This is a genomic window from uncultured Alsobacter sp. (assembly GCF_945952055.1).
Classification (GTDB): Bacteria; Pseudomonadota; Alphaproteobacteria; order Rhizobiales; family Beijerinckiaceae; genus Alsobacter.
Genome location: NZ_CAMFHB010000020.1, coordinates 1 through 56379 on the forward strand (window position 1 = coordinate 1; position 56379 = coordinate 56379).

General features: G+C 68.2%; 52 protein-coding genes and 1 pseudogene (1 of these 53 only partly in view). 40 read left to right on the forward strand and 13 right to left on the reverse strand.

Translation table 11 applies throughout. From position 1 onward, the window contains the following. Window positions 1–572 (forward strand): annotated as a pseudogene (locus Q0Q47_RS15615) (leucyl aminopeptidase); the annotation flags it as partial. 11 nt (window positions 573–583) lie between these two features. Continuing rightward, complete coding sequence (locus tag Q0Q47_RS15620; RefSeq protein WP_293861649.1) at window positions 584–709, forward strand: hypothetical protein; 126 nt, start codon at window positions 584–586, stop codon at window positions 707–709. A gap of 34 nt (window positions 710–743) precedes the next feature. Here the strand turns inward: Q0Q47_RS15620 and Q0Q47_RS15625 are convergent, their stop codons facing one another. Continuing rightward, window positions 744–950 carry a hypothetical protein gene (locus Q0Q47_RS15625; RefSeq protein WP_293861652.1) on the reverse strand — a complete coding sequence of 69 codons (207 nt, stop codon included), beginning with the start codon at window positions 948–950 and terminating at the stop codon, window positions 744–746. Window positions 951–1332: 382 nt separating this feature from the next. Here Q0Q47_RS15625 and Q0Q47_RS15630 point away from each other — a divergent pair, with 382 nt between their 5' ends. From Q0Q47_RS15630 to Q0Q47_RS15640, 3 genes are read left to right on the forward strand one after another with little or no spacing between them, the layout of a single operon-like run. After that, complete coding sequence (locus tag Q0Q47_RS15630) at window positions 1333–2394, forward strand: cytochrome c peroxidase (protein ID WP_293861655.1); 1062 nt, start codon at window positions 1333–1335, stop codon at window positions 2392–2394. A gap of 41 nt (window positions 2395–2435) precedes the next feature. After that, window positions 2436–2762, forward strand: coding sequence for a plastocyanin/azurin family copper-binding protein (locus Q0Q47_RS15635; protein ID WP_293861658.1), 327 nt, complete (start codon window positions 2436–2438; stop codon window positions 2760–2762). 53 nt (window positions 2763–2815) lie between these two features. Further along, window positions 2816–5032, forward strand: a complete 2217-nt coding sequence (locus Q0Q47_RS15640) for a methyl-accepting chemotaxis protein (RefSeq protein WP_293861661.1) — start codon at window positions 2816–2818, stop codon at window positions 5030–5032. A gap of 36 nt (window positions 5033–5068) precedes the next feature. Here the strand turns inward: Q0Q47_RS15640 and Q0Q47_RS15645 are convergent, their stop codons facing one another. Together Q0Q47_RS15645 and Q0Q47_RS15650 are read right to left on the reverse strand one after the other, a co-directional pair. Next, a complete protein-coding gene (locus Q0Q47_RS15645) occupies window positions 5069–7837 on the reverse strand; it encodes a clostripain-related cysteine peptidase (protein ID WP_293861664.1) in 2769 nt (922 codons plus the stop codon). Between the two features lie 11 nt (window positions 7838–7848). Next, window positions 7849–8778: a rhodanese-like domain-containing protein gene (locus Q0Q47_RS15650; protein ID WP_293861667.1), complete on the reverse strand. Its 930-nt coding sequence runs from the start codon at window positions 8776–8778 to the stop codon at window positions 7849–7851. A 180-nt stretch (window positions 8779–8958) separates the two neighbouring features. Here Q0Q47_RS15650 and Q0Q47_RS15655 point away from each other — a divergent pair, with 180 nt between their 5' ends. From Q0Q47_RS15655 to Q0Q47_RS15670, 4 genes are all read left to right on the forward strand, one after another. Continuing rightward, entirely contained in the window at window positions 8959–10077 is a 1119-nt protein-coding gene (locus Q0Q47_RS15655; protein WP_293861670.1) for a hypothetical protein, read from the forward strand. A 31-nt stretch (window positions 10078–10108) separates the two neighbouring features. Beyond that, complete coding sequence (locus tag Q0Q47_RS15660; protein WP_293861673.1) at window positions 10109–10774, forward strand: hypothetical protein; 666 nt, start codon at window positions 10109–10111, stop codon at window positions 10772–10774. Window positions 10775–10848: 74 nt separating this feature from the next. Beyond that, window positions 10849–11316 (forward strand): DNA polymerase III subunit chi, encoded by a 468-nt coding sequence (locus Q0Q47_RS15665; protein WP_293861676.1) that lies wholly within the window; start codon window positions 10849–10851, stop codon window positions 11314–11316. Window positions 11317–11357: 41 nt separating this feature from the next. Beyond that, window positions 11358–11702, forward strand: coding sequence for a hypothetical protein (locus tag Q0Q47_RS15670; RefSeq protein WP_293861679.1), 345 nt, complete (start codon window positions 11358–11360; stop codon window positions 11700–11702). Window positions 11703–11765: 63 nt separating this feature from the next. On the opposite strand, the gene Q0Q47_RS15675 is transcribed toward Q0Q47_RS15670, so the two are convergent. From Q0Q47_RS15675 to Q0Q47_RS15690, 4 genes are read right to left on the reverse strand one after another with little or no spacing between them, the layout of a single operon-like run. Further along, window positions 11766–13649, reverse strand: a complete 1884-nt coding sequence (locus Q0Q47_RS15675; RefSeq protein ID WP_293861682.1) for an ABC-F family ATP-binding cassette domain-containing protein — start codon at window positions 13647–13649, stop codon at window positions 11766–11768. Window positions 13650–13703: 54 nt separating this feature from the next. Further along, complete coding sequence (locus Q0Q47_RS15680; protein ID WP_293861685.1) at window positions 13704–14069, reverse strand: nuclear transport factor 2 family protein; 366 nt, start codon at window positions 14067–14069, stop codon at window positions 13704–13706. Between the two features lie 11 nt (window positions 14070–14080). After that, window positions 14081–14995, reverse strand: coding sequence for a pirin family protein (locus tag Q0Q47_RS15685; protein WP_293861688.1), 915 nt, complete (start codon window positions 14993–14995; stop codon window positions 14081–14083). A gap of 36 nt (window positions 14996–15031) precedes the next feature. Continuing rightward, window positions 15032–16036 carry a P63C domain-containing protein gene (locus Q0Q47_RS15690; RefSeq protein WP_293861690.1) on the reverse strand — a complete coding sequence of 335 codons (1005 nt, stop codon included), beginning with the start codon at window positions 16034–16036 and terminating at the stop codon, window positions 15032–15034. A 155-nt stretch (window positions 16037–16191) separates the two neighbouring features. On the opposite strand from Q0Q47_RS15690, the gene Q0Q47_RS15695 reads away from it, so the two are divergent. The 7 genes from Q0Q47_RS15695 (at window position 16192) to Q0Q47_RS15725 (ending at window position 23238) form a co-directional block, all read left to right on the forward strand. Next, the gene (locus Q0Q47_RS15695; RefSeq protein ID WP_293861693.1) at window positions 16192–16467 is read left to right on the forward strand and encodes a hypothetical protein; all 276 of its coding nucleotides are present in this window, start codon (window positions 16192–16194) and stop codon (window positions 16465–16467) included. Window positions 16468–16553: 86 nt separating this feature from the next. Further along, window positions 16554–17006 carry a phasin family protein gene (gene phaP / locus Q0Q47_RS15700; RefSeq protein WP_293861696.1) on the forward strand — a complete coding sequence of 151 codons (453 nt, stop codon included), beginning with the start codon at window positions 16554–16556 and terminating at the stop codon, window positions 17004–17006. An 86-nt stretch (window positions 17007–17092) separates the two neighbouring features. After that, complete coding sequence (locus Q0Q47_RS15705) at window positions 17093–17989, forward strand: LysR family transcriptional regulator (RefSeq protein ID WP_293861699.1); 897 nt, start codon at window positions 17093–17095, stop codon at window positions 17987–17989. A 132-nt stretch (window positions 17990–18121) separates the two neighbouring features. Next, window positions 18122–18595, forward strand: a complete 474-nt coding sequence (locus Q0Q47_RS15710) for a formate dehydrogenase subunit gamma (protein ID WP_293861702.1) — start codon at window positions 18122–18124, stop codon at window positions 18593–18595. Further along, a complete protein-coding gene (locus Q0Q47_RS15715) occupies window positions 18592–20148 on the forward strand; it encodes an NADH-ubiquinone oxidoreductase-F iron-sulfur binding region domain-containing protein (protein WP_293861705.1) in 1557 nt (518 codons plus the stop codon). The genes Q0Q47_RS15710 and Q0Q47_RS15715 overlap by 4 nt, the downstream gene beginning before the upstream one ends. 14 nt (window positions 20149–20162) lie before the next feature. Continuing rightward, window positions 20163–23021 (forward strand): formate dehydrogenase subunit alpha, encoded by a 2859-nt coding sequence (fdhF, locus tag Q0Q47_RS15720; protein ID WP_293861708.1) that lies wholly within the window; start codon window positions 20163–20165, stop codon window positions 23019–23021. Between the two features lie 4 nt (window positions 23022–23025). Continuing rightward, on the forward strand, window positions 23026–23238 hold the full coding sequence (locus tag Q0Q47_RS15725; protein WP_293861711.1) for a formate dehydrogenase subunit delta: 213 nt from the start codon (window positions 23026–23028) through the stop codon (window positions 23236–23238). Between the two features lie 281 nt (window positions 23239–23519). On the opposite strand, the gene Q0Q47_RS15730 is transcribed toward Q0Q47_RS15725, so the two are convergent. The 5 genes from Q0Q47_RS15730 to Q0Q47_RS15750 all read right to left on the reverse strand — a co-directional run bounded on the left by Q0Q47_RS15730 (window position 23520) and on the right by Q0Q47_RS15750 (window position 30862). Further along, window positions 23520–24587 (reverse strand): ABC transporter ATP-binding protein, encoded by a 1068-nt coding sequence (locus Q0Q47_RS15730; RefSeq protein WP_293861714.1) that lies wholly within the window; start codon window positions 24585–24587, stop codon window positions 23520–23522. Next, on the reverse strand, window positions 24580–26250 hold the full coding sequence (locus Q0Q47_RS15735) for an iron ABC transporter permease (RefSeq protein ID WP_293861717.1): 1671 nt from the start codon (window positions 26248–26250) through the stop codon (window positions 24580–24582). The genes Q0Q47_RS15730 and Q0Q47_RS15735 overlap by 8 nt, the downstream gene beginning before the upstream one ends. Window positions 26251–26521: 271 nt before the next feature. Next, a complete protein-coding gene (locus tag Q0Q47_RS15740; RefSeq protein ID WP_293861720.1) occupies window positions 26522–27616 on the reverse strand; it encodes an ABC transporter substrate-binding protein in 1095 nt (364 codons plus the stop codon). Window positions 27617–27714: 98 nt separating this feature from the next. Beyond that, a complete protein-coding gene (locus tag Q0Q47_RS15745; RefSeq protein WP_293861723.1) occupies window positions 27715–30171 on the reverse strand; it encodes an extracellular solute-binding protein in 2457 nt (818 codons plus the stop codon). Continuing rightward, a complete protein-coding gene (locus tag Q0Q47_RS15750; RefSeq protein ID WP_293861726.1) occupies window positions 30161–30862 on the reverse strand; it encodes a response regulator transcription factor in 702 nt (233 codons plus the stop codon). Before Q0Q47_RS15750 ends, Q0Q47_RS15745 begins: the two co-directional genes overlap by 11 nt. Window positions 30863–31018: 156 nt before the next feature. Here Q0Q47_RS15750 and Q0Q47_RS15755 point away from each other — a divergent pair, with 156 nt between their 5' ends. Both Q0Q47_RS15755 and Q0Q47_RS15760 read left to right on the forward strand, forming a co-directional pair. Beyond that, the gene (locus Q0Q47_RS15755) at window positions 31019–32236 is read left to right on the forward strand and encodes an MFS transporter (RefSeq protein ID WP_293861729.1); all 1218 of its coding nucleotides are present in this window, start codon (window positions 31019–31021) and stop codon (window positions 32234–32236) included. A 124-nt stretch (window positions 32237–32360) separates the two neighbouring features. After that, complete coding sequence (locus Q0Q47_RS15760) at window positions 32361–32900, forward strand: response regulator (RefSeq protein WP_293861732.1); 540 nt, start codon at window positions 32361–32363, stop codon at window positions 32898–32900. On the opposite strand, the gene Q0Q47_RS15765 is transcribed toward Q0Q47_RS15760, so the two are convergent. After that, window positions 32894–33646 (reverse strand): SDR family NAD(P)-dependent oxidoreductase, encoded by a 753-nt coding sequence (locus Q0Q47_RS15765; RefSeq protein WP_293861735.1) that lies wholly within the window; start codon window positions 33644–33646, stop codon window positions 32894–32896. The two genes, Q0Q47_RS15760 and Q0Q47_RS15765, sit on opposite strands and share 7 nt — an antisense overlap. A gap of 306 nt (window positions 33647–33952) precedes the next feature. Here Q0Q47_RS15765 and Q0Q47_RS15770 point away from each other — a divergent pair, with 306 nt between their 5' ends. The 22 genes from Q0Q47_RS15770 to Q0Q47_RS15875 all read left to right on the forward strand — a co-directional run. Next, window positions 33953–34318 (forward strand): NADH-quinone oxidoreductase subunit A, encoded by a 366-nt coding sequence (locus Q0Q47_RS15770; RefSeq protein ID WP_293861738.1) that lies wholly within the window; start codon window positions 33953–33955, stop codon window positions 34316–34318. After that, on the forward strand, window positions 34309–34890 hold the full coding sequence (locus Q0Q47_RS15775) for an NADH-quinone oxidoreductase subunit B family protein (protein ID WP_293861741.1): 582 nt from the start codon (window positions 34309–34311) through the stop codon (window positions 34888–34890). The genes Q0Q47_RS15770 and Q0Q47_RS15775 overlap by 10 nt, the downstream gene beginning before the upstream one ends. A 109-nt stretch (window positions 34891–34999) precedes the next feature. Then, the gene (locus tag Q0Q47_RS15780) at window positions 35000–35602 is read left to right on the forward strand and encodes an NADH-quinone oxidoreductase subunit C (RefSeq protein ID WP_293861744.1); all 603 of its coding nucleotides are present in this window, start codon (window positions 35000–35002) and stop codon (window positions 35600–35602) included. A 52-nt stretch (window positions 35603–35654) separates the two neighbouring features. Further along, window positions 35655–36047 carry a four helix bundle protein gene (locus tag Q0Q47_RS15785; RefSeq protein ID WP_293861747.1) on the forward strand — a complete coding sequence of 131 codons (393 nt, stop codon included), beginning with the start codon at window positions 35655–35657 and terminating at the stop codon, window positions 36045–36047. 57 nt (window positions 36048–36104) lie between these two features. Continuing rightward, the gene (locus Q0Q47_RS15790; RefSeq protein WP_293861750.1) at window positions 36105–37295 is read left to right on the forward strand and encodes an NADH-quinone oxidoreductase subunit D; all 1191 of its coding nucleotides are present in this window, start codon (window positions 36105–36107) and stop codon (window positions 37293–37295) included. Between the two features lie 42 nt (window positions 37296–37337). Beyond that, the gene (gene nuoE / locus Q0Q47_RS15795) at window positions 37338–38543 is read left to right on the forward strand and encodes an NADH-quinone oxidoreductase subunit NuoE (RefSeq protein ID WP_293861753.1); all 1206 of its coding nucleotides are present in this window, start codon (window positions 37338–37340) and stop codon (window positions 38541–38543) included. A 6-nt stretch (window positions 38544–38549) separates the two neighbouring features. Next, the gene (nuoF, locus tag Q0Q47_RS15800; protein WP_293861757.1) at window positions 38550–39851 is read left to right on the forward strand and encodes an NADH-quinone oxidoreductase subunit NuoF; all 1302 of its coding nucleotides are present in this window, start codon (window positions 38550–38552) and stop codon (window positions 39849–39851) included. 13 nt (window positions 39852–39864) lie between these two features. Then, window positions 39865–41943: an NADH-quinone oxidoreductase subunit NuoG gene (gene nuoG / locus Q0Q47_RS15805; protein ID WP_293861760.1), complete on the forward strand. Its 2079-nt coding sequence runs from the start codon at window positions 39865–39867 to the stop codon at window positions 41941–41943. Between the two features lie 12 nt (window positions 41944–41955). Next, on the forward strand, window positions 41956–42978 hold the full coding sequence (nuoH, locus tag Q0Q47_RS15810; RefSeq protein WP_293861763.1) for an NADH-quinone oxidoreductase subunit NuoH: 1023 nt from the start codon (window positions 41956–41958) through the stop codon (window positions 42976–42978). Between the two features lies 1 nt (window position 42979). After that, window positions 42980–43228, forward strand: coding sequence for a hypothetical protein (locus Q0Q47_RS15815; RefSeq protein WP_293861766.1), 249 nt, complete (start codon window positions 42980–42982; stop codon window positions 43226–43228). Between the two features lie 105 nt (window positions 43229–43333). Then, window positions 43334–43822, forward strand: coding sequence for an NADH-quinone oxidoreductase subunit NuoI (gene nuoI, locus Q0Q47_RS15820; RefSeq protein ID WP_293861769.1), 489 nt, complete (start codon window positions 43334–43336; stop codon window positions 43820–43822). Between the two features lie 185 nt (window positions 43823–44007). Beyond that, window positions 44008–44625 (forward strand): NADH-quinone oxidoreductase subunit J, encoded by a 618-nt coding sequence (locus tag Q0Q47_RS15825; protein WP_293861772.1) that lies wholly within the window; start codon window positions 44008–44010, stop codon window positions 44623–44625. A gap of 8 nt (window positions 44626–44633) precedes the next feature. Continuing rightward, window positions 44634–44942 (forward strand): NADH-quinone oxidoreductase subunit NuoK, encoded by a 309-nt coding sequence (nuoK, locus tag Q0Q47_RS15830; protein ID WP_293861776.1) that lies wholly within the window; start codon window positions 44634–44636, stop codon window positions 44940–44942. Between the two features lie 35 nt (window positions 44943–44977). Continuing rightward, on the forward strand, window positions 44978–46978 hold the full coding sequence (gene nuoL / locus Q0Q47_RS15835; protein WP_293861779.1) for an NADH-quinone oxidoreductase subunit L: 2001 nt from the start codon (window positions 44978–44980) through the stop codon (window positions 46976–46978). Between the two features lies 1 nt (window position 46979). Then, a complete protein-coding gene (locus tag Q0Q47_RS15840; protein WP_293861782.1) occupies window positions 46980–48488 on the forward strand; it encodes an NADH-quinone oxidoreductase subunit M in 1509 nt (502 codons plus the stop codon). Between the two features lie 17 nt (window positions 48489–48505). Next, complete coding sequence (nuoN, locus tag Q0Q47_RS15845) at window positions 48506–49939, forward strand: NADH-quinone oxidoreductase subunit NuoN (RefSeq protein ID WP_293861785.1); 1434 nt, start codon at window positions 48506–48508, stop codon at window positions 49937–49939. 13 nt (window positions 49940–49952) lie between these two features. Next, on the forward strand, window positions 49953–50753 hold the full coding sequence (locus tag Q0Q47_RS15850) for a biotin--[acetyl-CoA-carboxylase] ligase (protein WP_293861788.1): 801 nt from the start codon (window positions 49953–49955) through the stop codon (window positions 50751–50753). Between the two features lie 10 nt (window positions 50754–50763). Continuing rightward, the gene (locus Q0Q47_RS15855; RefSeq protein WP_293861791.1) at window positions 50764–52434 is read left to right on the forward strand and encodes a ribonuclease J; all 1671 of its coding nucleotides are present in this window, start codon (window positions 50764–50766) and stop codon (window positions 52432–52434) included. A gap of 80 nt (window positions 52435–52514) precedes the next feature. Further along, window positions 52515–52919, forward strand: a complete 405-nt coding sequence (mce, locus tag Q0Q47_RS15860) for a methylmalonyl-CoA epimerase (protein ID WP_293861794.1) — start codon at window positions 52515–52517, stop codon at window positions 52917–52919. Between the two features lie 9 nt (window positions 52920–52928). Further along, on the forward strand, window positions 52929–53156 hold the full coding sequence (locus Q0Q47_RS15865) for a DUF1467 family protein (protein ID WP_293861797.1): 228 nt from the start codon (window positions 52929–52931) through the stop codon (window positions 53154–53156). A gap of 603 nt (window positions 53157–53759) precedes the next feature. After that, complete coding sequence (gene proS / locus Q0Q47_RS15870; protein WP_293861800.1) at window positions 53760–55082, forward strand: proline--tRNA ligase; 1323 nt, start codon at window positions 53760–53762, stop codon at window positions 55080–55082. A 7-nt stretch (window positions 55083–55089) separates the two neighbouring features. Beyond that, window positions 55090–56379: the 5' portion of a lipoprotein-releasing ABC transporter permease subunit gene (locus tag Q0Q47_RS15875; RefSeq protein ID WP_293861803.1), read on the forward strand. The gene runs 3 nt beyond the window's last position; only the first 1290 of its 1293 coding nucleotides appear in the window; it begins with the start codon at window positions 55090–55092; its stop codon lies off the right edge, out of view.

Sequence of the window (56379 nt, forward strand, 5' to 3'; positions counted from 1 at the left end):
ACGCCATCGGCGCGATCGGTCTCGTCGAGAACATGCCCGACGGCAACGCCCAGCGACCCGGCGACATCGTGACGTCGCTGTCGGGCCAGACCATCGAGATCATCAACACCGACGCGGAAGGCCGCCTCGTGCTGGCCGACGTGCTCTGGTACGTGCAGGACCGTTTCAAGCCGGCCTTCATGGTCAACCTGGCGACGCTGACCGGCGCCATCATCGTGGCGCTCGGTCAGGAGAACGCCGGCCTGTTCTCGAACGACGACGAACTCTCCGAGCGCCTGGCGGCGGCCGGCAAGGCGACGGGGGAGGGCGTGTGGCGCCTGCCTCTCAGCCCCGGCTACGACAAGATCATCGACAGCAAGTTCGCGGACGTGAAGAACTCCGGCGGGCGGCACGCGGGCTCCATCACGGCCGCGCAGTTCCTCAAGCGGTTCGTCAACGACACCCCGTGGGCGCACCTGGACATCGCCGGCACCGCCATGGGCTCGCCCGCGAGCGACGTCAACCGCAGCTGGTCGTCGGGCTGGGGCGTGCGGCTCCTGGAACGGCTCGTGGCCGATCACTACGAGGGCTGACTGCAAGACGCATGGGCTCCCGCCGGACGCAGATCCTGTTCCTGACCCTGGTGGCCGTGCTGATCATCAGCAGGGGCCTTGTCGGCGTGCCCTCGGGCATGACGCTGCAGGAGGTCTGGCACGCCCTCACGCGCTAGAGGCTGCGGGCCGGTCCGTCATCGCGGGTCGTCGTCAGGGTGTTCGCCGGCCCGATCGGGTGGCCGGCGTCGCCAGCACGCGGCGCACGGCCAGCGCGAACTCCTCGTCGTCGAGCGCCTTGCCCCAGGTCTTGTCCTGCGCTGCGTCCTGCCGCGTCGGGCCAGCCCCATCGTGGATCGCATCGGCGTCTTCGTTCCGGCCGGAGGATGCGGGTCCCGGTCGCGTCGTCACTGTGGTCATGGTCGTCTCTTGCCCGAGCCCGTCCATGGGACGGGCGTTCCGTTCCCCCGAAGTGGGGGAGAGGGGCCCCCGCCGCTAGTTGGTAGGACTGCGTTCGCACAACCCCCGACCCTGGACCTGAGGGTTTCCCACCAGTTTTACAAGTGGCCTTCGTAAAACTCGAAGATGGAATTTGCTTTGAGACTGCTTGCTTATTATCAATTTTAGCACGTCAAACGGTCGCGGACGCTCGAAATTAACCTGCCGTTACGGACAGAATCACGCAACCGGCGGTGTTTCCGAACGCGAAACACTTCAGAAAAGGGACAGCCCCCAGTCTTTGCACGCAGAGGTTTAGTACCTGGGGGCTCTCGTGCCGAATATCGTCTTTCGCGGTCCAGTGTTGCGCAGCGCAGCACTCGCGTGTCTTGCGTCGATTGCAGCCGCTGCTCTGGCCGGATCGCAGACATTCGCCGCCGCCACCATCGGTGCCCCCATCACGGTCCCGGTTCCCGCGCCCCAGAAGGGCTCGGCCGAGAGCCTCAAGGACGAGTACCGGCGCCCGGCGGAGATCCCGTTTCCCGCCAGCAACCCGTTCACGCCGGAGAAGCTGAAACTCGGCAAGACGCTCTACTACGACACCCGGCTGTCGGGGTCGGGAGCCCAGTCCTGCGCCTCCTGCCACAATCCCGGCTATGGCTGGGGCGACGGCCTCGCCAAGGGCGTCGGGGACGGCATGAAGGAGCTCAAGCGTCGTTCGCCGACCATCGTCAACGCCGCCTGGGGCCTGATCTTCATGTGGGACGGCCGCGCGCCGAGCCTGGAGGAACAGGCGCTCGGCCCCATCCAGGCGGCGGTCGAGATGAACATGCCGATCGAGAAGCTGCTCGAGCGGCTGAACTCCATCACCGAGTACAAGACCCTCTTCGAGGCCGCGTTCCCCGGCGAGGGCATCACGCCCGCGGGGATCGGCAAGGCGATCGCCACCTTCGAGCGCACCGCCATCTCGGGGTGGGCTCCGTTCGACAGCTGGATCGACGGGGACGCCAAGGCCATCTCGGCCAGCGCGCAGCGCGGCTTCGCGCTCTTCAACGGCAAGGCCCAGTGCAACACCTGCCACGTCGGCTGGAACTTCACCGACGACAGCTTCCACGACATCGGGCTGCCGGACGCCGACATCGGACGCGGCGCCTTCCTGGGCGTCGCGGTGAAGATGCGCCAGGCCTTCAAGACGCCTGGCCTGCGCGACATCAGCCGCCGCAGCCCCTTCATGCATGACGGCTCGATGGCCACGCTCGAGGCCGTCGTCGAGCACTACGACACGGGCGGGGTCGCCCGGCCGAGCCGCTCCGACCTCATCAAGCCGCTGGGCCTCACGGTCGAGGAGAAGGCCGACCTGGTCGCCTTCCTCAAGACCCTGTCCGGCTCGTCGGACGTCATCGCCCAGCCGATCCAGCCCCGCTGACCGTCTCCTTCCAAGACGACATTCCACTCCCGAGGCAACCCATGAAGCGCTTCTCCACCTTTTGCTATGCCTTCGCCGTGTTCGGCGGCGTCTCGGCCGTTGCCGCCGTCGCTGCCGACCAGTCCGTCCACCAGAAGGGCCGGGTCTTCTCGGTCGAGGCCCTGAAGGTGAAGACCGGCGAGGCCGTCGTGTTCGTCAACGACGACACGGTCCCCCACAACGTGATGTCGACGTCCGCCGGCAACGAATTCAACCTCGGCAGCGTCGCCCCGGGAACCGCGATGCCCGTCAAGTTCGACAAGGCCGGGTCCGTCCAGGTGATCTGCGCCATCCATCCCCGCATGAAGATGACGGTCACGGTCGACTGACGTCTCCGCCGAGATCCTTCGCGCTCCCTGCCGCGTCCTTCCGAGGTTCATCAATGCCCATCCGGATCAAGCTCATCCTGGGCTTCGGCATTCTCGTCGCCCTGACCGCCGCCCTTGCCGCCTTCGCGGTGCAGCGCGTGACGAGCCTCGGCACCATGGTGGTCCAGGTCTACGACCAGCCGCTCATGAGCATCAGCCACGCCCGCTCGGCGCAGGCGACGTTCAATGCCGCGGTCGCGGCCCTGTCCAGGGACCTGGCGCGCTCCGATGCCTCGGCCAAGACGGCGCTCGCCAACCTGGACCGTTCGGTCGACGATCTGCGCGGCGACCTTTCCGTCGTCACGGAGCGGGCGGGCGGCGACGACGTCCGGCAGGCCATCGGCGCGACCAAGGCCAGCCTCGACGACTGGCTGAAGAGCGTGCACCTCATGCTCGATCCGGGGAAGGGGGGCGCCACGGCCCTACCGGCTCCCTGGGTGCTCGACGCGAAGGCCAAGGCCGTCGGCGATCGCATCGACGATCTGGTCCAGGTCGTGGCGGCGCGCGGCTTCGAGTTCCGCACGGCGGCCGAAGGACAGATCCGGTCGTCGCAGTCCCTGCTCACCTGGAGCGCCGCGGCGGTGGCGGGCGTCGGCCTGCTCCTCGCTCTGCTGTTCGCCCGGGTCCTCGGTTCGCCGATCGTCCTGATGCGCCGCGGCGTCGAGAAGATGCTGCGCGGCGAATCGGTGGCGCTGTCCGCCGTCCGTCGACGCGACGAGATCGGCGATCTCGCGCGCTCCTTCATCGCCATCCACGAAACCGCCGTCACGGCCGCCCGCATCCGTTCGGCGCTCGACGGATCGAGCACCAACGTGCTCGCCGCCGACACGCAGGGCCGGGTGGTCTATGCCAACCAGGCCGCCGAGCGCCTGTTCCGGGAGCACGCGAGCGACTTCCGGTCCGCGGCCCCGAGCTTCAGTGCCGAGGCTGTGGTCGGATCGCGGCTCGACGACGTCCTGCCGCAGGGGCGCAGCGATGCTCGGTCCGCCCTCGATGCCGTGCAGGCCTCCGAGCGTGCCCGCTTCACCATCGGATCGCGCACGCTCGACGTGGTCGCCAGTCCCGTCGTCGATGCCACGGGCGAACGCCTGGGCGTCGTCGTCGAGATCACCGACTCGACGCAGCGCCTCGCCGCCGAGCGCGAGCTCAGCGAGGTGACGACGGCCATGGCCGCGGCCGCGATGAGCGGAGACTTCTCCAGCCGCGTCTCGCTTGACGGCAAGAGCGGGATGCTGCGCGACGTGGCGTCGGCGGTGAACGAGATCGGCTCGGTGGTCGAGACGCTCACCGACGATCTGACGGCCGCGCTCGGCGCCATCGCCGAAGGCAACCTGACGCGGGGAATCGACCGCGGCTATTCCGGGCGCTTCAAGGTGCTCGCCGACGCCGTGAACGGCACGCTGGCCCGGCTCGCCCAGACCATCGAGACGATCAAGTCGGCGGCCGACCACGCGACGGCCTCCGCCGCGGAGATCGGCGGCGGGGCGCAGGACCTCTCCATGCGCACCGAGCAGCAGTCGGCCTCCCTCGAGGAGACCGCCGCGACCATCGAGGAGCTGGCCGCCTCCATCAAGGCTACCGCCGCCAATTCGCGCAACGTGGTGTCGCTGTCGGAGGACGCCACGAAGAAGGCGGCCAAGGGCGGCGACATCGTCACCGCCGCGATCGAGGCCATGGCCCGGATCGAGGCCGCGTCCGGCAAGATCTCGCAGATCACCTCGGTCATCGACGAGATCGCCTTCCAGACCAACCTCCTGGCGCTGAACGCGGCCGTCGAGGCGGCGCGGGCGGGCGATGCCGGCAAGGGCTTCGCGGTCGTCGCCTCCGAGGTGCGCACGCTGGCCCAGCGCTCGTCCGAGGCGGCCAAGGACATCACCCAGGTCATCCAGTCGTCGGCGCAGCTCGTCCGCGAGGGCGTCGAGCTGGTGCAGTCGACCGGGGCGACGCTCGGGGAGATCGTGAAGGCCTCGCAGAACGTCGCCGCCACCGTCGCCGAGATCGCCACGGCCGCCGGCGAGCAGGCCAACGGCATCGACGAGATGAGCCAGTCGATGTCCGACATGGACGGGATGACGCAGCAGAACGCCGCCCTCGCCGAGGAGAGCGCGGCCTCGGCCACGGCGCTGTCCCAGCAGATCAACCAGCTGAACGAGCTCGTCGCGGCGTTCCGCACGGGAAGCGGCGAGAAGCGCGCCGCGTCGCGCCAGTCCCTGCGCCGGTCCGCCGCCTGAAGGCGGCGGGGCGGGGGTGACGCCGGGGCCCTGGCCTCAGCGCACCCGCTGCAGCAACGACGACGCGGTGGCCAGCACGCGGCCGTTGTCGCGCAGCTCGTAGGGGATCTGCTGGACGCTCGTATCGACGGACTGGCATTGGCCCTGCGCATTGCAGACGCTGGGCGGGTTGGCCTGCTGCACCTGGTACATCACCACGCGGCCGCGGGCGGCCCACTGGCCGGCCGTCGCCAGCGTGAAGCCGTTCGGCCAGCGCCGGTACTCCTCGAAGCGCCCGTTCGGGAACAGCGAGAGGGCGATCTGGGATCCGTCCTGGGCCGTTCCCTGCCACGCGCCGCTCAGCATCGCCGCCTCGCCGCCGGTCTGCGGGGCCGGCGCGGGCGGGGGCATCGGCTGGGGCGATGGCGTCGGCCCGACGACGGGCGGCGCCGGATTGACGCCCACCCGCACCATCTCCGCGAGCTGGCCGCGCGCGTCTCCCTTCTGGCCCAGGAAGGTGCGCATGATGAGCCGGTTCGGGTCGCCCGGCCGAGCCATGACGATGGCCCCCTCGATCGTCTCCTGGCGCCCCTTCTGGTCGCGCACGACGAGGGTCAGGATCGGCATGCGGCGCGTTTCGAGCTGGGCGTAGAGCTTGAGCCCGCGCCGGGCCAGTTCCTCCTCGGTCCCCGCCTGCAGCAGCCGGGCCGGCACCAGGCCGTCCGCGTCGGGCTGGCCCAGCCGGAGCCAGGGCTTGCCGGAGGCGTCCGCCCAGTCGCCGGTCAGGTTGGCCGGGCGCAGCGCGCGGCCGCCGCTGAGCAGCGTCAGGACGGTGTCGTTGGGGTAAGTCAGGGAGACCGGGTAGTGCTGCGGCTTGCCCGGCCCGGCGATGCCCTCCGGCCTGACCGAGATGTAGTAGTCGCCGGGGCGGGCGAGGTCGGCGATGAGCTTGGGCGGCGTCTTGCCCCAGGGCATCGGCGGGCCTGCCGGCAGCCATTCGCGGCTGCCGTCCGGGCGCTGGGCGAGCACCATGAACGTGAAGAGGTCGTTCGGCTCCGGATCGACCGTGCGCTGGATCTTGCGCCCGTTGTCCCCGTCGAGCAGCACGACGACGAGGTCGGCGGTCAGGTTTCCCGGATTGAACTGCACGATGGCGTCCGCGCGGCCCACGCCCTGCCGCTCGATCACGGCGCGCGCCGTCGACCGGGGAACCGCTTTCTCGCCCAGCGTCGTGGAATCGAGCGTCGCCTCGACCATCTGGTCGCCGCTGGCGACGAGGAACGTCAGCCCCGAGGCATCGAGGGTCAGCTTCGAGCCTTCGGGCGTGTACTGGGGCACGAGCAGGTCGGCATAGTCGCGGGCCTCCTTGAGCCGCTCCCGCGCCAATTCGGTGTCGAGCATGAAGCCGATCGACAGGATCAGGGTGCGGTCGAGCTTGGCGTCGCGGCGAGAGACCTGGCCGGTGGCGTACAGGACGTTTTCGCCCTTCATCTCCGCCTTGACGACCAGGGGGTCTCCGAAGGCGCCCTTGTTGACGGCCTGGTTCGTCAGCACGTTCACGACGCTCAGCGCCGTCACCTCCGGCGGTGGCGCGTCGGCCTGCTGCCGGTGGATCTGCTGGAGAAAGGCCAGCCAGCGCGTGTCCCGGGCGAGGCGCGTCTCGCCATAGGCCTTGGACAGGTTGTCCTCGCGCAGTGGCGCATAGATCGACAGGCCCTTGGCGCGCTGCGTCTGGTTGATCGCCTTGTTGGCGATGACGGCATCCTGCACGGCCGTACGGAACGCGGCGAGTTCCGCGCCGATGTCGCCGCGGTTCTTCAGGTTGGCTTCCATGCGCGAGAAGCTGTCGACGATGTCGACGCTGGCCAGCGCGCTCGTGCCGCTGGACAGGTCGTCGACGCGGCCCTGCACGGCGAAGGTCTCGGCCCAGAAGAGCGACTGGGCGGTCGGCCCCCAGGCCTGCGGGATCTGGGGCTCGAGAACCTTCAGCACGCCGTCGAACCGCCGCAGCAGCGCGTCCGCCTTGTCGAGGTCCACCGCCGACAGGGTGGAGACCTGCTCGCCCTTCTCCTGGTTGAAGGCGGAGAACCCGTCGACGATCGCGGTGGCGATGTCGCGCGTGGGGGCGTCGGGGCGCTGGAAGGCGCGCAGGAAGCGGTCGTAGGCCCAGCCGGTGCCGGGCTCGATGGCCTGGGAGGCCACGAGCACACGGGCGATGTCGTGGGTCTCCGCGACCGTCTCGAGCTGGCCCATCAGGCACATGTCGAGCCCCAGAAGATCCAGACGCCCCACATTGGCCGCGGGCAGGCCCTTGCGGATGGCGTCGGCGGCTTGGACGATCGACATGCCCTGGCGGTCGCCCTGCCGGCCGGGAATGTCGAAATCCAGCAGCATCGCGGACCAGCCGCCGCCGTGGTTCCAGAGCACGACGCCGTGCTTCTCCGCCGGGAAGCGCCTGAACGCGTCCGCCATGGTGCGCGACAGCATGGCCGGGTCGCCCGAATGCACCGGGCCGATCTCCGCCAGCACCTCGGCGCCGACGTTGGTCTTGTCGGCGCTCGGCCGAACGCGCAGAAGCCGCGCGCCGGTCCAGCCGAGCCTCGTCTTGCCGAGATCGGCGAAGACGATCACCTCCACGCCCTCCGCCGGAAGGCCGTTCTGCATCTCGATGAGGTCGTCGACCGCGAAGCGCGCCAGGTCGTTGTCGGCGGCCATGTAGACGAAAATCGTCCAGCGGGCCGGTCCGGCGGCGTTCGCCGCCGTGCCCGCCATCGCGAGGACGAGGAGGGCGACCCCGAAAAGGGCCTTGCAGACGACCCGGGCCATGGCGGTCGTCCTCACTGCTGAGGTTGCAGCGGCAATCCGGCCTGCTGCCAGGCCCACAGGCCCCCGCGGTACCAGAAGACGTTCCGGAAGCCGGCGTTCACCGCGCGCAGCGACACGTTGTAGGACATCCAGCAGTTCGGGTCGGAGCAGTAGACGATCACCGGGATGCTGGTGTTGCCCTGCGAGACCTGCTGGAGGATGCGGACCAGCTGCTGCTGTGCCTGGTCGTTGAAGCTTCCGGCCTGGGCGGCGAACGAGGCGGGAATGGCGCCCGGCAGCTTCTGCTGCCCGCCCAGGGCATCCAGGACGATCATCGGGCTCGGCGGCTGGACGCTGGCCAGGGCGATGAGGTTGAGGGTGTCGATGACGCGGGCGCCGGGAATGCTCGACGGCGTGGGGCCGTGCATGGCGCCCTGGTGAAGCTGGCTCGTCGGGCCGACGCCGTAGTCCTGCTTCTCCTGCATCGAGAGGTTCTGGAGGAGCTGAGCGTTGATCCCGGGCGGGAGACCCGCCACCTGCGTGCCGCCACCGGGCTGCTGGGGCGGGCCGCTAGGGAAGCCGCCCGGTTGCTGGAACCCGCCGCCGGGTTGCTGGAAGCCACCCGGCATGCCACCACCGCCGGAGGGATAGCCGCCGGCGCTCGGGTAGCCGCCGCCCGGCTGCTGCCCGTAGGGTGAAGGTTGCCCATAGGGCGATGGCTGGCCGTATTGCGGGGCTTGGCCATAGGGAGACGGTTGGCCGTAGCCGCCGCCGGGCTGCTGGAAGCCTCCGCCGGCCTGGTAGTTGGGCTGCGGCATTCCGGGTTGCTGCATCCCGGGTTGGCCATAGGTGCCGGGACCGGGCTGGCCGTAGCCGTTGCCCGCTCCAGGCGAAGGCTGCGGGAACGGCGGGACCTGCATCTGCGCCAGGCCCGGCGCGGCGCCCAGGACAGTCACAAGCATGCAGGCTGCAAAGGCATCACGCACGCGCAAACCCGGCATGTTCGTCCACTCCCGTCGGCGTTGAAACCTTGGATGCCGCAACTTTGCGGTGCAGGTTAAGACGAGATTAATGCTACTATTCGTTTACACAAGTCACTTCGTCGGCGATGAATGGGTCATCTGCCCTGGGGGATCTCGGCCTTGCTGGGACGCGCCTTGCTCTTGTCGCTCGGCCTGCTGGCCGGAGCGGACGCGACGGCGGTCGCACAAGCGCCCGCGCTGCATCTGAGGCGCGTGGAGATCGCCGATCCGGCTGGATTCCAGAGCTCCGTCGCCGCTTTCGCTCTCCTTGCACCCGCCGGGTGGTCGGTGCGCGGTGGCATTGCCTGGCAGACCGCGCCTTGCCCCCTTCACATGATCGTCACCCACGCCGCGGTTGAATCCCCCGACGGGAGCTACGCGCTCGAATTCTTCCCCACCCAGACATGGACGTGGAGCACCGATCAGCTCGCCAATGAGGTCGCGCAACGCATGGCCGCCGCGGGAACGGCCTGTCCGGCTCGGCCCGCGATGAATGCGATCGACGCCCTCCGGCAGATCTACCTGCCGGCCTTCAGGCCCGGAGCCGAGGTGCTCGAGGCGCGCGGCGATGCCGCGCTCGCCGCGGAGTTGTTTCGGGCGCGGCAAGGGGAGGTGGGGCTCTACGGGGCCCAGGCGCAGCTGTGGTCCGACGCGGCCCGCCTTCGGCTGCGAACGGGCGGGTCCGAGGAGTGGCTCGTCGGCGGCCTCACCGTCATGGCTCATCCCGTGCCCTCCGCCAGCCTGGCGATGCAAGGTGCGATCGGTTCGGCCACGGCGCTCGACAGCGTCATGTCGGTGTCCTTTGCCTTTCGTGCGCCCGCCGGGCAGCTCGATGCATCCGAGCCGGTGCTGTCGGCGATGCTGCGGTCCGTCCGCATCAATCCCGCCTGGCAGATGGCCGCGGGAAAGGTGCTGATCGCCGTTGCGCAGGCTCAGCTCAAAGGCGCCGTCGACCGAGCCAACATCTGGCGGGACGCGATGCAGGAGATCGGCGAGGCAAGGATGCAGTCCTGGTGGCGCACGCAGGAGAGCCAGGATCGTACGGCGCTCGCCTTCAGCCAGTCGCTGCGCGGGGTCCAGAGCTACGTCGAACCCACGGGTGGCTCCGTGGAACTCCCTGCCGGCTACGCGTCCGCCTGGAGCAATGGCCTCGGCGACTACGTGCTGTCGTCGTCGCCCGGCTACACGCCGGCCGCGATGATGCCGGGGCAATGGACGGAAATACAGCCACAACGGTAGCTTGGTTCGGGCAAGGGCAAGGAGGCGGCGCGTGACTTCGCAAGGACAATCTCTCCGGACGGCGGTCGCCCTGGCGGCCATGGCGCTCGCAGCCTGTCTTGGCGCGGGCCCCGCCGCGGCGCAGACCTACTACAACGGCTGGAACATCGGCCCCGACTATGGCGCCATGCTGAACCAGATGATGCAGAAGGAGCAGATGCTGCAGCAGCAGATGCAGCAAAATACCGCTGTCATCGTCCAGCAGACCATGGCCAACCCCGATTGCGCGGCCAAGTACAGGCGCTACCTGACCTATGGCGGTCGGATGAACTACGAGACCTTCGCCTACTACTACGCGGCCACACGCGGTTTTTCGCCGGAAGGCATCGCCTATTTCAACCAGACGGAAATCCGCAACAACGCGGCCGAGATGGCGGCGCTGATGCGCCTGCGCGAGGCGGAGCAGCAGAGTGGCCAGGCCATCGGCCAGTGGCAGAACGGCTTCAGCGCCAACCAGAACGAGTTCGGCCATCAGCTGATGGGCAACAGCACCTACTTCAATCCGCAGACCGGCACCAACCAGGTGTTGCAGCACATCCAGCCCAACGTGCCCACGACCGATCCGAACACCGGGCACGTCTACCAGATGGACAATCTGGGCAACTACTACGTGATGATGCCCAACGGATACTGGTATCCCATGGGTCCGCGCCGGTGAGAGGTGCGTCGCCGGGCGACATCGGCTAAGCAGGCGGAACCGGGCACCTCGGCCCGCGACCGACAGCCCGAGCGATGAGCGAAGCGACAGGGACAGAGATCCTCTTCTACCACCTGCAGCGCCAGCCCTTGGACGCCGTGCTGCCGCAGCTGCTGGAACGCAGCCTGCAGCGCGGCTGGCGGGTGGTCGTGCAGGCGGTGACCGCGGAGCGCGTGGCCGCGCTCGACGACCACCTGTGGACCTATGCGGACGAGAGCTTCCTGCCCCACGCCACCGACCGCGAGCAGGGAATCGGCGACGAACCGATCGTGCTGACGACCACCGACGCGAACCCCAACGCGGCCACGGTTCGCTTTCTCGTGGAAGGGGCGCCCGTTCCCGCCACAATCTCCGAGTATCGGCGCCTCGTGCTGCTGTTCGACGGACATGACGATGTGGCACTCGCCTCGGCGCGCGCCGCCTGGGCGGCGCTGCGGCAGGCCGGCGCGAAGCCGACCTACTGGCAGCAGGACGACACGGGGCGCTGGGAGAAGAAGGCGTGACGGTACGGAGTGGTGGGCGGCGTTTCGCCCTGGTGGCGGCGATGGCGCTTCCGTTTGTGGCCGGAGGCTGCGCGATGGAGATCGGCGGCTTCGTCAACGATCGCAGCGCCACGGCCCGCGTGGCGACAAGCGAGGCCCTGGTGGGTGAGGACGGGCGGTGCACCGCCGACCTCAGCATCGATCCCGCCACGTTCCGCGGCCGCGAGGGCGACGGGCTCCTCGGCCTCACGGAATGCGAGCTGGTGGCCGCCAAGGGGCCGCCCCTGAGCGTCCAGACGGGCGCCAGCTCGGCCGCCAAGCGCGAAACCACGATGCTCTACATGGAGCCGACCGGAAAGACCGTGTTCCTGTTCACCAACAACCGCCTGGTGCGCGTCATTCGCTGAGGTCCGGCGCGGGTCTCGCTCCCGGCAGGGCAGGGAGAGCGCCCTTCGAGGCGTCGTCGCGCGTCAGCCCGCCAGCGCCGTTTCGTATTCGGTCGAGAGTTCCAGCCACTCTTCCTCGGCGGCCATGAGGCTGCGCTCCAGGTCGGCGCGCTGGGCCGAGAGCTGGCTGGCCTTCACCGGGTCCTTCTCGAACGTCGCGGGATCGCCGAGCACGCCGTCGACGCGGGCGATCAGGTCCGAGAACTTCGCCATACGGGCTTCGAGCGCCTCGATCTTCTTGCGCAGCGGCGTGAGGGAGGCGCGCCGCTCGGCCGACTCGCGGCGCTGCTCGGCCTGGGACGACTTCTGGTCATCGCCCTTGGCGCTCGTGCGGCTCGCGTCCTCCGGGCCTTCGAGCACAAAGCGACGGTAGGCGTCGAGGTCGTCGTCGAACGGCTTCACCGTCCCGCCCGCCACCAGCCAGAGCCGGTCGGCGCAGGCTTCGAGCAGGAAGCGGTCGTGGGAGATCAGGATGACGGCCCCGCCATAGTCGTTGATCGCCTCCATCAGGGCGGAACGCGAGTCGATGTCGAGGTGGTTCGTCGGTTCGTCGAGGATGAGCAGGTGCGGGCCGCCGAAGGTGGCCAGGCCCATCAGAAGGCGGGCCTTCTCGCCGCCCGAAAGACTCGACACCGGCGTGTCGGCCTTGGCGCCGGGGAAGCCCATCTGGGCACAGCGAGCGCGGACCTTCGCCTCGGTCCCGTCCGGCATGAGGTCGGCCACGTGGCGGTAGGGCGTCCCGGCGGGGTTCAGCTCGTCGAGCTGGTGCTGGGCGAAATAGGCGACCTGCAGCTTCTGCGACCGGCGCACGACGCCGGACATGGCGCCGAGCCGACCCGCCACGAGCTTGGCGAAGGTCGACTTGCCGTTGCCGTTCGACCCCAGCAAACCGATCCGGTCATCGTCCGCGATGGAGAGCGACAGGCGGCTCAGGACGGGCGTGTCGCCATAGCCGACGGTGGCGCCCTCCATGGCCACGATCGGAGGCGACAACGGCCGCTCGGGCGAGGGGAAGTCGAAGGGCAGCACGTCCTGGTCGACGATGGCCGCGATGACCTGCATCTTCTCCAGCCGCTTGACGCGCGACTGGGCCTGCTTGGCCTTGGATGCCTTGGCCTTGAAGCGGTCGACGAAGGCCTGCAGGTGGCGCCGCTCGTCCTCCTGCTTCTTCTTGAGCTTGAGCTGCAGCGCCTGCTGCTCGGCGCGCTGGCGCTCGAACTGGTCGTAGCCGCCGCGGTACAGCGAGAGCTTGCCCTGGTCGAGGTGCAGGATGCTGTCGACGGACTGGTTCAGGAGATCGCGGTCGTGGCTGATCACGAGCACCGTGTGCGGGTAGCGCGCGAGATACTCCATCAGCCAGAGCGTGCCCTCGAGGTCGAGGTAGTTGGTCGGCTCGTCGAGCAGCAGGAGGTCGGGCTCGGCGAACAGCACCGCCGCGAGCGCCACGCGCATGCGCCATCCGCCCGAAAACGACGAGCAGGGCCGCTGCTGGGCCTCCTCGTCGAACCCGAGGCCGTAGAGGATGGAGGCGGCCCGCGATGGCGCCGCATGGGCGCCGATGTCCGTCAGGCGCACCTGGATCTCGGCGATGCGGTTCGGATCCGTCGCCGTCTCGGCCTCGGCCAGGAGCGCGGCGCGTTCCGTGTCGGCGGCCAGCACCACCTCCGCCAGCGTCTCCGGCCCACCCGGGGCTTCCTGCGCGACCGAACCGATCTTCAGGCCGCGCCCGATCATCACCGAGCCGCTCTCGGGGGAGAGTTCGCCGCGGATGATGCGGAAGAGCGTGGTCTTGCCCGTGCCGTTGCGGGCGACGAAACCGACCCGCGCGCCCGTGGGAATGGCGACGGTCGCCTTGTCGAACAGCGTCCGGGCGCCCAGGCGATAGGTGAGGTCGTTGACGTGAAGCATGGCGGGCTTGTCGCAAACGGCCGCGCCGCGTGCAAGCGGGGAGGGGCTCTGCCGTCAGGGCGTGCGTTGTGGAGCCGTGTAGCAGGCGAACGACCGGACGATCTTGCCGGACGGCCCGAACTCGGCCGTTTCTGCCACGGTCTGGCCCTTGTGGTTCCGGTAGAGAAGGGTCACGCATTCATGCCCGCGCAGCACCTCGAGGAGCTCGAACGTGAGGTTCGGTTGGGCTTGCAGGCCAGCGCCCCAGTAGGAGCGCAGGGCGGGAATGCCGATCAGGCGGCCGCTCCCCACCCTTTGCCGGGCAATCGGCGACAGGAAGACGATCTCGTCGGCGTAGTGCGCAAGGATCCGCTCGAGGTCGTGGCTGTTCCAGGCTTCGATCCACTCCTGCGCGAAGGCGCGCGCCTCATCGTCCGTCACTGGACCCATCCTCACTCCGGCAGGGGAATGAACTCGCTTTCGCCGGGCACGACCTCGAACCGGCCGGCCCGCCAGTCGGCCTTGGCCTGCTCGATGCGATCCTTGGAGCGGGAGACGAAATTCCACCACACGTAGCGCGGCCCATCCATGGGCTCCCCGCCGAAGATCATGATGCGGCAGTCGGTGACGGCGGTCACGGTGACCGGCTCGCCGGGGTTGAGGACCAGAAGGCGGGCCGGTTCGTGCACCTCGCCGCCGACGGCGATCGAGCCCTGTGCGACGTAGATGGCGCGTTCCTGGTGTTCGGCAGCAATGGGCAGCTTCGCCCCCGCCTGCAGCGCCGCGTCGGCGTAGACCATCTCGCTGAAGGTGCGCACCGGCGACGTCTCGCCCCACAGGGACCCCGCGATCAGGCGCACCTGCTTGCCTTCCGCCGAGAGCGTCGGCAGGTCCGCGGCCGACAGGTGGGCGAAGCCCGGATCGGTCTCCTCGTGGCGCTCGGGCAGGGCGATCCAGGACTGGATGCCGAACAGTTTGGCTTCGGTTTGCCGGACCTCGGGCGCCGTGCGCTCCGAATGGACGATGCCGCGCCCGGCCGTCATCCAGTTCACCTCGCCGGGGTCGATGGCCTGCACGACCCCCAGGCTGTCGCGATGCAGGATCTGGCCCTCGAACAGGTAGGTCAGCGTGGCGAGCCCGATATGGGGATGGGGCCGCACGTCGATGCCCGTACCGGCCTTGAACACCGACGGCCCCATCTGGTCCCAGAAGATGAACGGTCCGACCATCTGGCGGCGCGCCGAGGGCAGCGCGCGGCGCACCTCGAACCCGCCGAGGTCGCGGGCGCGCGGCACGATGACGGTCTCGACGGCGGGGGCATCGTGGTCGTCGGCGGGGTCGAGCGGGCCGGTGTTGAACTGGGTCATGGCGGGTCCTGTCAACGAAGGCTGATCATTGCTGACTCAATCATCTAAAGGTAATTCTCCCGTATGGCCGTACCGGGGCAGTGCCCTATCGATCATTCTCTTGAAATGATTCCAGTCCGATGAAGCCCGCATCAACGTGATTATAGAAGCCAGGTGTTCCCGTAGTCGAGGGTCGCCAACATCTTCTGTTAGCCATTGAAAGTGTTTATGCTTACGTTGGCCAGATGGCATCCGGGGATTTTTACGCTTCAATTCTTCGAGAACGCCTGGAGCGAGCCGCTCGTACACGATATCGTTGGTATACCTACCAACAACTCCTGGTCTCTGAAGTATCGAACTCGCCCTGAAATCCCACCCTCGCAGCCGAAACATCTGCTTGTAAAACTCGTCGGGAAAAGTTTTAGCCCACTTTCGCAGCTCTTCAGATATAAACCGCTCAAGGATATCATTTAGGGCACGACGGGCCCGAACTTCTTGGTATCCTGTAGCCTCATCAACGAGAGCAATGATTCCCACGTGAGCCAAAGCGCGAATGAGTATATCCGCCTGAACAGCAACGTGCTTTTGGTTTGACGGGAGAACGCCAGCGTCTCTTGCCTTTAGATAAACCTCGCAAACCATCGGCAGAATTTCTGCTCTATACCCGCTAGCCATGCCTCCGGAATCTAATCTAAACTGAACTGGTCTGCTTTTTTCAAACAATTCCTGAGGAATAAACGGGTTAATCGCCTTGCCCTGTAGAATAGCAGGTATTCTCTCGTCCCCCCCTTCGCTCCGAACGTTGGCTTTACGATGCCTGCCAATTGCTTCGAGGAAGCTAGCTTGCGTGAGTACCCGAGTCTCGTCATCTAAGACGTAGGCTTGAATTCTAGTCTCGCCGATAATCAGCGGCTTTTCCGCTGATCCGAAGATGGCTTCAGGTACCGCTCTATTCCATCTTGCATCAGCAGCCTTGCGAGCAATCTCCTTCCTTCGTTGCCCGGATAGAGACTCGGCGCGGGCACGTGCGGCTTTGGCCTTCACGTCATGCAAATCGCTCATCCAATACTCCCATGCTAGCAAACGACTCCTGCAAGCATAATGCTTGCAAATTGAGTGTGCAAGCATCTCCTCGGACAACCCGCCTCAATGAGCAATTGCCTTTCGCCCGCCGCATCTACGAGCTAACTGGGCACTCCTGTCCTCTGGAGTCGTCCATGTTCGAGATCCTGCCCGGCGAGTTCATCGAGGAGCGCGACGTGCTGGCGCTCGTGGCGCTCGCCTCGGGCGGCGTCACGCCGCAGGATTCGCGGACGCTCCAGGTCTACGAGCGTCTGCGGCGTCTCGGGCTGGCCCAGCGGGGCGATGCCGCCAACGACGACTGGGCGCTGCCGGCCTTCGGCCTGACCGACGACGGGATGACGGCCCTGCGCTTCCACTGGACGGCCATCGCCGAGATGATCGAGCGCCTGGCACGCGAGCGCCGCGGCTGAACCGCTGCGGAACGATCGCGGTCGTGCTGCGTTGCAGCATGGGCTCTCGCACAAGCGAGGGCGGACTCACCTCGAAAGGGGAAACCATGGCAGACGACAAGCAGAAGTTTCGCACGGGGATCCATCGCGCCGAGGAGCGCGCGGGCATCGCCGACACGAGCGCCGGCGCCGAGGCGATCGGCGAGGGCGTGTCCCGCATGGCGGAGCAGACCTCGACATTCGCCCAGGACTCCCTGCGGGGGTTCGGCGCAGTGTCCGACGCGAGCATCGCGCTGGCGTCGACGTTCCAGGACGTGTCGCGTGAGATGGCCTCGATCGTCGAGGACGGCTGGCGCCATCACATGGACGGGATGAGCACGCTTGCCTCCTGCCGGACCATGCCCGAACTGATGGCCGCCCAGGCCGCCTTCGCCAAGCAGAGCCTCGACCGCGCCATGGAGGCGCAGCGGCGCCTGGCCGAGGTCGTGCTCCGCTCGGCCCGTTCGGCCGGGGACACCGTCACCTCCGCGGCCCAGGCCGGCATGGAGCGGGCCGCCTGAACCGGATTGATCGCCTCCCGGCGCGCCCCTAAACAGGGACGGGGGGCGGCACGGGGCCGCTCCGCGCCTCACGGGGGCGAGCCGGCGTGATCGACAAGTTCGAGTACCTGCTGGCGCTTGCCGCCGAGCATCACTTCGGCCGCGCCGCGGAAACCTGCGGCGTGACCCAGCAGACGCTGTCGGCCGGGATCAAGCACCTGGAGGAGCGCCTCGGCGTGCTCCTGGTGCAGCGCGGATCGCGCTTCCAGGGCTTCACGCCCGAGGGAGAACGCGTCCTGGCCTATGCGCGCCGCATCGTCGCCGACAACCGGGCGCTGCTCCAGGAAATCGGATCGCTCAAGCGCGGCCTCACCGGGCATCTGCGGCTGGCCGCGATCCCCACCGCCCTGCCCATGGTGGCGCGGCTGACGACGCCCTACCGGCGCAGGCACCCCGGGGTGCGCTTCTCGATCCGCTCGCAGACCTCCGTGGAGATCCTCGAAGCGCTGAAGAACCTCGAGATCGACGCGGGCCTGACCTATGTCGACAACGAGCCTGTCGGCCGTGTCACCACGATCCCCCTCTACGCCGAGAGCTACCGCCTGCTGACGGCCCCCAACGGCGTCCTCGGCGACCGGGCGTCGGTGACGTGGGCCGAACTCGCCGACGTGCCGCTGTGCCTGCTCACGCCCGACATGCAGAACCGGCGCATCATCGACCAGCATTTGCGGGCCGCTGGCGCCGAGCCCGCGCCGACGCTGGAGTCCAACTCCATGATCGTGCTCATGACCCATGTGCGCACGGGCGAGTGGGCGAGCGTCATGCCGGCGGTCCTCGCCGAGACCCTCGGCCTGGACGCGATCGTTCGGGCCATCCCCATCGTCGAGCCAGACGTGTCCTACAAGATCGGCCTCGTCGTCCCCGAACGCGAACCGCCCCTGCTCATGGTGTCGGCCCTGGTGGCGCAGGCGCGTGCGCTCGCGGCCGAATTCAAGGCCAGCTAACCCTCGCGCCCACCTCTCTGTCCAGCCGGCTTGACAGACACCGTTTGTCAACCCACGGCGCCGCTTGATTGAACCCGTTGCGGGACTTTGCTTCCGTGCAGGGGCGTACAAGCGTCGAAAGGGACGGAAACCATGCAGCGGCCCGAGCCGTGGAATGCCGCACGGGCCAGCGAGATCATCGCGGGACTGTCCGGGCTGGAAGGAGCGACGCTCCCGATCCTGCATGCCCTCCAGGACGCCTTCGGCCATGTTCCCGACGCCGCGGTCCCCCTGGTCGCCGACGCACTCGCCCTGTCCCGGGCCGAGGTGCATGGTTGCCTGACGTTCTACCACGACTTCCGCCGCGCTCCCGCCGGCCGCCACGTCGTCAAGATCTGCCGCGCCGAGGCCTGCCAGTCCGTGGGCGGGGAGCAGGCCGCCGCCGACCTGCTCTCGCGCCTCGGCATCGACTGGCATGGCACAACCGCCGACGGCGCTCTCACGGTCGAGCCGGTCTATTGCCTCGGGCTGTGTGCCTGCGGGCCCGCCGCCCTGGTGGACGGCGTCCCGGTGGGGCGCGCCGACGCTGACGCGGTGCTCGCGACGATCGAGGAGCACGCGCCGTGACCCGCATCTTCGTCCCGAAGGATGCCGCCGCCCTCGCGCTCGGCGCCGATCGCGTCGCCCGGGCGCTCGCCGACGCGGCGGCCAGGCTCGGGCACGTCATCGAGATCGTGCGCACCGGATCGCGCGGGGCCGTGTGGCTGGAACCGCTCGTGGAGGTGGAGACCGCCGCGGGACGGGTGGCCTACGGTCCGGTCGCGCCGCGCGACGTCGCCGGGCTCCTGGAGGCGGGCCTGCTCGACGGCGGCGCCCATGCCCTGCGGCTCGGAAACCCGGATGGCATTCCCTGGCTGGCGCGCCAGCAGCGGCTCACCTTTGCGCGCTGCGGCGTCGTCGATCCGCTCTCGCTCGCGGACTATCGCGCGAACGGCGGGCTCGCCGGCCTGGAAAAGGCGATCGCCCTCGCGCCGGCCGACATGGTCGAGGCGGTCAAGGCCTCCGGGCTGCGCGGCCGCGGCGGAGCCGGCTTTCCGACCGGGATCAAGTGGAACACGGTCCGGACCGCGTCGGCGGACCGCAAATACGTGGTCTGCAACGCCGACGAGGGCGACAGTGGCACCTTCGCCGATCGCATTCTCATCGAGGGCGATCCGTTCACACTCATCGAAGGCATGGCCATCGCCGGCCTGGCGGTGGGCGCGACGAAGGGCTTCATCTACCTGCGCTCGGAATACCCTCACGCCTTCGCCACGCTGAACGAAGCCATTCGGGTGGCCGAGCAGGCCGGGATCCTCGGCGACGACGTCATGGGCAGCGGCAAGACGTTCCGCCTCGAGGCGCGGCTCGGGGCCGGGGCCTATATCTGCGGCGAGGAGACGGCGCTGCTCGAAAGCCTGGAGGGCAAGCGCGGCGTGGTGCGCGCCAAGCCGCCGATCCCGGCGCTCCAGGGCCTTTTCGGCCGGCCGACGCTGGTCAACAACGTGCTCTCCTTCGCCGCGGTGCCGTGGATCCTCGCGCATGGGGCGAAGGCCTATGCCGACTACGGCATGGGCCGGTCGCGCGGCACCATGCCCGTGCAACTCGCCGGCAACGTCGCGCGCGGTGGCCTCGTGGAACTCGCCTTCGGGGTGACGCTGCGCCAGATCGTCGAGGATTTCGGTGGCGGCACCCGGTCAAGCCGGCCCATCCGCGCCGTCCAGGTCGGCGGGCCGCTCGGCGCTTACTTTCCGGCCACCATGCTCGACCTGCCGCTCGACTACGAGGCGCTGGCCGCGGCCAAGGGCATGCTGGGGCATGGTGGCATCGTCGTGTTCGACGACACGGTCGACATGGCCGCCCAGGCGCGCTTCGCCTTCGACTTCTGCGCCGTGGAGTCCTGCGGCAAGTGCACGCCCTGCCGCATCGGCGCGGTGCGCGGGCGCGAGACGATGGACCGGGTGATCGCCGGCGAGAGCCCGGCCGCCCATCTCGCGCTCGTCGAGGACCTCTGCGAGCTGATGACGGACGGGTCGCTCTGCGCCATGGGCGGGCTCACGCCGCTGCCTGTGCTGAGCGCCATCCGCCATTTCCCCGAAGACTTCGGCCGCGGCGGATCGCTGCCGGCCGCCGCCGAATAGAGCGGGAGGACGCCATGGGCCTGATGAAGGAACTGGACACCGGGACCCCCATCCGCGTGGCCGCGCAGACCGTGACCCTCACCATCGACGGGCAGAGCGTCAGCGTGCCGGCCGGGACGTCCGTCATGGCCGCGGCCATGACGATGGGCACCAAGATCCCCAAGCTCTGCGCGACCGACATGCTGGAGCCCTTCGGCTCGTGCCGGCTCTGTCTCGTCGAGATCGAGGGCCGGCGCGGCACGCCCGCGTCCTGCACGACGCCGTCCGAGGACGGCATGGTCGTCCACACCCACACGCCCAAGCTCGCCAAGCTGCGCAAGGGCGTGATGGAGCTCTACATCTCCGACCATCCGCTCGACTGCCTGACCTGCGCCTCCAACGGCGACTGCGAGCTGCAGGACATGGCGGGGGCGGTGGGCCTGCGCGAGGTGCGGTACGGGGAGGGCGAGAACCACGTCGCCCCCGCGTCCGACCGCTTCCTGCCGAAGGACACCTCGAACCCCTATTTCACCTACGACCCGTCGAAGTGCATCGTCTGCAACCGCTGCGTCCGGGCCTGCGAAGAGGTGCAGGGCACCTTCGCGCTGACCATCGAGGGGCGGGGCTTCGACAGCCGGGTCTCGCCGGGCGGCACCGACTTCTTCGGCTCCGAATGCGTGTCCTGCGGGGCTTGCGTGCAGGCCTGCCCGACGGCGACTCTGGTCGAGAACACCGTCATCGAGAAGGGACAGCCGGAACGCGCGGTGGTGACCACCTGCGCCTATTGCGGCGTCGGCTGCTCGTTCCGCGCCGAGATGCAGGGCGACACGCTGGTCCGCATGGTCCCGTCCAAGGGCGGCAAGGCCAACGAAGGACATTCCTGCGTGAAGGGCCGGTTCGCGTGGGGCTACGCCACGCACAAGGACCGCATCACCAGGCCGATGGTTCGCGACCGGATCACCGATCCGTGGCGGGAGGTCTCCTGGCAGGAGGCGCTCGGCCGCGCCGCCTCCGAGTTCCGGCGCATCCAGGCGCAGTACGGCAAGGACGCCATCGGCGGCATCACCTCCTCGCGCTGCACCAACGAGGAGACCTACCTCGTCCAGAAACTCATCCGCGCCGGCTTCGGCAACAACAACGTCGACACCTGCGCCCGCGTCTGCCATTCGCCCACGGGCTACGGCCTCAAGACGACGTTCGGCACGTCGGCCGGCACGCAGGATTTCAAGTCGGTCGCCAAGGCCGACGTCGTCCTGGTGATCGGCGCCAATCCCACGGACGGGCACCCGGTCTTCGCCTCGCGGCTGAAGAAGCGGCTGCGACAGGGGGCGAAGCTCATCGTCGCCGATCCGCGCCGGATCGACCTCGTGAAGGGCCCGCACGTGAGGGCCGAGCACCACCTGCAGCTGGTGCCCGGGACGAACGTGGCGCTGATGAACGCCATCGCCCACGTCATCGTCACCGAGGGGCTGGTGGACGAGCGCTACGTCCGCGAGCGCTGCGACCTCGGCGACTTCGAGAGTTGGGCGCGTTTCGTGGCGGAGGACCGGCATTCGCCCGAGGCGACAGAGGCGGTGACGGGCGTGCCGGCCGCCGAGGTGCGCGCCGCCGCGCGGCTCTACGCGACGGGCGGCAACGGGGCGATCTACTACGGTCTCGGCGTCACCGAGCACAGCCAGGGCTCGACCATGGTCATGGCGATGGCCAACCTGGCCATGGCGACCGGCAACATCGGGCGCGAGGGCGTGGGCGTGAACCCGCTGCGCGGCCAGAACAACGTGCAGGGCTCCTGCGACATGGGCTCGTTCCCGCACGAGCTGCCTGGCTACCGCCACGTCTCGGACGATGCGACGCGCGAGAGCTTCGAGGCGCTGTGGGGCGTGACGCTGTCGTCCGATCCCGGGATGCGCATCCCCAACATGCTGGACGAGGCCGTCGCCGGCACGTTCAAGGGGATCTACATCCAGGGCGAGGACATCGTGCAGTCCGATCCCGACACGCAGCACGTGGTCGCGGGCCTGGAGGCGATGGAATGCGTCGTCATCCAGGACATCTTCCTGAACGAGACGGCGAAATACGCGCACGTCTTCCTGCCGGGGTCCTCCTTCCTGGAGAAGGACGGCACCTTCACCAATGCCGAGCGCCGCATCAACCGCGTGCGCAAGGTGATGGCGCCGCTCGGCGGCATGGCGGACTGGGAGGTCACCATCGCCTTCGCCGAGGCGCTCGGCGTTCCCATGCACTACGGCCACCCGTCTGAGATCATGGACGAGATCGCAGCGCTGACGCCCAGTTTCGCCGGCGTCTCCTACGCGCTGCTCGAGGAGAAGGGCTCCGTGCAGTGGCCCTGCAACGCGGCGGCGCCCGAGGGTACGCCGATCATGCATGTCGACCGCTTCGTGCGCGGCAAGGGCAAGTTCATGATCACCGAGTTCGTGGCCACCGAGGAGAGGACGGGGCCGCGCTTCCCGCTGATCCTGACCACGGGCCGCATCCTGTCGCAGTACAATGTCGGGGCGCAGACCCGGCGTACCGCGAACAGCCGCTGGCATGAAGAGGACGTGCTGGAGATCCATCCCTTCGACGCCGAGCAGCGCGGCATCGTGGAGGGGGACCTCGTCTCGGTCGCCAGTCGCTCGGGAGACATCGCGCTCCATGCCGTAATCAGCGAGCGCATGCAGCCGGGCGTCGTCTACACGACCTTCCACCACGCCAAGAGCGGCGCCAACGTCATCACGACGGAATTCTCCGACTGGGCCACGAACTGCCCTGAGTACAAGGTTACGGCCGTCCAGGTGCGCCGGACCAACCGCCCCTCGGACTGGCAGCTCCGCTTCGAGCAGGAGGACGAGGCGCTGCGGCGCATCGGCCCGGCTCTCGACGCCGCGGAGTAGGGCGATGGACACCGCCAAGCTCGCCCGCATGGGCAACCAGATCGCCGCCTTCTTCCGCTCCTACCCGGAGGAGCAGGCGGTCGCGAGCATCCGCGACCACGTCCGCCAGTTCTGGACGCCGAAGATGCGCGAGACGGCGCGCGCCGCCTGCGAACGCGGGGAGGGCGGGTTCGACCCGCTGGTCGTCAGGGCGCTGGTGGAGCGGGAGAGGGTTTGAGCGGCCGAACCGTTCTGCGTCCTTCGACACGCCGGCGTCGGCGGCGGCTCAGAGCTTGTGAACCTTTCTCCAAACAGCTCCCACGCCCCTCATCCTGAGCCACGGCCCGCAGGGCCGTGAGTCGAAGGACGCACAAGAGGGCCGCTGAACCAGTCTGCGTCCTTCGACTCGGCCGCTTTGCGGCCGGCTCAGGATGAGGGAGATGGTGGCTAGGATAGATTCACCGGCCCCGAGCAGGCCGCGCAGCGGCCGTGTCGAAGGACGCAGGATCGGCCCGTCGCTCACCCCTCCAGCGCGCAGACCCATAGCGATGGGGCCGGGAACTCCAGCCAGTGGTCGCCGCCGGCGAGCTTGGTCGTGGAGAAGGTGCGGACCTGGAGGTCGCCGCGCTTGAACAGGAGCTCGTAGCGTTCGCCCAGATACATCTCGGCGGCGAGTGTCATCTTGAGGCGGTTGGGGCCGGGGCCGTCGGCGACGCGGATGCGTTCGAGGCGGATCACGCCAGCGGACTTGCCGCCGTCGGCGAGGGGGCCGCAGGCGATGCCCGACAGGGTCTCGCCGCCGATGTCGAGGATGGCCGCGCCGCCGGGTCCCACCTTCGCAATGCCAGGCAGGCGGGTGTTGGCGCCCATGAACTCGGCCGCGAACAGCGACACGGGCTTGGCGTACATCTCCTCGGGCGTGCCCTGCTGCTCCACCACGCCGCCGTTGAGCAGCAGGATGCGGTCGGCCATGGCCATGGCCTCGACCTGGTCGTGGGTGACGCAGAGCGCGGAGAGGCCGAGGTCGCTGATGAGCTGGCGCAACCAGACGCGCGCTTCCTCGCGCAGCTTGGCGTCGAGGTTGGAGAGCGGCTCGTCGAGCAGGATCACGGGCGGCTCGTAGACCAGCGCGCGCGCCAGCGCCACGCGCTGCTGCTGACCGCCGGAGAGCTGGTGCGGGTAGCGCTCGCCCAGATGGCCGATGCCGATGCTTTCCAGCGCGCGGGCGACCCGGGACTTCACGTCCGCGCCCGAGACCTTCCGCAGCTTCAGCGGGTAGGCGACGTTCTCGAAGACGGTCTTGTGCGGCCACAGCGCGTAGGACTGGAAGACCAGGCCGAGGCCACGCTCCTCAGGCGCCAGGTTGAGGCCGGCCGCGCCGTCGAAGAAGGGCTTGCCCGCGATCGAGATCTTGCCGGCAAAGGGCTCCTCCAGGCCGGCCACGCAGCGCAGCAGCGTGGTCTTGCCGGAGCCCGAGGGACCGAGCAGGGCGACGATCTGGCCCTTCTCGACCGAGAGCGAGACGCCCTTGAGGATGTCGAGCGCGCCGTAGCGCAGCTTCAGGTTCTCGATGACGAGGTCAGCCATGGAGGCGCACTCCCAGACGCAGGGCGAGGGCCAGGCCCGCCGAGATGATCAGGATGTTGATGACGGCGAGCGCCGAGACGAGGTCGATGGCGCCGGTTCCCCACAGGGACACCATGAGCGAGCCGATGATCTCGGTGCCGGGGCCCAGGAGGTAGATGCCGGTGGAGTATTCACGCACGAAGATGAGGAAGATCAGCAGCCAGGCGGCCAGCATGCCGGACTTCACCAGGGGCAGGGTGACGTCGCGGGCGACGCGGCCCTGCGAGGCGCCGACCGAGCGTCCGGCCTCCTCCAGCTCCGTGCCGATCTGCAGCATGGTGCCGGCGACGAGGCGGGTGCCGTAGGCGAGCCACACCGTGGTGTAGGCCACCCACACCGAGAACAGCGTGGCCCGGAACGGTGCCAGCGGCTTGATGAAGAGGAACAGCCAGAGCATCGCCAGACCGGCGACGAGGCCGGGCATGGCGCGCGGGATCATGATCAGGTAGTCGGCGAGCCGCGTCCAGCCCGAGTTCCACCGGTGCATGGCGAGCGCCACGGCCGTGTAGCAGGCCACCGACAGAGCCCCGCCGACGACGCCGATCAGGATCGTGTTGACGATCGCGTTGATGGCGTTGGGGTAGTCCACGAGGTCGCGGTAGTGGGCCAGCGTGAGCACCTCGGAAAGGTGCACGCCTTCGCCCCAGGTGGTCACGACCGAGCGGATGGCGATGCCGATGACCGGGATGCCGACGCTCACCATGAACCAGGTGAGGATGAGCGCGAAGGCCGGCCAGCGCAGGGCACCGAGCCGCAGCGGGGCCCGCTTGGCGGCCTTGCCGCGGATCGAGACGTAGCGGTTGGCGGACTTCAGCAGCCAGCGCTGCAGGCCGACCAGGGGGATGGCGATGAGGATGATCGCGACCACCACGACGGCCATCAGCTGGTAGGAGGGCACGCCGAGCTTGTTGGTGAGCTTGTAGAGGTAGGTGGCCAGCACCAGGATGCCCTTGGGATCGCCCAGCACCAGCGGCAGGCCGAAGAGCTCGAAACCCAGGAAGAACACCAGCACGGCGGCGTAGAGCACGGCCGGCGTCACCATCGGCAGGCTGACCGTCAGCGCCACGCGCCAGGGCGAGGCCCCGGTCGTGCGCGCGGCCTCCTCCAGGTCGGTGCCGACGTTGCGCAGCGCCGCCGCGGTGTAGAGGTAGACGTGCGGGACGTGGGTCAGGCCGGCGATGATGGTGATCGAGGCGACCGAGTAGATGTTCCAGGGCACCGTGCCCAGGATGTCCTTCACGAAGGTCGAGACGATGCCCACGGGACCCAGCGCCACGACGTAGCCGAAGGCCAGCACCACCGCCGACATGAAGATCGGCACCAGCACCAGCGGCTCCAGGAACGACTTTCCCGGTACGTCGGTGCGGGCCATCAGGAAGGCGAGCACGACCCCGAGTGGCACCGAGATCGCCGTCATGCCGGTGGCGACGATGATCGAAGTGCGCAGCGCCTCCCAGAAGTCCTCGTCGTCGAGGACGAATTCATAGGCATCCAGGCTGAAATGGACCCGCGGCGCGAAGAACGGCGCGTCGAGAAAGCTCTGGTAGACGATCAACCCGATGGGGGCGAGCACGGCCGAGGCCATGATCGCGATGACCGCCAGGCGGAACACGGCGAAGGGCATGACGGGTCTCCCGGCGCGGAACGGTTGTCTGAAAGCGGAACTGGATGGCTGGTGCGTCTCCCTCCCCTGCAGGGGAGGGTGGATCGCGCGAAGCGCGAGACGGGTGGGGACGATGCCGGGCGTGATGGACAATCCCGGGGCCGTCCCCGGCATCGCGCATTGTCCTGAACCCGGTTCCCCACCCCCGGCCTGCGGCCGGCTCCCTCCCCTGCAGGGGAGGGAAGGCGCTTTTCGCCCTGCGATGCAGGCTCCGACGGCGGTGGCGTGAGCCTCAATTGCCCTTGAGGGCGGCCTGCCACTGCTTCAGGAACTTCAGGCGCTTGGTAGCGTCGAGGTTCGACGACAGGTCGTCGTCGATCTTGATCGGCCGGATCTTGTCGCCGACGACGGCCTTCACCTTGGCCACCGTGGCCTCGCCCTCGACGTCGTCGCGCAGCGAGTAGAGTTCGGCCTGGTTGGCGATGATCGTCTGGCCGCGCTTCGACAGCAGGTAGTCGAGGAAGAGCTTGCCGGCGTTCGGGTTCTTGGCCTTGCCGGAGACGAAGGCGACGCGCGAGGCGATCAGCGTGTAGTCGTTGGGCAGCACGATGCCGATGTTCGGGTCCTTCTTGGACCGCGACAAAGCGTAGGAGCCGAACACGCCGTAGCCGATGAGGTGCTCGCCCGAGGTCACGCGCTCGATCATCGCGCCGGCCGAGGTGTAGAGCTTGATCTCGGTCTTGCCGAAGGCCTTGAAGAGGTCCCAGGCCTGCTTCCAGGCGAGGTCGTCCTGGGTGAAGAACAGATAGCCGACGCCCGAGCGCTCGGGATCGTAGGCGGTGACCTTGCCCTTGTAGGCGTCCGGCTTGGAGGTGAGCAGCTTCAGGAGGTCGGCGTGGTTCTTCGGCACGTCGCCCTCGGGAACGAGGCGCTTGTTGTAGACGATCGCCACGGGCTCGTAGGTCACGCCGTAGGCCGTGTCCTTGTAGTTCGCCCAGGACGGCAGCGAGGGCACCTCGGGCGACTTGTAGGCGGCGGCGTAGCCGTCGTTGACGAGCTTGATCTGCAGGTCCTGGGCGGAGGACCAGGTGACGTCGGCCGTGCCCTGGCCGGCGGCGGCCTCGGCGATGAAGCGGTTGTAGAGCTCGGTGGAGTTCAGGTCGTTGTACTCGACCTTGATGCCGTAGAGCGCCTCGAAATCCTTGACGAGGACGTTGGCGGCGGCGGCGTCGGTGGTGCCGTACACCACGACCTTGCCTTCCTTCTTCGCGGCATCGACGGTCGCGGAGTAGGTGGCGGGATAGCCGGCCGGGACCTGGGCGAAGGCGGCACCGGCGGTGAGCGCCAGCGCGAGGCCGGACACCAGCGGCAGAGCGAGCTTGGACATGGCTGTCTCCTTGGACTTCCTCTCCGGGATCGAGGTCCCGTTGCCGCGGTTCTAGCGGCCGAACCTGTCATCAACCTGTCGCGGCCCGACCGGGCGGCTCAGAAGCCTGAGACGAGCTGGAGCCAGGTCTGCAGGAAGCGGGTGCGCCGCTGCTGGTCGAGGAAGGTGAGGAGGGAGGCCCGCAGCGCGACCGGCTGCAAGGGCCCCCGTGCCGCGGCGGAGATCGCCGCCGCCGTGCCCGGGCCGGTGCCCTGGATCGCGCCGAGGCCCGTGTGGGTGGCGACGATCGCCTGGCCCCGCGGCGACAGGAGGTAGTCGAGGAACGCGCGCGCCGCCTCGGGATTGGCCGCGGTGCGGGGGATCAGGGCTGCGCGGCTCAGCACGAGCGTGTAGTCGCGCAGCATGGTCACGCCCAGCGTGGCGCCGGCGACCTTGCGGGCGAAGGCGTAGGATCCCAGGACGTTGTAGGCGAGCGCCAGCTCGCCGCGCTCGACCCGGTCGATCATGTCGCCGCTGCCGGTGAGGCGCTGCACGCCGGCATTGCCCATGGCGCTCGTCAGTCGCCACAGGGCCGATGAGATCTCGGCGTCCTCGGCCGCGAGCAGGTGCCCGACCCCGCTGCGCACGATGTCGTAGGTGGCGATCTTCCCGCGCATGGTCTCGGCGTTGTCGACCAGGAAGCGCACCAGCGCCTCGCGCGATTGCAGGGTTTCGCCCGACGGCACGAGCCTGGGGTTCCACACCGGCACGGCAGGCTCGAAGGTGAAGCCGAAGACCTCGCCGCGCCATCGGGCCCAGGCGGGCAGAGCCCGGGTCAGGGCGCTGTCATGGGCCAGCGCGTGACCGTCGTTGGCGAGCTTCACCTGCAGGTCGATGGCGGAGCTGATCAGCATGTCGGGCGAAGGCTTGAGGGAGCCCTCGAGATAGCGGGAGTTCAGGTCGACCGTGTCCAGCTCCGTGTAGACCACCGAAACGTCGGGCCTGAGCTGCTGGAAATCCAGGATGAGCGGCTCGAACTGGCCGCGGTCCGTGGTCCCGGCGATCGCCAGCACCTGGGTCCCGGCGGACGCCGGGTATCGGACCGGGGAGGGCTCGGCGGCGCGGGCCTGCGGCAGCAGCACAAGCAGGGCGACGACGGCGATCGACGCCGCCGGGGGAAACAGGGTGCGGGACGCGGCAGTGCCGGCGGGCAGCGTCACCTCCGCCACTAGCCCGCCGCCCGGGCGGTCCGCCAGCCGCAACGCGCCGCCGTGGCCGCGGGCGACGCTGTCGACGATCGAGAGCCCCAGCCCCGATCCGGTGCCCTCCCGCGCCGCCGCGCCGCGGCGGAACCGCTTGAGCACGAGCGCCTTCTCGCCGTCGGGGATGCCCGGCCCCCGGTCCGCCACGGTCAGCGTGACCGTGCCGTCGCCGCCCCGTGCGATGGTCAGTTCGACCGGGGACCCGTGCCCGTGCAGGGCGGCGTTCTCGACCAGGTTCTTCAGCATCTCGCGCAACGCGACGCGATCGCCCAGGATTTCGGCGCCGGCCGCTTCGGGAGCGATCACCGTCGTCAGCCGCTCCAAGGCGTCGGCCGCCAGGCTGCGCTGCACGTCGTCCACCACCTGCCCGATGGCGACGGGAGCGTTGTCCCGGCTCTCCAGCCGGTGGCTGACGGTGGCATCCATCAAGATCTGGCTGACCAGCTGGCTGGCTTGCACGGCATTGGCGTGAATGCGCCTGAGCCTGTCCTTGAGCCGCTCGGGATCGTTCTCCTCCAGCGCGATCTCGGCCTGGGCCCGGAGCGAGGCCAGGGGCGTGCGGACCTGGTGGGCCGCGTCCGCCAGCAGCGAACTCAGCCTGGCGAAGACGTTGCCGAGCCTGCCCATGAAGTCGTTGAGCGCGGATACCAGCTCCCGGACCTCGGTGGGAACCGGGATCGCCACCGGCGAGAGGTCGCTGGGAGCGCGCTGCCGGATTTCCGTTTCGATCGCGCGCAGGGGGCCGAGCGCGCGGCGGATCCCGACGGCGACGAGAAGCAGCGCCAGGGTGGCCAGCGCCGCCAGGCCCACCAGCGCCTGCTCGGTCAGTTCGCTGGCCAGCGCGGTGCGGGCGTCGCGCGTCTGGCCCACGCGCACCGTCACCCAGCCGGCCCGGTCGCCCAGCGAAACCAGCCGGCCGACGGTGGCGACCCGGATCGTCTCGCCCCGATAGGGGGTGGCGACGAAAACCGGGTCGGTGCTGGTCGCTCGCGGCAGGTCCGGAGCGAGGTCGGCGTAGCCGGTCACCAGCGTGCCGGCGGGATCCAGCACCTGGTAGTAGATCCTGTCGTCGGCGCCATAGCCCAGCATCGAGAGCGCCGCGAACGGCAATTCCAGCGCCACGGCCTCGTTCTCGGCCTGCACGGCGCCGGCGATCGAGAGGGCGGCGGCCGCCAGAAGCCGGTCGAACGCGGAATCGGCCGCCTGCCTGGCGTAGAGGCTGCTCACCGCGACCAGCACGACGAGAGCCGCGGCGAGCGCCGCGCCGGCGGCGATCAGGAGGCGCCGGCCGAGGGAGACGCTGTCAGGGCTCATGGGCTCGCGCGATGTAGCCCTGGCCGCGCGCGGTCGCGATGGTCACCGGAGCGCCCTGGAGCTTGCGGCGCAGGCGGGACACGTAGAGCTCCAGCGCGTTCTCCGACACCTCCTCGTCCAGGCTGAAGAGCTGGTCCATCAGCCTCTGCTTGGGAATGAGCTGTCCGAGACGGCTCGTCAGGATTTCGAGCAGCCTGAACTCGCGGCGCGACAGGTCGAGCGGGACGCCCGCCAGCCGGGCCTCGCCGGCGGCGTGGTCGATGGCGAGCGATCCGATGGCCACGATGCTCGAGGCCGCGCCCGTCGGGCGGCGCATGAGCACGCGCAGGCGCGCTTCCAGCTCGCGCAGGTCGAAGGGCTTCACGATGTGGTCGTCGGCGCCCAGGTCGAGCAGGCTCACCTTGTCGTCGATCTCGGACCGCGCGGTCATTACCAGGACGGGGGTCGTGTTCCTGGCGGCGCGCAGGTCGGCGAGGATGGAAAAGCCGTCCCGGCCGGGCAGGTTGATGTCGAGCAGGATCGCGTCGAAGGGCTCTCCCAGCGCGAGCTGGGCGCCGACCTCGCCGTCCTGCGCCCATTCCACGACATGGCCCGCCAGCCGCAGCTTCGAGGCCACGGCATCGCCCATGTCCGCGGAATCCTCGACCAGCAGGATGCGCACGTTCGATCCCTCCGGGGCCGGTTCTAGCATCGTTCAGGTCCCGATGGCCAAGGTGCGATCGGCCACTCCCCGGGCGCCGCGCGCCGGCATGCAAGGCTGCCCCGAGCCAGACGCTCTGGCGATTTCGCTTGATTTGTCGGACAACCGGGCACACGACGTCGCCCGTCTTGCCCCCGAGGACCGTTCATGTCCGCCGATGCCATGCCCACCAGCCGCACCCGCGCCGCCATGCCGGTGCTGATCGCGCTGAGTGCCACGCATCTGCTCAACGACATGATCCAGTCGCTGATTCCGGCCATCTATCCGATCATCAAGGAGGCCTACAGCCTCGACTTCGGCCAGATCGGTCTGATGACGCTGACGTTCCAGGCGGCGGCGTGCCTGTTCCAGCCCGTCGTCGGTCACGTCACCGACCGGCGCCCGATGCCGTATTCGATGGTCGCGGGCATGGGCTTCACGCTGACGGGCCTGATGGTGCTGGCCTTCGCCACCAGTTTCCCGGTGCTGCTCGCCGGCGCGGCCCTGGTCGGCACGGGCTCCTCGATCTTCCATCCGGAGGCCACGCGGCTCGCCCGTTTCGCCTCCGGCGGACAGCAGGGGCTCGCCCAGGGCATCTTCCAGGTGGGAGGGCAGGGGGGCAGCGCGCTGGGCCCGCTCCTGGCCGCCTTCGTGGTCGTTCCCCGCGGCCAGGCGAGCATCGCCTGGTTCTCCGCCGCCGCGCTGCTCGCCATCGCGCTCATGATCTGGACCGGACGCTGGTACGCCGACTATCGCGCCCGGCTGGCCGCCCGCGGGCCCAGCACCGCCCGGCCAGCGCCGCCGCAGGTCGCTTCCAAGGCGCGGATCGCGGTGACCCTGACCATCCTGATCGTGCTCCTGTTCTCCAAGAACGCCTATTCGTCGAGCTTCGGGTCCTTCTACACCTTCTATCTCATCGAGCGCTTCGGCGTGTCGGTGCAGAACTCGCAGCTCATGCTGTTCCTGTTCCTGGCGGCCGCGGCGCTCGGCGTGCTGCTCGGCGGCATCGTCGGCGACCGCATCGGGCGCAACCGCATCATCTGGTTCTCGATCCTGGGTGCCCTGCCGTTCTCGCTGGTCCTGCCCTATGCCGACCTGATGTGGACCGGCGTCCTCACCGTCATCATCAACCTCATCATGTCGAGCGCCTTCGCGGCGATCCTGATCTACGCGATGGAGCTACTGCCCGGCCGGGTGGGGATGATCGGCGGCCTGTTCTACGGCCTGTCGTTCGGGCTCGGGGGCGTGGCGGCGGCGGTGCTGGGCGAGTTCGCGGACGTGGTGGGCATCGACGCGGTGTACCGCGCCTGCGCCTTCCTCCCGGCGGTCGGCCTGCTCGCGTGGTTCCTTCCCAAGATTCGCGAAGGCTCCCTGCCAGGGCATTGACGGTCGCGACGGGGCGATCGTTCAATTTTGAACGATCGGCGTATCGGCCTCGAAACGGCGGCGGGTGCAGGGTGCAACCCTCACCACTCGGACCGGTTGTCGGTCTGCGCACCCGAGCCGCGCCATGTTCAAAGCCCCCGTTTTTCCGAACGTGCCGGTCCTGCTCGTCGACGACAGCGCCTTCGCCAGGCGCATCCTGCGCGGCATGCTGGAGACGGTGGGCATGCGGCACGTCATCGAGGCGGTCGACGGCGGCGATGCGCTCGATCGGATGTCGAAGTTCAAGCCCTCGCTCATCATCCTGGACTGGACGCTGCCGGTGCTCGGCGCCAAGGACGTGCTGGACGTGCTGCGCGACCCGCGGGCATCGACCGAGACGCACGTGCCCGTGATCATCATGACGGGCCATCCGACGCGGCGCATGGTCAACGAGGCGGCCAAGCGCAACGTCAAGCACGTGCTCAAGAAGCCCTTCGGGCCGAAGGTCCTTTGGCAGCGGATCGCCACCTTCTTCGATCCGGAGGCAGGCGACCTGGAGGACATCGGCCCCGAGGCGCTGCTCTCCGGCGGCAGCAGCGATCCTGCCGCGGATGGAAACCGGACGGCACGCCACAGGGTGGCTCGCTGGCGTGCCGCCGAGAGAACGACGCCCCCCGGTCAGTAGGTCGCGCGGCCGCCCGACAGGTCGAAGACGGCTCCGGTCGTGAAGGAGTTTTCCGCCGAGCAGAGCCAGGTGATCATCGCCGCGGCCTCGTCGACCATCAGGAAGCGACCGCGCGGGATCCGCGCGAGCATGTAGTCGATATGTTGCTGGCTCATCTGGTCGAAGATGCGGGTCTTGGCCGCCGCCGGCGTCACGCAGTTGACCGCGATGTCGTGGGTGGCCAGTTCCTTCCCGAGCGACTTGGTCAGGGCGATGACCCCGGCCTTGGCCGCCGAATAGGCGGCGGCGTTGGGGTTGCCTTCCTTGCCCGCGATCGAGGCGATGTTGACGATGCGGCCGTATTTGCGGGCGAGCATCCCGGGCACGACGGCCCGGCAGCAGTAGAAGACCCCGTTCAGGTCGATGTCGATGATGCGGCGCCATTCGTCGAGGGGGTAGTCGGCCACCGGCATCGTGGCTCCCGCGATTCCGGCATTGTTCACCAGGATGTCGATGGGACCGTCCTGGAGGGTTCTCGTCGCGGCGTCCTGGACCGAGCCGGCATCGGCCTGCTCGTAGGCCACGGTGAGCACGTTCGCGCGAGGGGCGAGGGCCGCCGCGGCGTCCGCGAGCTGCCCCGCGTCGCGGTCCCACAGGACCACGCTGGCGCCCGAATCGGCGAGGCGGCTCGCCACCGCGAAGCCAATTCCCTGTGCCGCGCCCGTGACCACGGCGCGCCGCCCTTGAAGATCGATCTTGTTGACCATATTTCCCCCCGATCGGTGGTTGTTGCCGCCATCATAGCCCCTGACCCGGCGAGGTCGAGCGGGCTCTGTGCCCAGCGCAGACGAGCTCTGCCGCACCCTGCCGGCCGGGTGCGACGATCGGCTATGCGACGCCCTTCCGGCTTGCGTCCCTCGTTGCGCTGCGATAAGCCTCGCCGCATCTCGCCGAACCGGGCTGAAAAGCACACGAAACGACGGTTTTTTGGAACCGACCTGGCCGGAGAGACACGGGGACACTGGCCTGAGATGGCCGACGGCGGGCCTTGCCCGACGGGGGACGGAGGCATCATGCCCACGTTGCTGAACGATTATTTGCCGCTGGTGATCTTCATGGGCGTGAGCGCGCTCATCGGGATCGCCCTGCTGGTGGCGCCTTTCATCGTCGCCTATTCGCGACCCGACACGGAAAAGGTCTCGGCCTACGAGTGCGGGTTCAACGCGTTCGACGATGCGCGCATGAAGTTCGACATCCGGTTCTACCTCGTGTCGATCCTCTTCATCATCTTCGACCTCGAAGTCGCCTTCCTGTTCCCGTGGGCGGTCGCCTTCAAGGAGGTCGGGCTGTTCGGGTTCTGGTCGATGATGGCCTTCCTCGGCGTCCTCACCATCGGCTTCGTCTACGAGTGGAAAAAGGGAGCGCTGGAATGGGATTGACCGCCGAAACGGGGACGCTCGTCGCCCCGGCGCCGCGGGGAATCATCGATCCCGCGACCGGAAAGCCCGTCGGGGCCACCGATCCGTTCTTCACGGACGTGAACGCCGAGCTCGCGGACAAGGGTTTCCTCGTCACCTCCACCGACGACCTCATCCAGTGGGCCCGCACGGGTTCGCTGATGTGGATGACCTTCGGCCTCGCCTGCTGCGCGGTCGAGATGATGCAGATGTCGATGCCGCGCTACGACGCCGAGCGCTTCGGCTTCGCGCCGCGCGCCTCGCCGCGCCAGTCAGACGTGATGATCGTGGCCGGCACGCTGACCAACAAGATGGCCCCCGCGCTCCGCAAGGTCTACGACCAGATGCCGGAGCCGCGCTACGTCATCTCGATGGGCTCCTGCGCCAACGGCGGCGGCTACTACCACTACTCCTACTCGGTGGTGCGCGGCTGCGACCGCATCGTCCCGATCGACGTCTACGTCCCGGGGTGCCCGCCCACGGCCGAGGCGCTGCTCTACGGCGTCCTGCTGCTGCAGAAGAAGATCCGCCGCACCGGCACGATCGAACGCTGACCCGGTTCGGGCGCTCCGCGCCCGGACCCTCCGGCGCTTCCGGCGCCGACCCCTTCTGAACGCCTTCCTCGCGCGGGTCCCCGCGCGGTCCTGACGAGAAAGCCGGCCCATGGACGAGACGCTCGCCGAGCTCGGAACCGCCATCCAGAACGCCCTGCCGGGCGACGTCCTCGGTTTCGAGGTGCGGTTCGGGGAACTCACGGTCGCTGTGGAGACGCAGTCGATCGTCCGCGTGCTCACGAAGCTTCGCGACGATCCGGCCTTCGGCTTCATCAATTTCATCGACGAATGCGGCGTGGACTACCCCGCCCGCGACAAGCGCTTCGACGTGGTGTGGCACCTGCTGTCGCCGTCGAAGAACATGCGCGTGCGCGTCAAGGTGGCCACCGACGAGGTGACGCCGGTTCCGTCCACCATCCCGGTCTTCCCGGCCTCGAACTGGTTCGAGCGGGAAGCCTATGACCTCTACGGCATCCTGTTCTCGGGCCATCCGGACCTGCGGCGCATCCTCACCGACTACGGCTTCGAGGGGCATCCGCTGCGCAAGGACTTCCCGCTCACGGGCTTCGTCGAGGTCCGCTACGACGACGAACAGAAGCGCGTGGTCTACGAACCCGTCCGGCTCACGCAGGAATTCCGCCAGTTCGACTTCCTCTCGCCGTGGGAGGGCACCGACTACGTGCTCCCGGGCGACGAGAAGGCGAAGGCCTGAGCGGCAGTAGGCAGTAGGCAGTAGGGCTTGGTTTTGGAACTCGGAATGATCCGTGCAGCGCGACGAGATAAGGTCGTATCGGGATCTCAAGGTTTGGCAGGATGCCATGGACCTTGCGGCTCGCTGCTACGTCGTCACGAGGTCGTTCCCACGTTCCGAAACATATGGAATGACGTCGCAGATCCGCAGAGCTGCTGCTTCGGTTCCAGCGAACATCGCCGAAGGGTATGGACGCGACAGCGCTGGAAACTACGTCCAGTTTCTTCGACATGCTCAGGGCTCGCTAAAGGAACTGGAAACGCATCTTTTGCTTTCCGCTCGCGTCGCATTGGTGCCGGCAGCCGAGGTCGATCCCTTGCTCGATTCGGCCGATTCGCTTGGGCGGATGCTCAGGTCGCTGATCAGATCGATCGAAAGTCAGTCACCTGGTCCGGCGCGGCGATGACTGAACTGCCTACTGCCTACTGCCTACTGCCCGTAGGCTCCAATTCAGAGGCCCGCCATGGGTGAGCAGCAGATCCGCAACTTCTCCATCAACTTCGGTCCGCAGCATCCGGCGGCGCACGGCGTGCTGCGCCTCGTGCTCGAGCTGGACGGTGAGGTCGTCGAACGCGTCGATCCGCATATCGGGCTGCTTCATCGCGGCACCGAAAAGCTCATCGAAGCAAAGACTTACGTACAGGCTCTGCCGTATTTCGACAGGCTGGACTACGTCGCGCCGATGAACCAGGAGCACGCCTGGTGCCTGGCCGTGGAGAAGCTCCTGGGCCTCGGCGTTCCCAAGCGGGCGCAGCTCATCCGCGTGCTCTACTCCGAAATCGGCCGGCTGCTGTCCCACCTGCTCAACGTCACGACGCAGGCGATGGACGTCGGCGCGCTCACGCCGCCCCTGTGGGGCTTCGAGGAGCGCGAGAAGCTGATGATCTTCTACGAGCACGCCTCGGGCGCGCGCATGCACGCGGCCTATTTCCGGCCCGGCGGCGTGCACCAGGACATCTCGCCCAAGCTCGTCGACGAGATCTACGACTTCTGCGACCCGTTCCTGAAGGTCTGCGACGACCTCGAGGCGCTGCTCACCGACAACCGCATCTTCAAGCAGCGCAACGTCGACATCGGCGTCGTGCCGCTGGCGGAAGCCTGGGCGTGGGGCTTCTCGGGCGTCATGGTGCGCGGCTCGGGCGCGGCGTGGGACCTGCGCAAGGCGCAGCCCTACGAGTGCTACGAGGAACTCGATTTCGACATTCCGATCGGCAAGAACGGCGACTGCTACGACCGCTACTGCATCCGCATGGAAGAGATGCGCCAGTCCACGCGCATCATGAAGCAGGTGCTGGAGAAGCTGCGCTCCGCCGAAGGGCAGGGGCCGGTGAACTCGGCCGACGGCAAGATCGTACCGCCCAAGCGCGGCGACATGAAGCGCTCGATGGAAGCGCTCATCCATCACTTCAAGTTGTACACCGAAGGCGTTCGCGTGCCGGAAGGCGAAGTCTACGCCGCGGTCGAGGCGCCCAAGGGCGAGTTCGGCGTGTACCTGGTCGCGGACGGCACCAACAAGCCCTACCGCTGCAAGATCCGCGCTCCGGGCTTCGCGCATCTGCAGGCCATGGACCACCTGTGCCGCGGCCACATGCTGGCCGACGTCTCGGCGGTGCTGGGCTCGCTCGACATCGTGTTCGGCGAGGTGGACCGGTGAGCGCGCTGCGCTTCCGGCACGACGGGTTGGAATGAGGACGACATGTCAGTGAGACGCCTGGCCGCCGAGGCCATCCAGCCTGCGAGCTTCGCCTTCACGGCCGAGAACCTGGCCTGGGCGCGCATGGTCATCGCGCGCTATCCGGAAGGCCGGCAGGCCTCCGCCGTGATCCCGCTGCTGTGGCGGGCGCAGGAGCAGCACGACTACTGGCTGCCGCGCGCGGCCATCGAGTACATCGCGAACATGCTCGGCATGCCGACGATCCGCGTGCTCGAGGTCGCGACCTTCTACACGATGTTCAACCTCGAGCCGGTGGGGAAGTTCTTCGTGCAGCTGTGCGGCACGACGCCCTGCCGCCTGCGCGGCGCCGACGACATCATCAAGGTGTGCGAGAGCCGCATCGGCCCGCAGCGCCATGTCTCCGGCGACGGCAATTTCTCGTGGCTGGAGGTCGAGTGCCTCGGCTCGTGCTGCAACGCGCCCATGGTGCAGATCAACAACGACTACTACGAGGACCTGACGCCGGAGAGCTTCAACAAGCTCCTCGACGACCTCGCAGCGGGCCGCCCGGTGAAGAAGGGCCCGCAGAGCGCGCGCCATACCTCCGAGCCGGAAGGCGCGGTGAAGACGCTCCTCGACCCCTCGCTCTATGACGGCTCGGTCGTCGGCGCCTGGAAGAAGCGCTTCGAGGAGGAAGAGGCCAAGGCCCGCGAAGCCGCGGCCAAGGCCGCAGAGGAGAAGGCCGCCGCCGACAAGGCCGCGGCCGCCGCGGCTGCGGAGAACCCGAAGCCCGGCAAGCCTTCCGACGACACGGCGGGCCTGAAGGCCGCCGACACGCCCGCCGCGCGGGTCGCCGACGGCAAGGAGCCCGTGCATCCGGCCGCGCAGGCGCAGGCCGCCGATCCGACCAAGGCGAAGACGTCGACGGAGGCTCCGCTGCCGCCGCCGGTGTCCGACGAGCACAAGCCCGTGCTGCTCACGGCGCCGGAAGGCGGCAAGGCCGACGACCTCGAGCTCATCTGGGGCGTGGGGCCGAAGCTCGCCGAGATGCTGCACAAGATGGGCGTCTACCACTTCTCGCAGATCGCCTCGTGGAACGAGATGAACCTGCGCTGGGTGGACCAGAACCTCGGCGCGTTCCGCGGCCGCGCCGTCCGCGACAAGTGGATCGAGCAGGCCGCCAAGCTCGCGACGGGCTGGCGCCCGGACAACAAGATCGGCGACCGGCCCGCGCCGGCGAAGGACTGAGCGACCATGCTGCACGACAGGGATCGCATCTTCACCAATCTCTACGGCTTCCAGTCGCCGGGGCTGAAGGCCGCGCAGATGCGCGGCGCCTGGGACGGCACCAAGGTGCTGCTCGACAAGGGCCGGGACTGGGTCGTCGACGAGATGAAGAAGTCGGGCCTGCGCGGCCGCGGCGGCGCCGGCTTCCCGACCGGCCTCAAGTGGTCGTTCATGCCCAAGCAGTCGGACGGCCGTCCGCACTATCTCGTCGTCAATGCCGACGAGTCGGAGCCCGGCACCTGCAAGGACCGGGAGATCATGCGGCACGACCCGCATCTCCTGATCGAGGGCTGCCTCATCGCCTCCTTCGCGATGGGCGCGCACGCCTGCTACATCTACATCCGCGGTGAATACATCGCGGAGCGCGAGGCGCTGCAGCGCGCCGTCGACGAGGCCTACGACGCCAAGCTCGTCGGCAAGGACAACGTCCACGGCTGGCCCTTCGACATCTACGTCGCCCACGGCGCCGGCGCCTATATCTGCGGCGAGGAGACGGCGCTGCTCGAAAGCCTCGAGGGCAAGAAGGGCATGCCGCGGCTGAAGCCGCCGTTCCCGGCCAACATGGGCCTCTACGGCTGCCCGACGACCGTGAACAACGTCGAATCGATCGCGGTCGCCGGCACGATCCTGCGCCGCGGCGCGGCCTGGTTCGCCGGCATCGGTCGTCCCAACAACGTCGGCACGAAGCTGTTCTGCGTCTCCGGGCACGTGAACAAGCCCTGCAACGTCGAAGAGGCGATGGGCCTGACGTTCCGCGAGCTCATCGACACCCATTGCGGCGGCATCCGCGGCGGCTGGGACAACCTCCTCGCCGTGATCCCGGGCGGTTCGTCCGTGCCGATGGTGCCGGCCGAGCAGATCACCGACGCCTTCATGGACTTCGACACCCTGCGCAACCTCAAGTCGGGCCTCGGCACGGCGGCGGTCATCGTGATGGACAAGTCCACCGACGTGGTGCGCGCCATCGCGCGCATCTCCTATTTCTACAAGCACGAGAGCTGCGGCCAGTGCACGCCGTGCCGCGAGGGCACGGGCTGGATGTGGCGCGTGCTGAACCGCATGGCCGAGGGTCGCGCCCAGAAGCGCGAGATCGACATGCTGCTCGAGGTCACGACCCAGGTCGAGGGCCACACCATCTGCGCGCTCGGCGACGCGGCGGCCTGGCCGGTCCAGGGCCTGATCCGGCACTTCCGCCACGAGATCGAGAAGCGCATCGACGACTACGCCGCCAATCCGCATTCCGAACCCGTGCGCGTGGCGGCCGAGTAAGCGAGAGACACCGATGGCCAAGATCATCGTCGACGGCACCGAGGTAGACGTCCCGCCGGAGTACACGCTGCTCCAGGCGTGCGAGGCGGCGGGCGCCGAGATTCCGCGCTTCTGCTTCCACGAGCGCCTCTCGATCGCCGGCAACTGCCGCATGTGCCTCGTCGAGGTGAAGGGCTCGCCCAAGCCGGTGGCGTCCTGCGCCTGGGGCGTCCGCGACTGCCGTCCCGGACCCAACGGCGAGCCGCCGGTCGTCTCGACCCGCTCGCCCATGGTCAAGAAGGCGCGCGAAGGGGTGATGGAGTTCCTGCTCATCAACCACCCGCTCGACTGCCCGATCTGCGACCAGGGCGGCGAGTGCGACCTGCAGGACCAGGCGATGGCCTACGGTGTCGACACGACGCGCTTCGAAGAGAACAAGCGCGCGGTCGAGGACAAGTACATCGGCCCGCTCGTCAAGACGCAGATGAACCGCTGCATCCAGTGCACGCGCTGCGTCCGCTTCACCACCGAGGTGGCCGGCGTGCCGGATCTCGGCGCCATCGGCCGCGGCGAGGACATGGAGATCACCTCCTACCTCGAGAGCGCGATGAGCTCCGAACTGCAGGGCAACGTCATCGACCTGTGCCCGGTCGGCGCGCTCACCTCCAAGCCCTACGCCTTCAAGGCGCGGCCCTGGGAGCTGTCCAAGACCGAGTCGGTCGACGTCATGGACGCCGTCGGCTCCTCGATCCGCGTCGATGGCCGTGGCCGCGAGGTCATGCGCATCCTGCCCCGCCTCAACGAGGCGGTGAACGAGGAGTGGATCTCCGACAAGACCCGCTTCATCTGGGACGGCCTGAAGACCCAGCGGCTCGACAAGCCCTATGTCCGCCAGAACGGCAAGCTGCGTCCCGCGAGCTGGGGCGAGGCCTTCGCGGCCGTCGCGGCCAAGGCAAAGGCGACCGCGCCGGCCCGCATGGGCTTCGTCGCCGGCGACCTCGCCTCGGTGGAAGAGCTCTACGCCTTCCGCGAACTCGCCAAGGCGCTCGGCGTCGCCAGCATCGACGCCCGCCAGGACGGCACCAAGCTGCACCCGAAGTTCGGCCGCGCCTCCTACCTCTTCAACGCCACGATCCTCGGCATCGAGGACGCGGACGCCATCCTCATCGTGGGCTCCAATCCCCGCAAGGAGGCGCCTGTCCTGAACGCCCGCATCCGCAAGCGCTGGCGCATGGGCACGCTGCCGATCGGCGTTATCGGCGAGGCGGCCGAGCTCACCTACGACGCGCAGGTGCTGGGCGCCGGCCCGGAGACGCTGGCGGCGATCGCCGACGGCTCGCACTCGTTCGCGGCCACCCTGAAGAACGCCAAGAAGCCGCTGGTGCTGGTCGGGCAGGGGGCTCTCGCCCGCGCCGACGGCGAGGCGGTGCTGGCGCTGGCCGCCAAGGCCGCGCTGGCGGTGGGCGCGGTGAAGGACGGCTGGAACGGCTTTTCCGTCCTGCACACGGCCGCCGCGCGCGTCGGCGCGCTCGACCTCGGCCTGGTGCCGGGCGAGGGCGGTTCGGACGCCGTGGCGATGACCAACGCGGGCGGGGCCGACCTCCTGGTCCTGCTCGGCGCCGACGAGATCGACGTCGCCCCGGGTGCCTTCGTGGTCTACGTCGGCACGCATGGCGACCGCGGCGCGCACCGCGCCGACGTGATCCTGCCGGGTGCGGCCTACACCGAGAAGTCGGGCACCTACGTCAACACCGAGGGCCGGGCCCAGCTCGCCAACCGCGCGACCTTCGCGCCCGGCGACGCCAAGGAGGACTGGGCGATCCTGCGCGCCCTTTCCGAGGTCATCGGCAAGAAGCTGCCCTTCGACTCGCTGAACCAGCTGCGTGCCGCGCTCTACGCCGAGAAGCCGGGCTTCGCCGCGCTCGACCGCGTCGAGGCGGCCGATCCGGCCGCGATCGAGGCCCTGGCGAACGCCGCCGGGACCGTCGACAAGGCGCCGTTCCACGGCGCCGTCGCGGACCTCTACCTGACCAACCCGATCGCCCGCGCTTCGGCGATCATGGCCGAGTGCTCGGCGCTGGCGAAGGGGCGGATGCCCCTGGCCGCCGAGTAACGGAGACGGACGATGGACACTTCCAGCTGGGTCTTCATCCTGCTGCTGACGATCGGGAAGAGCCTGCTGCTCATCGCGGCGCTGCTGATCTTCATCGCCTACATCCTGCTCGCCGACCGCAAGATCTGGGCGGCCGTGCAGCTGCGCCGCGGCCCGAACGTGGTCGGGCCCTGGGGCCTGCTGCAGTCTTTCGCCGACCTCCTGAAGTTCGTGATCAAGGAGCCGGTGATCCCGGCCGGTGCGAACAAGGGCGTGTTCCTGCTGGCGCCGCTCGTCACGACGGTGCTGGCGCTCGCCGCCTGGGCGGTGATTCCGGTCGCGGACGGCTGGGCGATCGCCGACATCAATGTCGGCATCCTCTACATCTTCGCGATCTCGTCGCTCGGCGTGTACGGGATCATCATGGGCGGGTGGGCTTCGAACTCGAAGTACCCGTTCCTGGGCGCGCTGCGCTCGGCCGCGCAGATGGTGTCCTACGAGGTCTCCATCGGCTTCGTGATCATCACGGTGCTCCTGTGCGTGGGGTCCTTGAACCTCTCCGACATCGTCGAGGCGCAGGACGGCCGGTTCGGGCTCTTCGGCTGGTTCTGGCTGCCGCTGTTCCCGATGTTCGTGATCTTCTTCATCTCGGCGCTGGCCGAGACGAACCGGCCGCCCTTCGACCTGCCGGAAGCGGAGTCGGAGCTCGTGGCGGGCTTCATGGTCGAGTACTCCTCGACCCCGTACCTGCTGTTCATGCTCGGCGAGTACGTGGCCATCATGACCATGTGCGCGCTGATGACGATCCTGTTCCTCGGGGGCTGGCTGCCGCCCTTCAACATCCCGCCGCTGAGCTGGGTGCCGGGGATCATCTGGTTCGTCCTCAAGATGTGCCTGGTCTTCTTCATGTTCGCCATGGTGAAGGCCTTCGTGCCCCGCTACCGCTACGACCAGCTCATGCGGCTCGGCTGGAAGGTGTTCCTGCCCCTGTCGCTGGCCATGGTCGTGATCGTGGCCGGCGTGCTGCAGTTCACCGGCTGGGCGCCGGGGCACTGAGGTGGGAGGCCTGTCCCTCGCCGGCCTGATCGGGGCCCTCGTGGGACTGGCGCTCGGCTACGTCGACTACAAGGTGGTCGGCGGGGTCGTGGAAGGAAAGCTCCGCAAGCTCGACCGCTCGTCGAGCGCCGCGGAGAAAGAGGAATTCGAGCGCAAGATCCGCATCCTGCGGGTCGTGCTGTTCGCGGTGACGATGCTCGCGTTCCCGGTGATCGGCTACCTGTTCGGGTCGGTCGTCGCCGGGGGATGACGCCGGGGATCGGTGGATTGCAGGAACGGCGCCTCGCGCCGGAAGGCAAGAACGGCGCCTTGCGCCGGAAGGCAAAATCGGCGCCGTGCGCCGGAAGGATGGACGATGAGGCTGGATCAGGCTGCCAAGTCGCTTCTGTTGAAGGAGTTCGTCGGAGCCTTCGTGCTGTCGATGCGCTACTTCTTCAAGCCGAAGGCGACGCTGAACTATCCCTACGAGCGCGGGCAGATCTCGCCGCGCTTCCGGGGCGAGCACGCCTTGCGCCGCTATCCCAACGGTGAGGAGCGCTGCATCGCGTGCAAGCTGTGCGAGGCCATCTGCCCCGCGCAGGCGATCACCATCGAGGCCGGCCCGCGGCGCAACGACGGCACCCGCCGCACGACGCGCTACGACATCGACATGACCAAGTGCATCTACTGCGGCTTCTGCCAGGAAGCCTGCCCGGTGGACGCGATCGTCGAGGGGCCGAACATGGAGTTCGCCACCGAGACGCGCGAGGAGCTGTTCTACGACAAGGACCGGCTGCTCGAGAACGGCGCGCGCTGGGAGCGGGAGATCGCTGCCAACATCGCCCGTGACGCACCGTACCGGTAAGTCGAGTTGTCGGCCCCGGAATCGGGGTCTATAGACGGGCGGCCGGTGCCAAGGCGTTCGGCCGCGGGGACAAAAACGGGGACTTCGCAAGGAATTCCCGACCAGAAACGAAGATACGGGCGATCCCGCACGGGGCGGCCGGACTGACACGGAGAGGCCGCCACGGCGGCCCGGGGGCATCCTCGATGAACGCGGCCGCGGCCTTCTTCTACCTGTTCTCGGGCGTCGCGATCGCCTCGGCCTTCCTGGTCGTGGCATCGCGCAACCCCGTGCACTCGGTCCTCTTCCTCATCCTCACCTTCGTGAACGCCGCGGGCCTCTTCCTGCTGATGGGGGCGGAGTTCCTGGCGATGCTCCTCATCGTCGTCTACGTGGGCGCGGTGATGGTGCTGTTCCTGTTCGTGGTGATGATGCTCGACGTCGACTTCGCCGAGCTGCGACAGGGCTTCCAGAGCTACCTGCCGCTCGGCGCGGTGCTCGCGGGCGTGCTCCTGGTCGAACTCGTCGGCTTCGTGGCCTTCTACCTGGTCGAGCCGGGGACGGTGAAACAGGCGGCGCCGGCGGCGCCCGCCGCGGGCGCGCTGCTCACCAACACCGAGGCGCTCGGCCGGGTGCTGTACACCCAGTACGTCTACTACTTCCAGGCGGCGGGCCTCGTACTGCTGGTCGCCATGATCGGCGCGATCGTGCTCACGCTGCGGCACAAGGCCGGCGTGAAGCGGCAGAACATCGCCGACCAGGTCGCCCGCACCAAGGCGACCGCGATGGAAGTCAAGAAGGTTCCGTTCCGGCAGGGCGTGTGAGGCAATCCATGGTCATCGGTCTTTCCCACTACCTGACGGTCGCCGCCATCCTCTTCACGATCGGCGTGTTCGGCATCTTCATCAACCGCAAGAACGTCATCGTCATCCTGATGTCGGTCGAGCTCATCCTGCTCTCGGTCAACATCAACCTCGTGGCGTTCTCCACCTTCGGCGGCGACCTCGTCGGCCAGGTCTTCGCGCTGCTCATCCTGACGGTGGCGGCCGCCGAGGCCGCGATCGGCCTGGCGATCCTCGTCGTCTACTTCCGCAACCGCGGCACCATCGCCGTGGAAGACATCAACATGATGAAGGGCTGAGTTGGCGAACCCGGCGTTCCCGACGGACATCTGACATGTATCAGGCGATTGTCTTCCTGCCGCTGGTCGGCTTCCTCATCGCGGGCCTCTTCGGCCGCATCCTCGGACCGCGTCCGAGCGAGATCGTCACGACCTCGCTCATGGCGGCGGCCGCGCTGCTGTCGTGGATCGCCTTCTTCTCCGTGGGCTTCGGCCACGGGGGTGGGCGGGTCCAGATCGCGCAGTGGATCGTGTCGGGCGACCTGACGGTCGACTGGGCGCTGCGCGTCGACACGCTCACCGCGGTGATGCTCGTCGTCGTCAACACCGTCTCGGCGCTCGTGCACCTCTACTCGATCGGGTACATGCACGAGGATCCGCACCGGCCGCGCTTCTTCGCCTACCTGTCGCTCTTCACCTTCGCCATGCTGATGCTGGTGACGGCCGACAACCTCGTCCAGATGTTCTTCGGCTGGGAAGGCGTGGGCCTTGCCTCCTACCTGCTCATCGGCTTCTGGTACCAGAAGCCGTCGGCGGTCGCGGCGGCCATGAAGGCCTTCATCGTCAACCGCGTCGGCGACTTCGGCTTCGCGCTCGGCATCTTCCTCGTCTTCGTGCTCACCGGCTCGGTCGCCTTCGACGCGATCTTCGCCAAGATCGACGAGCTCGCCGGAACCAACTTCCTGTTCCTGGGCAAGGAGTGGCACGCCCTCACGCTGGCCGGCCTGCTGCTCTTCATGGGCGCCATGGGCAAGTCGGCGCAGTTCCTGCTGCACACCTGGCTGCCGGACGCGATGGAGGGCCCGACCCCGGTCTCCGCGCTCATCCACGCCGCCACGATGGTGACCGCCGGCGTGTTCATGGTCGCGCGCCTGTCGCCGATCTTCGAGCATGCCCCGGTCGCGGCCTCGGCCGTGCTCATCGTGGGCGCCACGACGGCGTTCTTCGCCGGCACCGTCGGCCTCGTGCAGAACGACATCAAGCGCGTGATCGCCTACTCCACCTGCTCGCAGCTCGGCTACATGTTCGTGGCCCTGGGGGCGGGGGCCTACGGCGCGGGCATCTTCCACCTCTTCACGCACGCCTTCTTCAAGGCGCTGCTGTTCCTGGGCGCCGGCTCGGTCATCCACGCGATGCACCACGAGCAGGACATCCGGAACATGGGCGGCCTGCGCTCGAAGATCCCGGTCACCGCCGCGCTCTTCGCGGTCGGCACGCTGGCGCTGACGGGCTTCCCGCTGACGGCCGGGTACTTCTCGAAGGACGCCATCATCGAGGCGTCGTTCTCCACCCACACCTTCGGCAACAGCTACGCCTTCGTGCTGCTGCTGGTGACCGCCGGCCTGACCTCGTTCTACTCCTGGCGCCTGTTCTTCGTGACCTTCGCCGGAACGCCGCGCTGGGGTGCCCACGCGCAGCATGACGACCACGGCCACGCGGCGCACGGTCATGCCGCGCACGGCGACGACCACGCTCACGCCCACGACGACCATGGGCATGGCCACGCGCACGAGCCGCACGAGTCGCCGCTGGTGATGCTGGTGCCGCTCTATGTTCTCGGCGCCGGCGCGCTGGTCGCGGGTCTCGCCTTCGCGAGCTACTTCATCGGCCACAACGCCGAGCACTTCTGGAAGACGGCTATCGTCGTGAAGGAAGAGGAGCACGTGCCGGCGCTCGTCGCCTGGCTGCCGACCGTGTTCATGGTGATCGGCTTCGTGGTCGCCTACATCTTCTACATCGCCAAGCCCTACCTGCCGGCCCAGCTCGCGCAGAGCAACGGCGTCCTGTACCGGTTCCTGCTGAACAAGTGGTACTTCGACGAGCTCTACGACGTGATCTTCGTGCGCCCGGCCAAGTGGCTCGGCCGCACGCTCTGGAAGAAGGGCGACGGCGCGATCATCGACGGGCTCGGCCCCGACGGCGTCTCGGCCCGTGTGGTCGACGTCACCCAGGCGGTCGTCCGACTGCAGACGGGCTACGTCTATCACTACGCCTTCGCGATGCTGATCGGCGTCGCGGCGCTCGTCACCTGGTACATGTTCGGCGGAGCCCACTGAGATGCTGAGCTATCTTCTGACCGGGCTCCTGGTCCTGCCGCTCGCGGGCGCGCTGTTCATCCTGATCACCAAGGACGACACGCCCGGCGGCCAGTCGAACATCCGCTGGATCGCGCTGCTCACCACCATCGCGACGATGCTGCTGTCGTTCGTGGCGTGGGGCCGCTTCGACCCCGCGAACCCGGCCTTCCAGCTCGTCGAGGACCGCGCCTGGCTGTCGGAGACGATCCGCTTCAAGCTCGGCGTCGACGGCTTCTCGATGCCGTTCATCATGCTGACCACGGTGCTGATGCCCTTCTGCATCGTCGCCTCGTGGGTCTCGGTCGAGAAGCGCGTGAAGGAGTACTTCATCGCCTTCCTCGTGCTCGAGGCGCTGATGGTCGGCGTCTTCGCCGCCCTCGACCTCGTGCTGTTCTACCTGTTCTTCGAGGCCGGCCTCATCCCGATGTTCCTCATCATCGGCATCTGGGGCGGCAAGCGGCGCATCTACGCCAGCTTCAAGTTCTTCCTCTACACGCTGGTCGGCTCGCTGCTCATGCTCGTCGCCGTGATGGCGATGTACTGGAACGCCGGCACGACCGACATTCCCACGCTGCTGGCGCACAAGTTCCCGCAGGGCATGCAGACCTGGCTGTGGCTCGCCTTCTTCGCCTCCTTCGCGGTGAAGATGCCGATGTGGCCGGTGCACACCTGGTTGCCGGACGCGCACGTCGAGGCGCCGACGGCGGGTTCTGTCATCCTGGCCGCGATCCTGCTGAAGATGGGTGGCTACGGCTTCATCCGCTTCTCGATCCCGATGTTCCCGGACGCCTCGCTCTACTTCGCGCCGTTCGTGTTCGCGCTGTCGGTCATCGCCATCGTCTACACCTCGCTGGTGGCGATGATGCAGGAGGACATCAAGAAGCTGATCGCCTACTCGTCCGTCGCCCACATGGGCTTCGTGACCATGGGCCTCTTCACCCTGACGCCGCAGGGCATCCAGGGCGCGATGTTCCAGATGGTCAGCCACGGCATCGTGTCGGGCGCGCTGTTCCTGTGCGTGGGCGTCATCTACGACCGCATGCACACCCGCGAGATCGCCGCCTATGGCGGTCTCACGGAGCGCATGCCGCTCTACGCGACGGCCTTCATGGTGTTCACCATGGCCAATGTCGGCCTGCCGGGCACCTCGGGCTTCGTGGGTGAGTTCCTGACGCTGATGGGGGCCTTCCGGGCCAACACCTGGGTCGCCTTCATCGCCACCTCGGGCGTGATCCTGTCGGCCTGCTACGCGCTGTGGCTCTTCGCCCGCGTCATGTTCGGTCCGCTGCAGAAGCCCGAACTGAAGAAGATCCTGGATCTGAGCCCGCGCGAGGTCGCCATCCTCGCCCCGCTGGTGATCCTCACGATCTACTACGGCGTGCATCCGGCCCCCGTGCTCGATGCGTTCGCCGCGTCCACCGACGCTCTGCTCAAGAGCACGCAAGCTGCCCTCGGCGCCGCCAAGACGGCCGCGCTCGTGTCACACTGAGGTTCGCGATGCCTGGGATGTCTGCCGCTGTTCCGGCCTTCGGACCCGCACTGCCCGAGATCATCATGGCCCTGGGCACGCTGCTGCTCGTGCTGTGGGGCGCGATCCGCGGGGAACGCACGACCGGCCAGGTCACCATCGGTGCGCTGGCGGTGCTCGTGATCGCCGCCGTCATGATCTCGGGGCAGGGCGCCCTGAAGACCTCCACCTTCAACGGCTCGTTCCTGGTGGATCCCTTCGGCCGCTTCATGAAGCTGTGCACGCTGGCCGGCTCGGCCATCGCGCTGCTCATGTCGTCGGAATATCTGGAGCGGTCGCGGGCCAACCGGTTCGAGTATCCGATCCTGGTTCTGCTCTCGACGCTCGGCATGATGATGCTGATCTCGGCGGGCGACCTGATCGCGCTCTATCTCGGCCTCGAGCTGATGAGCCTGTCGCTCTACGTGGTGGCCGCGATCAACCGCGACGACGTGCGCTCCTCCGAGGCCGGCCTGAAGTACTTCGTGCTGGGCGCGCTCTCCTCGGGCATGCTGCTCTACGGCGCCTCGATCGTGTACGGCATGACCGGCACCGTCACCTTCGCCGGCATCGCCGCCGCGCTGAAGGACCACGGCTCCATCGGCGTGATCTTCGGCCTCGTCTTCGTCATGGCGGGCCTGTCGTTCAAGATCTCGGCTGTGCCGTTCCACATGTGGACGCCGGACGTCTACGAGGGCTCGCCGACGCCGGTGACGGCCTTCTTCGCCTCCGCGCCCAAGATGGCCGCGATGGCGCTGACCGTGCGCATCATCATCACGGCCTTCCCGGGCATCCTGTCCCAGTGGCAGCAGATCGTGGTGTTCGTCTCGATCGCCTCGATGGTGCTCGGCGCCTTCGCCGCCATCGGCCAGCGCAACATCAAGCGCCTGCTCGCCTACTCCTCGATCGGCCACATGGGCTTCGCGCTCGTGGGCCTGGCGGCGGGCAACCCGGAAGGCGTGCAGGGCGTGGCCACCTACATGGCGATCTACCTCGCCATGACGCTCGGCACCTTCGCCTGCGTGCTCGCCATGCGCCGCGGCAACACCTATGTCGAGACCATCGACGACCTCGCCGGTCTCGGCCGCACCAACCCGGCCATGGCCTTCGCGCTCGCGATGCTGATGTTCTCGCTGGCCGGCGTGCCGCCGCTCGCGGGCTTCTTCGCCAAGTGGTACGTGTTCGTGGCGGCCGTGAACGCGCATCTCTACGTGCTGGCGGTCATCGGCATGCTGGCGAGCGCGGTCGGCGCCTACTACTACCTGCGCATCGTCAAGATCATGTATTTCGACGAGCCCGCCGAAGCCTTCGCGCCCATGTCGCCGCTGCTCAAGACCGTGATCGGCGTGTCGGGCATCTTCAACGTCGCCTTCTGGCTGTGGCCGGCCCCGCTGGTGGGTGCCGCCGCCTTCGCCGCGAAGTCGCTGTTCTGAGGCCCAACCACACGTGGCTCTTTCCCCCGCGGCGCGTTCGAAGGGTCTCCGGCTCGAGGTTTTCGACCGGCTCGGCTCGACCAACGACGAGGCGGGCGAGCGGGTCCGCACGGGCGATCCGGGCGGGCTGTGGATCATGGCGCGCGAGCAGGGCGCGGGCCGCGGCCGGCATGGCCGGGTCTGGCAATCGCCGCCCGGCAACCTCTATGCGAGCCTCCTGCTGGTGAACCCCTGCGCGCCTCCCATCGCGCCGCAGATCGGTTTCGTGGCGGGCGTCGCCGTCCACGCGGCGGTCAACCGGATGGCGGCGTTCTCGCGCGGCCGTCTCGCCCTCAAGTGGCCCAACGACATCCTGCTCGACGGCGCCAAGCTCACCGGCATCCTGGTCGAGGGGGCGGTCTATCCCGGCGGGCCGACGGCCGTGATCGTGGGCTGCGGCATCAACCTGCGCCATTGCCCGCCCGACACGCCCTATCCTGCGACCTCGCTCGCGGCGCAGGGAATCGACGTTTCCCCCGATGTCGCGGTCGCCGTGCTGGCCGACGCGATGGACGAGGCGCTCGAGACGTGGCAGGGGGGAGCAGGCTTTCCCGAGATCCGGCGCCGGTGGCTCGCCCAGGCGCGTGGTATCGGCGGGCCTGTCACGGTCCGGCATCCTGCCGGGGAACGCAGCGGCATCTTCGTCGACATCGACACGGACGGCGCCCTGGTGCTCGACGAGCAGGGTCGCCGCTCACGCATCGACGCAGGTGATGTCTTTTTCGGTCGCGCCGTCTCGGCGCAGTCTGGTTCGACGGCCCCCAGGCCGTCCTGAAGGATAGCGAATGGCAAGCGGAGCCGACGAACTCGTCTTCATTCCCCTCGGCGGCGTCGGGGAGATCGGCATGAACGCCTATCTCTACGGCTTCGGCCCGAAGCAGAAACGCAAATGGCTCATGGTCGACTGCGGCGTGAGCTTTGCGGGAGACGATCTTCCCGGCATCGATCTCGTGATTCCCGACGTGCGCTTCCTGGAGGAGCGGCGGGGCGATCTCGTGGGCATCATCATCACCCACGCGCACGAGGACCACATCGGCGCGCTGATCGACCTGTGGCCGCGCCTGAAGGCGCCGGTCTACGCGACGCAGTTCGCCGCCGACCTGCTCGACATCCGGCGCATGCAGGAGCAGGGCGCGCCCAAGATCCCCATGAACGTGGTGGACCGGGGCACGCGGCTGTCGCTCGGCCCGTTCGACGTCGAGTTCGTGGCGGTGGCCCACTCGATTCCCGAGTCGACCGCGCTCGCCATCCGTACGCCCGTCGGCACGGTGCTGCACACCGGCGACTGGAAGATCGATCCCAATCCCGGCGTGAGCTGGACGACCGATGAGAAGCGCCTGGCCGAGATCGGCGAGGAAGGCGTGCTCGCGCTCGTGTGCGATTCGACCAACGTCATCCGCGGCGGCGAGAGCCCCAGCGAGAAGGACGTCGCGGCAACCCTCGTCGACCTCGTCGCGACCGCGAAGGGCAGGGTGGCCGTCACGACGTTCGCCTCCAACGTGGCGCGTATCCGGGCCGTCGCCGAGGCGGCGCTCGCCAACGGGCGCGAGGTGGTGGCCATCGGGCGCGCCATGGACCGCGTCATCCAGGTCGCGACCGAACTCGGCTATCTGGACGGCCTGCCGCCCTTCCGCGGTTCGGACGCCTATGGCTACCTGCCGCGCGACAAGGTCGTGGCGCTGCTCACCGGCAGCCAGGGCGAGCCGCGCGCCGCGCTCGCGCGCGTGGCCGAGGACCAGCATCCCGACGTGGCGCTCGCCCCCGGTGACCGGGTGATCCTCTCCTCGCGCACCATCCCGGGCAACGAGAAGGCCGTCGGCCGGATCATCAACAACCTGATCCGCCAGGGCATCGAGGTCATCACCGACCGCTCGCACCTGGTCCACGTCTCGGGCCATCCGCGCCGGGGCGAACTCGAGAAGATGTATGGCTGGGTTCGGCCGAAGGTCGCCCTGCCGATGCACGGCGAGGACCTGCACCTGCACGAGCATGCCGTCCTGGCGCGCTCGCTGGGCGTGCCGGACGTGGTCGAGCTCGGCGACGGCGACGTGATCCTGCTGGGCCCCGGCAAGCCCGGCGTGGTCGACCAGATCCATCACGGGCGCGTCTTCAAGGACGGCAGCCTGCTGATCGGCGCGGCCGATTCGACCGTGTCGGAGCGCCGCCGCCTGTCCTTCGCGGGCGTGGTGTCGGTGGCCGTGGCCATCGACGGGCGCGGCGAGCTCATCGGCGACCCGGCCTTCGAGATCACCGGGCTTCCGCAGGTGACCCGCGACGGCAAGCCGTTCGAGGACGTCATCGAGGATGCGATCCTCAACGTCGTGAATGGCCTGTCCCGCCAGCGCCGGCGCGATGCCGACCTCGTAGAGAACGCGATCGACCGGGCCGTGCGGGCCGCGGTGAACGAGGCCTGGGGCAAGAAGCCCACCTGCCACGTCCACGTGCTGGTGGTATAGCGCTCGCCGAAAGGCGGGCGTTACGCCAGGGCCGGTCGGCTGTATCCATGCGGCCGACCCTGGCTGCCAAGGAGAGCGACATGATCGGACGGCTGAACCACGTGGCGATTGCGGTGCGCGATCTCGCCGCAGCCACGCGCATCTACACCGACACGCTCGGCGCCAAGGTCTCGGCACCACTGCCGCAGCCCGAGCACGGCGTGACCGTGGTGTTCATCGAGCTCCCCAACACTAAGATCGAGCTCCTGGAGCCGCTGGGGGAGGGGTCTCCCGTGGCCAAGTTCCTGGAGAAGAGCCCGGACGGCGGCATCCACCACGTCTGCTACGAGGTGGACGACATCATCGCGGCCCGCGACAGGCTCAAGGCCACCGGGGCGCGGGTGCTGGGCACCGGCGAGCCGCGAATCGGCGCCCACGGCAAGCCCGTGCTGTTCCTTCATCCGAAGGACTTCAACGGCACGCTGGTCGAACTCGAGCAGGCCTGATTCCCGCCCATGAGCATCGCCGGCGCGATCGCGCTCTACTTCATCGTCTGGTGGCTCACGCTGTTCGCCATGCTGCCCATCGGCGTGCGCAGCCAGCATGAGGACGGCAACGTGACGGCCGGGACGGACCCCGGCGCACCAAAGATGCCGATGATGGCCAAGAAGGTCCTGTGGACCACGCTGGCCGCGGTGCCGGTGACGGCCGTGATCTACTACTGGATCGTCTGGTTCGAGTGAGCGGGGAGCCTGTTGGCGATCCCTCCTCTTTCACTGCTTCCATGCCCCTCATCCTGAGCCACGGCCCGTAGGGCCGTGAGTCGAAGGACGCACAGCCGTGCAGCCGCAGGCATTGTGCGTCCTTCGACTCGGCCGCTTTGCGGCCGGCTCAGGATGAGGGAGATGGGGGCTGGAAAAGAAGAACCCGGCAGAGAGGTTCTGCAAAGAATTTAGGCAGGGCTCGCGCCCTGCCTAAGAGGAGTTTTTTCGTGACTTTCGGTGGAGCGTCAGCCTCGAAGGCGCCATCTACCACCCGATGCCACAGTGCCCTTCCCGGAGCATTGTTGTGGCCGTCTTCCTCCCAAGACTTGGACCCGGGTTCACGTACCGGTTCGTGCCGGTATCGACCCTGTTCTTGTGGCGCATAGTCATAGCCTACGTATTTCGCCCTGTCATCATTTTGTGCAGGGGGTGGCGACAAAAAGATGCAATCGCCCTGTGCACAGACGAAGAGACCGCGCGGAAACCCGGGAGGGCCCTGTCTCCCTTGTCTTTTGCGCCGCGTTGGCTTTCATGGGCCTGCGCGAATCCGCGCCAACGCCGCCCCGTGACCGAGCCAGATCCATGCGCCTCTCCCGCTACTTCCTCCCGATCCTGCGCGAGACCCCGAAGGAGGCCGAGATCGTCTCCCATCGGCTGATGCTGCGGGCCGGGCTCGTCCGCCAGGAATCGGGCGGCATCTATGCGTGGCTGCCGGCGGGCCTGCGGGTGCTGAACAAGATCAACGCGATCATCCGCGAGGAGCAGAATCGCTCCGGGGCCATCGAGCTCCTGATGCCGACGATCCAGTCCGCAGACCTGTGGCGCGAGTCGGGCCGCTACGAGGCCTACGGCAAGGAAATGCTGCGCATCAAGGACCGGCACGATCGCGACATGCTGTTCGGGCCGACCAACGAGGAGATGATCACGGAGATCTTCCGCGGCTATGTAAGGTCCTACAAGGACCTGCCGCTGAACCTCTACCACATCCAGTGGAAGTTCCGGGACGAGATCCGGCCGCGCTTCGGCACCATGCGCTCGCGCGAGTTCCTGATGAAGGACGCCTATTCCTTCGACCTCGACGAGGCCGGCGCCCGCCATTCCTACAACAAGATGTTCGTGGCTTATCTGCGCACGTTCCATCGGCTCGGCGTGACCTCGATTCCCATGCGCGCGGACACAGGCCCCATCGGCGGCGATCTCAGCCACGAGTTCATCATCCTCGCCTCGACGGGCGAAAGCGAAGTGTTCTGCGACAAGTCGGTGCTCGACCTGCCGATTCCCCCCGCCGACACGAACTTCGACGACGTCGATGCGCTGCAGGGCATCGTGAAGGCCTGGACGACCCCCTACGCCGCCACGAGCGAGATGCACGACGCGGCCGCCTTCGCCGCGGTGCCGGCCGACCGGCAGGTCTCGGCGCGCGGCATCGAGGTGGGTCACATCTTCTATTTCGGAACGAAGTATTCCGCCCCGATGCGCGCGGTGGTCGCCGGCCCGGACGGGCAGGAGCGGGCGGTCCACATGGGCTCCTACGGCATCGGGCCTTCGCGCATGGCGGCCGCGCTGATCGAGGCCTCGCACGACGAGCAGGGCATCGTGTGGCCGGACGCGGTGGCACCATTCAAGGTGGCGCTGCTCAACCTCAAGGTCGGCGACAGCGGCACCGACGGCGCCTGCGAGACGATCTACCGGGCGCTGGCGGCGCGCGGCATCGACGTGCTGTACGACGACCGCGAGGAGCGGCCGGGCGCCAAGTTCGCCACGGCCGATCTCGTCGGCATGCCGTGGCAGGTGCTCGTCGGGCCGAAGTCGCTCGCCGAGGGCAAGGTCGAGCTGAAGCGCCGTTCGACGGGCGAGCGCACGCTCGTCTCGATCGAGGACGCCGTCGTCCACCTGTCGGCCTGAGGACCGGATGACGGACGCCCCCGCCGAGCCCGATCGCGGACCACGCGGAACGGCGCCGTTCGCCTCCTTCGAATGGATGGTGGCGCTGCGCTACCTGCGGGCGCGACGCAAGGAAGGCTTCATCTCGGTGATCGCCGGCTTCTCCTTCGCCGGCATCATGCTGGGCGTGGCGACGCTGATCATCGTGATGTCGGTGATGAACGGCTTCCGCGCCGAACTGCTGAACAAGATCGTCGGGATCAACGGCCACATCTTCATCGCCGGCGTCGACAAGCCGCTGACCGACTATGTCGACGTGACGCAGGCGCTGGCCAAGGTGCCCGGCATCAAGCTCGCCTTCCCGCTCGTCGAAGGGCAGGCGCTCGCGTCCGCGCCCGCCGGGGCCGGCGGCGTGCTGGTGCGGGGCGTGCGCGAGGCCGACATCAAGCGCATCCCGGCGATCGGCGACACGATCCGCGCCGGATCGCTCGACAATTTCGACACCTCCGGCGGCGTGGCGATCGGCAAACGCCTGGCCGAGCAGCTGTTCATCCGCCCGGGCGACAGCCTGACGCTCACCGCGCCCAAGGGGGCGGAGACGCCGTTCGGGGTGACCCCGCGCATCAAGACCTATCCGGTGGTCGCGGTGTTCGAGGTCGGCATGTCGGAGTTCGACGCCGGCTTCGTCTACATGCCGCTCACGGAGGCCCAGGGCTATTTCAACCGCGACGGCGACGTCACGGCGATCGAGGTGTTCCTCAACCGCCCCGACGCGATCGAGGAGGCGCGCTACGGCATCGAGCAGGCGGTGACGCGACCCATCGTCATCTCGGACTGGCGGCAGCGGAACAAGACGTTCTTCGGCGTGCTCGAGGTCGAGCGGAACGTCATGTTCATCATCCTGATGCTGATCGTGCTCGTGGCGGCGCTCAACATCGTCTCCGGCCTCATCATGCTGGTGAAGGACAAGAGCGCCGACATCGCCATCCTGCGCACCATGGGGGCGACCCGCGGCGCGATCATGCGCATCTTCCTCATCACCGGGGCGTCGATCGGCATCGTCGGTACCCTGGCGGGCTTCCTCCTGGGACTGCTGATCAGCCTCAACGTGGAGCCGATCCGCGCCTTCGTGTCGAAGATGACGAACACCAACCTGTTTCCGGCGGAGTTCTATTTCCTCAGCCGGCTGCCGTCGGACGTCGATCCGCGTGAGGTGGTCACGATCGTCGTGCTGTCGATGGTCCTGTCGCTGATCGCGACCCTCTATCCCTCATGGCGTGCCGCCCGGCTCGATCCGGTCGAGGCGCTTCGCTACGAG

Bases quoted from the DNA above. Each gene is read 5' to 3' on its own strand.
- Q0Q47_RS15620 (WP_293861649.1), top strand. From the start codon at position 584: ATGGGCTCCCGCCGGACGCAGATCCTGTTCCTGACCCTGGTGGCCGTG.
- Q0Q47_RS15625 (WP_293861652.1), bottom strand. From the start codon at position 950: ATGACCACAGTGACGACGCGACCGGGACCCGCATCCTCCGGCCGGAAC.
- Q0Q47_RS15635 (WP_293861658.1), top strand. From the start codon at position 2,436: ATGAAGCGCTTCTCCACCTTTTGCTATGCCTTCGCCGTGTTCGGCGGC.
- Q0Q47_RS15640 (WP_293861661.1), top strand. From the start codon at position 2,816: ATGCCCATCCGGATCAAGCTCATCCTGGGCTTCGGCATTCTCGTCGCC.
- Q0Q47_RS15645 (WP_293861664.1), bottom strand. From the start codon at position 7,837: ATGGCCCGGGTCGTCTGCAAGGCCCTTTTCGGGGTCGCCCTCCTCGTC.
- Q0Q47_RS15650 (WP_293861667.1), bottom strand. From the start codon at position 8,778: ATGCTTGTGACTGTCCTGGGCGCCGCGCCGGGCCTGGCGCAGATGCAG.
- Q0Q47_RS15665 (WP_293861676.1), top strand. From the start codon at position 10,849: ATGAGCGAAGCGACAGGGACAGAGATCCTCTTCTACCACCTGCAGCGC.
- Q0Q47_RS15670 (WP_293861679.1), top strand. From the start codon at position 11,358: ATGGCGCTTCCGTTTGTGGCCGGAGGCTGCGCGATGGAGATCGGCGGC.
- Q0Q47_RS15675 (WP_293861682.1), bottom strand. From the start codon at position 13,649: ATGCTTCACGTCAACGACCTCACCTATCGCCTGGGCGCCCGGACGCTG.
- Q0Q47_RS15685 (WP_293861688.1), bottom strand. From the start codon at position 14,995: ATGACCCAGTTCAACACCGGCCCGCTCGACCCCGCCGACGACCACGAT.
- Q0Q47_RS15690 (WP_293861690.1), bottom strand. From the start codon at position 16,036: ATGAGCGATTTGCATGACGTGAAGGCCAAAGCCGCACGTGCCCGCGCC.
- Q0Q47_RS15695 (WP_293861693.1), top strand. From the start codon at position 16,192: ATGTTCGAGATCCTGCCCGGCGAGTTCATCGAGGAGCGCGACGTGCTG.
- phaP (WP_293861696.1), top strand. From the start codon at position 16,554: ATGGCAGACGACAAGCAGAAGTTTCGCACGGGGATCCATCGCGCCGAG.
- Q0Q47_RS15710 (WP_293861702.1), top strand. From the start codon at position 18,122: ATGCAGCGGCCCGAGCCGTGGAATGCCGCACGGGCCAGCGAGATCATC.
- fdhF (WP_293861708.1), top strand. From the start codon at position 20,163: ATGGGCCTGATGAAGGAACTGGACACCGGGACCCCCATCCGCGTGGCC.
- Q0Q47_RS15725 (WP_293861711.1), top strand. From the start codon at position 23,026: ATGGACACCGCCAAGCTCGCCCGCATGGGCAACCAGATCGCCGCCTTC.
- Q0Q47_RS15730 (WP_293861714.1), bottom strand. From the start codon at position 24,587: ATGGCTGACCTCGTCATCGAGAACCTGAAGCTGCGCTACGGCGCGCTC.
- Q0Q47_RS15735 (WP_293861717.1), bottom strand. From the start codon at position 26,250: ATGCCCTTCGCCGTGTTCCGCCTGGCGGTCATCGCGATCATGGCCTCG.
- Q0Q47_RS15740 (WP_293861720.1), bottom strand. From the start codon at position 27,616: ATGTCCAAGCTCGCTCTGCCGCTGGTGTCCGGCCTCGCGCTGGCGCTC.
- Q0Q47_RS15745 (WP_293861723.1), bottom strand. From the start codon at position 30,171: ATGAGCCCTGACAGCGTCTCCCTCGGCCGGCGCCTCCTGATCGCCGCC.
- Q0Q47_RS15750 (WP_293861726.1), bottom strand. From the start codon at position 30,862: ATGCTAGAACCGGCCCCGGAGGGATCGAACGTGCGCATCCTGCTGGTC.
- Q0Q47_RS15755 (WP_293861729.1), top strand. From the start codon at position 31,019: ATGTCCGCCGATGCCATGCCCACCAGCCGCACCCGCGCCGCCATGCCG.
- Q0Q47_RS15760 (WP_293861732.1), top strand. From the start codon at position 32,361: ATGTTCAAAGCCCCCGTTTTTCCGAACGTGCCGGTCCTGCTCGTCGAC.
- Q0Q47_RS15765 (WP_293861735.1), bottom strand. From the start codon at position 33,646: ATGGTCAACAAGATCGATCTTCAAGGGCGGCGCGCCGTGGTCACGGGC.
- Q0Q47_RS15770 (WP_293861738.1), top strand. From the start codon at position 33,953: ATGCCCACGTTGCTGAACGATTATTTGCCGCTGGTGATCTTCATGGGC.
- Q0Q47_RS15775 (WP_293861741.1), top strand. From the start codon at position 34,309: ATGGGATTGACCGCCGAAACGGGGACGCTCGTCGCCCCGGCGCCGCGG.
- Q0Q47_RS15780 (WP_293861744.1), top strand. From the start codon at position 35,000: ATGGACGAGACGCTCGCCGAGCTCGGAACCGCCATCCAGAACGCCCTG.
- Q0Q47_RS15790 (WP_293861750.1), top strand. From the start codon at position 36,105: ATGGGTGAGCAGCAGATCCGCAACTTCTCCATCAACTTCGGTCCGCAG.
- nuoE (WP_293861753.1), top strand. From the start codon at position 37,338: ATGTCAGTGAGACGCCTGGCCGCCGAGGCCATCCAGCCTGCGAGCTTC.
- nuoF (WP_293861757.1), top strand. From the start codon at position 38,550: ATGCTGCACGACAGGGATCGCATCTTCACCAATCTCTACGGCTTCCAG.
- nuoG (WP_293861760.1), top strand. From the start codon at position 39,865: ATGGCCAAGATCATCGTCGACGGCACCGAGGTAGACGTCCCGCCGGAG.
- nuoH (WP_293861763.1), top strand. From the start codon at position 41,956: ATGGACACTTCCAGCTGGGTCTTCATCCTGCTGCTGACGATCGGGAAG.
- nuoI (WP_293861769.1), top strand. From the start codon at position 43,334: ATGAGGCTGGATCAGGCTGCCAAGTCGCTTCTGTTGAAGGAGTTCGTC.
- Q0Q47_RS15825 (WP_293861772.1), top strand. From the start codon at position 44,008: ATGAACGCGGCCGCGGCCTTCTTCTACCTGTTCTCGGGCGTCGCGATC.
- nuoK (WP_293861776.1), top strand. From the start codon at position 44,634: ATGGTCATCGGTCTTTCCCACTACCTGACGGTCGCCGCCATCCTCTTC.
- nuoL (WP_293861779.1), top strand. From the start codon at position 44,978: ATGTATCAGGCGATTGTCTTCCTGCCGCTGGTCGGCTTCCTCATCGCG.
- Q0Q47_RS15840 (WP_293861782.1), top strand. From the start codon at position 46,980: ATGCTGAGCTATCTTCTGACCGGGCTCCTGGTCCTGCCGCTCGCGGGC.
- nuoN (WP_293861785.1), top strand. From the start codon at position 48,506: ATGTCTGCCGCTGTTCCGGCCTTCGGACCCGCACTGCCCGAGATCATC.
- Q0Q47_RS15855 (WP_293861791.1), top strand. From the start codon at position 50,764: ATGGCAAGCGGAGCCGACGAACTCGTCTTCATTCCCCTCGGCGGCGTC.
- mce (WP_293861794.1), top strand. From the start codon at position 52,515: ATGATCGGACGGCTGAACCACGTGGCGATTGCGGTGCGCGATCTCGCC.
- Q0Q47_RS15865 (WP_293861797.1), top strand. From the start codon at position 52,929: ATGAGCATCGCCGGCGCGATCGCGCTCTACTTCATCGTCTGGTGGCTC.
- proS (WP_293861800.1), top strand. From the start codon at position 53,760: ATGCGCCTCTCCCGCTACTTCCTCCCGATCCTGCGCGAGACCCCGAAG.